The sequence below is a fragment of the Acinetobacter sp. TUM15064 genome (assembly GCF_008980265.1).
Classification (GTDB): domain Bacteria; phylum Pseudomonadota; class Gammaproteobacteria; order Pseudomonadales; family Moraxellaceae; genus Acinetobacter.
Genome location: NZ_BKFU01000016.1, coordinates 1 through 56,800 on the forward strand (window position 1 = coordinate 1; position 56,800 = coordinate 56,800).

Annotated in this window: 55 protein-coding genes, 1 tRNA gene and 1 pseudogene; 26 read left to right on the forward strand and 31 right to left on the reverse strand. The window is 41.4% G+C overall.

Annotated elements, in window-relative coordinates; all coding sequences use genetic code 11:
• Both GBI16_RS07100 and GBI16_RS07105 read right to left on the reverse strand, forming a co-directional pair.
• Positions 1 to 353: pseudogene (locus tag GBI16_RS07100) on the reverse strand (hypothetical protein); the annotation flags it as partial.
• Between the two features lie 88 nt (positions 354 to 441).
• Positions 442 to 798: a helix-turn-helix domain-containing protein gene (locus tag GBI16_RS07105; RefSeq protein WP_151706808.1), complete on the reverse strand. Its 357-nt coding sequence runs from the start codon at positions 796 to 798 to the stop codon at positions 442 to 444.
• A 105-nt stretch (positions 799 to 903) separates the two neighbouring features.
• Between GBI16_RS07105 and GBI16_RS18655 the strand changes: the two genes are divergently transcribed.
• From GBI16_RS18655 to GBI16_RS07120, 4 genes are all read left to right on the forward strand, one after another.
• The gene (locus GBI16_RS18655; RefSeq protein WP_171494541.1) at positions 904 to 1,077 is read left to right on the forward strand and encodes a hypothetical protein; all 174 of its coding nucleotides are present in this window, start codon (positions 904 to 906) and stop codon (positions 1,075 to 1,077) included.
• Between the two features lie 128 nt (positions 1,078 to 1,205).
• Positions 1,206 to 1,604, forward strand: a complete 399-nt coding sequence (locus GBI16_RS07110) for an ogr/Delta-like zinc finger family protein (RefSeq protein WP_228267820.1) — start codon at positions 1,206 to 1,208, stop codon at positions 1,602 to 1,604.
• Between the two features lie 9 nt (positions 1,605 to 1,613).
• Positions 1,614 to 4,355, forward strand: coding sequence for a toprim domain-containing protein (locus tag GBI16_RS07115; protein WP_151706809.1), 2,742 nt, complete (start codon positions 1,614 to 1,616; stop codon positions 4,353 to 4,355).
• Positions 4,356 to 4,448: 93 nt separating this feature from the next.
• Positions 4,449 to 4,739 carry a hypothetical protein gene (locus GBI16_RS07120; protein WP_151706810.1) on the forward strand — a complete coding sequence of 97 codons (291 nt, stop codon included), beginning with the start codon at positions 4,449 to 4,451 and terminating at the stop codon, positions 4,737 to 4,739.
• 28 nt (positions 4,740 to 4,767) lie between these two features.
• On the opposite strand, the gene GBI16_RS07125 is transcribed toward GBI16_RS07120, so the two are convergent.
• Positions 4,768 to 5,835, reverse strand: coding sequence for a site-specific integrase (locus GBI16_RS07125; RefSeq protein ID WP_151706811.1), 1,068 nt, complete (start codon positions 5,833 to 5,835; stop codon positions 4,768 to 4,770).
• A 188-nt stretch (positions 5,836 to 6,023) separates the two neighbouring features.
• A tRNA-Leu gene (locus GBI16_RS07130) sits at positions 6,024 to 6,110 on the reverse strand.
• 183 nt (positions 6,111 to 6,293) lie between these two features.
• On the opposite strand from GBI16_RS07130, the gene queA reads away from it, so the two are divergent.
• The 7 genes from queA (at position 6,294) to secF (ending at position 13,773) form a co-directional block, all read left to right on the forward strand.
• Positions 6,294 to 7,334, forward strand: coding sequence for a tRNA preQ1(34) S-adenosylmethionine ribosyltransferase-isomerase QueA (gene queA, locus GBI16_RS07135; RefSeq protein WP_151706812.1), 1,041 nt, complete (start codon positions 6,294 to 6,296; stop codon positions 7,332 to 7,334).
• Positions 7,335 to 7,342: 8 nt separating this feature from the next.
• Complete coding sequence (locus GBI16_RS07140; RefSeq protein WP_151706813.1) at positions 7,343 to 8,371, forward strand: hypothetical protein; 1,029 nt, start codon at positions 7,343 to 7,345, stop codon at positions 8,369 to 8,371.
• 25 nt (positions 8,372 to 8,396) lie between these two features.
• Complete coding sequence (locus GBI16_RS07145) at positions 8,397 to 8,966, forward strand: LemA family protein (RefSeq protein WP_086210445.1); 570 nt, start codon at positions 8,397 to 8,399, stop codon at positions 8,964 to 8,966.
• A gap of 302 nt (positions 8,967 to 9,268) precedes the next feature.
• On the forward strand, positions 9,269 to 10,399 hold the full coding sequence (gene tgt / locus GBI16_RS07150; protein WP_086210446.1) for a tRNA guanosine(34) transglycosylase Tgt: 1,131 nt from the start codon (positions 9,269 to 9,271) through the stop codon (positions 10,397 to 10,399).
• Positions 10,400 to 10,503: 104 nt separating this feature from the next.
• Positions 10,504 to 10,833, forward strand: a complete 330-nt coding sequence (gene yajC, locus GBI16_RS07155) for a preprotein translocase subunit YajC (RefSeq protein WP_004697692.1) — start codon at positions 10,504 to 10,506, stop codon at positions 10,831 to 10,833.
• A 55-nt stretch (positions 10,834 to 10,888) separates the two neighbouring features.
• On the forward strand, positions 10,889 to 12,790 hold the full coding sequence (gene secD / locus GBI16_RS07160; RefSeq protein ID WP_151706814.1) for a protein translocase subunit SecD: 1,902 nt from the start codon (positions 10,889 to 10,891) through the stop codon (positions 12,788 to 12,790).
• A gap of 11 nt (positions 12,791 to 12,801) precedes the next feature.
• Entirely contained in the window at positions 12,802 to 13,773 is a 972-nt protein-coding gene (secF, locus tag GBI16_RS07165) for a protein translocase subunit SecF (RefSeq protein WP_110974654.1), read from the forward strand.
• Positions 13,774 to 13,804: 31 nt separating this feature from the next.
• Here secF and GBI16_RS07170 read toward each other — a convergent pair whose 3' ends face one another.
• The 20 genes from GBI16_RS07170 to GBI16_RS07265 all read right to left on the reverse strand — a co-directional run bounded on the left by GBI16_RS07170 (position 13,805) and on the right by GBI16_RS07265 (position 34,846).
• Positions 13,805 to 14,479, reverse strand: a complete 675-nt coding sequence (locus tag GBI16_RS07170; RefSeq protein WP_171264491.1) for a 4'-phosphopantetheinyl transferase superfamily protein — start codon at positions 14,477 to 14,479, stop codon at positions 13,805 to 13,807.
• 90 nt (positions 14,480 to 14,569) lie between these two features.
• Entirely contained in the window at positions 14,570 to 15,979 is a 1,410-nt protein-coding gene (der, locus tag GBI16_RS07175) for a ribosome biogenesis GTPase Der (RefSeq protein ID WP_151706815.1), read from the reverse strand.
• 168 nt (positions 15,980 to 16,147) lie between these two features.
• Positions 16,148 to 17,293 (reverse strand): outer membrane protein assembly factor BamB, encoded by a 1,146-nt coding sequence (bamB, locus tag GBI16_RS07180; RefSeq protein ID WP_086210450.1) that lies wholly within the window; start codon positions 17,291 to 17,293, stop codon positions 16,148 to 16,150.
• Complete coding sequence (locus GBI16_RS07185; RefSeq protein ID WP_086210451.1) at positions 17,293 to 17,988, reverse strand: tetratricopeptide repeat protein; 696 nt, start codon at positions 17,986 to 17,988, stop codon at positions 17,293 to 17,295. The genes bamB and GBI16_RS07185 overlap by 1 nt, the downstream gene beginning before the upstream one ends.
• A 27-nt stretch (positions 17,989 to 18,015) precedes the next feature.
• A complete protein-coding gene (gene hisS, locus GBI16_RS07190) occupies positions 18,016 to 19,311 on the reverse strand; it encodes a histidine--tRNA ligase (RefSeq protein WP_086210452.1) in 1,296 nt (431 codons plus the stop codon).
• A 3-nt stretch (positions 19,312 to 19,314) separates the two neighbouring features.
• Positions 19,315 to 20,436, reverse strand: coding sequence for a flavodoxin-dependent (E)-4-hydroxy-3-methylbut-2-enyl-diphosphate synthase (gene ispG / locus GBI16_RS07195; RefSeq protein WP_086210453.1), 1,122 nt, complete (start codon positions 20,434 to 20,436; stop codon positions 19,315 to 19,317).
• 18 nt (positions 20,437 to 20,454) lie between these two features.
• Positions 20,455 to 21,231, reverse strand: a complete 777-nt coding sequence (locus GBI16_RS07200; RefSeq protein WP_086210454.1) for a helix-turn-helix domain-containing protein — start codon at positions 21,229 to 21,231, stop codon at positions 20,455 to 20,457.
• Positions 21,222 to 22,022, reverse strand: a complete 801-nt coding sequence (gene pilW / locus GBI16_RS07205) for a type IV pilus biogenesis/stability protein PilW (protein WP_086210455.1) — start codon at positions 22,020 to 22,022, stop codon at positions 21,222 to 21,224. The genes GBI16_RS07200 and pilW overlap by 10 nt, the downstream gene beginning before the upstream one ends.
• Positions 22,023 to 22,038: 16 nt before the next feature.
• Positions 22,039 to 23,274 (reverse strand): 23S rRNA (adenine(2503)-C(2))-methyltransferase RlmN, encoded by a 1,236-nt coding sequence (gene rlmN / locus GBI16_RS07210; protein ID WP_119064694.1) that lies wholly within the window; start codon positions 23,272 to 23,274, stop codon positions 22,039 to 22,041.
• 122 nt (positions 23,275 to 23,396) lie between these two features.
• On the reverse strand, positions 23,397 to 23,828 hold the full coding sequence (ndk, locus tag GBI16_RS07215) for a nucleoside-diphosphate kinase (RefSeq protein ID WP_004697669.1): 432 nt from the start codon (positions 23,826 to 23,828) through the stop codon (positions 23,397 to 23,399).
• Between the two features lie 110 nt (positions 23,829 to 23,938).
• Entirely contained in the window at positions 23,939 to 24,139 is a 201-nt protein-coding gene (gene iscX / locus GBI16_RS07220) for a Fe-S cluster assembly protein IscX (protein WP_086210456.1), read from the reverse strand.
• A 90-nt stretch (positions 24,140 to 24,229) separates the two neighbouring features.
• Positions 24,230 to 24,781: a phosphatase PAP2 family protein gene (locus GBI16_RS07225; protein WP_086210457.1), complete on the reverse strand. Its 552-nt coding sequence runs from the start codon at positions 24,779 to 24,781 to the stop codon at positions 24,230 to 24,232.
• Positions 24,782 to 24,950: 169 nt separating this feature from the next.
• Positions 24,951 to 26,243, reverse strand: coding sequence for a glycosyltransferase family 1 protein (locus GBI16_RS07230; RefSeq protein ID WP_086210458.1), 1,293 nt, complete (start codon positions 26,241 to 26,243; stop codon positions 24,951 to 24,953).
• A gap of 148 nt (positions 26,244 to 26,391) precedes the next feature.
• Entirely contained in the window at positions 26,392 to 26,808 is a 417-nt protein-coding gene (locus GBI16_RS07235) for a hypothetical protein (protein ID WP_151706816.1), read from the reverse strand.
• 16 nt (positions 26,809 to 26,824) lie between these two features.
• Positions 26,825 to 29,128 (reverse strand): fimbria/pilus outer membrane usher protein, encoded by a 2,304-nt coding sequence (locus GBI16_RS07240; RefSeq protein ID WP_119064696.1) that lies wholly within the window; start codon positions 29,126 to 29,128, stop codon positions 26,825 to 26,827.
• Positions 29,129 to 29,146: 18 nt separating this feature from the next.
• Positions 29,147 to 29,851 (reverse strand): molecular chaperone, encoded by a 705-nt coding sequence (locus GBI16_RS07245; protein WP_151706817.1) that lies wholly within the window; start codon positions 29,849 to 29,851, stop codon positions 29,147 to 29,149.
• A 72-nt stretch (positions 29,852 to 29,923) separates the two neighbouring features.
• Positions 29,924 to 30,448, reverse strand: coding sequence for a hypothetical protein (locus tag GBI16_RS07250; protein WP_086210462.1), 525 nt, complete (start codon positions 30,446 to 30,448; stop codon positions 29,924 to 29,926).
• Between the two features lie 1,062 nt (positions 30,449 to 31,510).
• Positions 31,511 to 32,527 carry a ketol-acid reductoisomerase gene (gene ilvC / locus GBI16_RS07255; protein ID WP_086210463.1) on the reverse strand — a complete coding sequence of 339 codons (1,017 nt, stop codon included), beginning with the start codon at positions 32,525 to 32,527 and terminating at the stop codon, positions 31,511 to 31,513.
• Between the two features lie 103 nt (positions 32,528 to 32,630).
• Positions 32,631 to 33,122, reverse strand: coding sequence for an acetolactate synthase small subunit (gene ilvN, locus GBI16_RS07260; RefSeq protein WP_004697653.1), 492 nt, complete (start codon positions 33,120 to 33,122; stop codon positions 32,631 to 32,633).
• The gene (locus GBI16_RS07265; protein WP_086210464.1) at positions 33,119 to 34,846 is read right to left on the reverse strand and encodes an acetolactate synthase 3 large subunit; all 1,728 of its coding nucleotides are present in this window, start codon (positions 34,844 to 34,846) and stop codon (positions 33,119 to 33,121) included. The genes ilvN and GBI16_RS07265 overlap by 4 nt, the downstream gene beginning before the upstream one ends.
• A gap of 782 nt (positions 34,847 to 35,628) precedes the next feature.
• Between GBI16_RS07265 and GBI16_RS07270 the strand changes: the two genes are divergently transcribed.
• The 7 genes from GBI16_RS07270 (at position 35,629) to GBI16_RS07300 (ending at position 45,340) form a co-directional block, all read left to right on the forward strand.
• Positions 35,629 to 35,973, forward strand: a complete 345-nt coding sequence (locus GBI16_RS07270; protein WP_404814588.1) for a DUF4124 domain-containing protein — start codon at positions 35,629 to 35,631, stop codon at positions 35,971 to 35,973.
• Between the two features lie 138 nt (positions 35,974 to 36,111).
• Complete coding sequence (gene leuS, locus GBI16_RS07275) at positions 36,112 to 38,748, forward strand: leucine--tRNA ligase (protein ID WP_151706818.1); 2,637 nt, start codon at positions 36,112 to 36,114, stop codon at positions 38,746 to 38,748.
• A 217-nt stretch (positions 38,749 to 38,965) separates the two neighbouring features.
• Positions 38,966 to 39,475, forward strand: a complete 510-nt coding sequence (lptE, locus tag GBI16_RS07280; protein ID WP_086210466.1) for an LPS assembly lipoprotein LptE — start codon at positions 38,966 to 38,968, stop codon at positions 39,473 to 39,475.
• Positions 39,476 to 39,484: 9 nt separating this feature from the next.
• Positions 39,485 to 40,474 (forward strand): DNA polymerase III subunit delta, encoded by a 990-nt coding sequence (gene holA, locus GBI16_RS07285; RefSeq protein WP_110974648.1) that lies wholly within the window; start codon positions 39,485 to 39,487, stop codon positions 40,472 to 40,474.
• 115 nt (positions 40,475 to 40,589) lie between these two features.
• On the forward strand, positions 40,590 to 41,927 hold the full coding sequence (locus GBI16_RS07290; protein ID WP_151706819.1) for a MacA family efflux pump subunit: 1,338 nt from the start codon (positions 40,590 to 40,592) through the stop codon (positions 41,925 to 41,927).
• Between the two features lie 2 nt (positions 41,928 to 41,929).
• Positions 41,930 to 43,921: a MacB family efflux pump subunit gene (locus GBI16_RS07295; protein WP_086210469.1), complete on the forward strand. Its 1,992-nt coding sequence runs from the start codon at positions 41,930 to 41,932 to the stop codon at positions 43,919 to 43,921.
• Between the two features lie 9 nt (positions 43,922 to 43,930).
• The gene (locus tag GBI16_RS07300; RefSeq protein WP_086210470.1) at positions 43,931 to 45,340 is read left to right on the forward strand and encodes an efflux transporter outer membrane subunit; all 1,410 of its coding nucleotides are present in this window, start codon (positions 43,931 to 43,933) and stop codon (positions 45,338 to 45,340) included.
• Positions 45,341 to 45,364: 24 nt separating this feature from the next.
• On the opposite strand, the gene GBI16_RS07305 is transcribed toward GBI16_RS07300, so the two are convergent.
• Positions 45,365 to 45,781 (reverse strand): hypothetical protein, encoded by a 417-nt coding sequence (locus GBI16_RS07305; RefSeq protein WP_005291683.1) that lies wholly within the window; start codon positions 45,779 to 45,781, stop codon positions 45,365 to 45,367.
• A gap of 351 nt (positions 45,782 to 46,132) precedes the next feature.
• Between GBI16_RS07305 and GBI16_RS07310 the strand changes: the two genes are divergently transcribed.
• Complete coding sequence (locus GBI16_RS07310; protein ID WP_086210471.1) at positions 46,133 to 47,014, forward strand: hypothetical protein; 882 nt, start codon at positions 46,133 to 46,135, stop codon at positions 47,012 to 47,014.
• A gap of 151 nt (positions 47,015 to 47,165) precedes the next feature.
• Here GBI16_RS07310 and GBI16_RS07315 read toward each other — a convergent pair whose 3' ends face one another.
• From GBI16_RS07315 to orn, 3 genes are all read right to left on the reverse strand, one after another.
• Positions 47,166 to 47,969 (reverse strand): enoyl-ACP reductase, encoded by an 804-nt coding sequence (locus GBI16_RS07315; protein WP_086210472.1) that lies wholly within the window; start codon positions 47,967 to 47,969, stop codon positions 47,166 to 47,168.
• A 144-nt stretch (positions 47,970 to 48,113) separates the two neighbouring features.
• Complete coding sequence (locus GBI16_RS07320; protein ID WP_010327547.1) at positions 48,114 to 48,848, reverse strand: Bax inhibitor-1/YccA family protein; 735 nt, start codon at positions 48,846 to 48,848, stop codon at positions 48,114 to 48,116.
• A gap of 158 nt (positions 48,849 to 49,006) precedes the next feature.
• Positions 49,007 to 49,561, reverse strand: a complete 555-nt coding sequence (orn, locus tag GBI16_RS07325; protein WP_004697635.1) for an oligoribonuclease — start codon at positions 49,559 to 49,561, stop codon at positions 49,007 to 49,009.
• Positions 49,562 to 49,685: 124 nt separating this feature from the next.
• Here orn and rsgA point away from each other — a divergent pair, with 124 nt between their 5' ends.
• The 4 genes from rsgA to secB all read left to right on the forward strand — a co-directional run bounded on the left by rsgA (position 49,686) and on the right by secB (position 52,000).
• Entirely contained in the window at positions 49,686 to 50,744 is a 1,059-nt protein-coding gene (gene rsgA / locus GBI16_RS07330) for a ribosome small subunit-dependent GTPase A (RefSeq protein ID WP_086210473.1), read from the forward strand.
• A 97-nt stretch (positions 50,745 to 50,841) separates the two neighbouring features.
• Entirely contained in the window at positions 50,842 to 51,249 is a 408-nt protein-coding gene (locus tag GBI16_RS07335; protein WP_086210474.1) for a rhodanese-like domain-containing protein, read from the forward strand.
• A 19-nt stretch (positions 51,250 to 51,268) separates the two neighbouring features.
• Positions 51,269 to 51,523 carry a glutaredoxin 3 gene (gene grxC, locus GBI16_RS07340; RefSeq protein ID WP_004697632.1) on the forward strand — a complete coding sequence of 85 codons (255 nt, stop codon included), beginning with the start codon at positions 51,269 to 51,271 and terminating at the stop codon, positions 51,521 to 51,523.
• A gap of 27 nt (positions 51,524 to 51,550) precedes the next feature.
• Positions 51,551 to 52,000: a protein-export chaperone SecB gene (secB, locus tag GBI16_RS07345; RefSeq protein ID WP_086210475.1), complete on the forward strand. Its 450-nt coding sequence runs from the start codon at positions 51,551 to 51,553 to the stop codon at positions 51,998 to 52,000.
• 60 nt (positions 52,001 to 52,060) lie between these two features.
• Here secB and GBI16_RS07350 read toward each other — a convergent pair whose 3' ends face one another.
• A complete protein-coding gene (locus GBI16_RS07350; RefSeq protein WP_086210476.1) occupies positions 52,061 to 52,450 on the reverse strand; it encodes a cytochrome b562 in 390 nt (129 codons plus the stop codon).
• 78 nt (positions 52,451 to 52,528) lie between these two features.
• Positions 52,529 to 53,803: a bifunctional phosphopantothenoylcysteine decarboxylase/phosphopantothenate--cysteine ligase CoaBC gene (gene coaBC, locus GBI16_RS07355; RefSeq protein WP_086210477.1), complete on the reverse strand. Its 1,275-nt coding sequence runs from the start codon at positions 53,801 to 53,803 to the stop codon at positions 52,529 to 52,531.
• A gap of 111 nt (positions 53,804 to 53,914) precedes the next feature.
• Here coaBC and radC point away from each other — a divergent pair, with 111 nt between their 5' ends.
• Complete coding sequence (gene radC, locus GBI16_RS07360; protein WP_086210478.1) at positions 53,915 to 54,607, forward strand: DNA repair protein RadC; 693 nt, start codon at positions 53,915 to 53,917, stop codon at positions 54,605 to 54,607.
• Positions 54,608 to 54,682: 75 nt separating this feature from the next.
• Positions 54,683 to 55,594: a bestrophin family protein gene (locus tag GBI16_RS07365; RefSeq protein ID WP_004983451.1), complete on the forward strand. Its 912-nt coding sequence runs from the start codon at positions 54,683 to 54,685 to the stop codon at positions 55,592 to 55,594.
• 69 nt (positions 55,595 to 55,663) lie between these two features.
• Here GBI16_RS07365 and GBI16_RS07370 read toward each other — a convergent pair whose 3' ends face one another.
• Positions 55,664 to 56,515 (reverse strand): PHP domain-containing protein, encoded by an 852-nt coding sequence (locus tag GBI16_RS07370; protein WP_086210479.1) that lies wholly within the window; start codon positions 56,513 to 56,515, stop codon positions 55,664 to 55,666.
• 44 nt (positions 56,516 to 56,559) lie between these two features.
• Here GBI16_RS07370 and GBI16_RS07375 point away from each other — a divergent pair.
• Positions 56,560 to 56,800, forward strand: a 241-nt coding sequence (locus tag GBI16_RS07375; protein ID WP_171494542.1) for a septation protein IspZ, incomplete at its 3' end; no start/stop codon positions are given.

Sequence of the window (56,800 nt, forward strand, 5' to 3'; positions counted from 1 at the left end):
CCCATATTCTTTTTAATGATTTTTTTAAATATGAATACAGCTACTGCATCCACATTATTATCCATTTTTATGGATATTCCTTGTTTAACAGCACCCAATGAATTTCTCATAGTTCTAAGATTTACACGACTCAGTGGAAATCCCCACCCATTTTCAAGAAATAAATGCTCGAAATCTGCTGGCATATGAATAAATTGATTTATTGGAGGGTCTGGACGTAACCAGTCGGCGGGATCATGAATATTTGCACTAAATTTTTTTAAAATTTCTTTTATTTCTAAAAAAACATCTTCATGTTCAGTATTTAAAATATCCCAAGCACCATTACAACTTAAAATTTTAGTTAAATACATTCTCAACTCTTTTAGTAAAACTTAAATATTAGTATGATTTTTTTATACTTCAAAAGGTAAATAAGTTTCAACTCATTTACCCACTTAATTACTTCTTGCTAAAACTATCAGCAAAATTCCGTACTAAAGTCATTAGTGTTTGACGCTGCTCAGGATCAACCTGGTCCCAATATTTCAGCAACTCTTTAGCTTCCTCAGATAGCAATTCAGGCTGAGTTCGTTCGCCAGTAATCAAATACCAAACGTCCACACCCGCTCTATGCAGTGCTTCTAAGTCTTCCTGTCCCATAACGCGCTCCCCTTTCTCGTAGCGCATTACAGCCATGTTTTTCTTACCAAATAACGCAGCGAAATCTTTTTGTGACAGATCTAAGCGTGATCGTTCCTGACGAAGGCGTTCGCCTCTTTGATCGTTATTCTCATTTACCATTTGGGATAAATCCATATATTAATTATCCCAATTGGGATAATATTGCTTTGCTTATTACCATTTTAACAAAGTTCTCTATTCACCACAGTTTAATAACTGTGGACTCAAAAGGAAACAAACATGGCTACTCACGAGTCTCAAAAAGAAATACAGATCAGCTTTCGCACTACTCCAGAAAATCGTCGTCTCGCTCGTATCGAAGCAGCAAAGCTCAACATGTCACTGAACGAATGGATTAAAAGCCTTGTTGAAGCTGAACTAGACACTTCATCTCAAGAAACAAAATCATCATAAGGCACAGCTTTAGAGCCACTCACAGAATTGCAGGACCTTGTTTACATTTCTTTGCAATTTCTTGTTTAACAAGAAAAGTTAGGTACTTGGTGTCGGGAGCAACAACTACTTAATTCAAATCAGAGGTAATGATGAGTAAATCAATTGGTTTCTACTGCCCGCACTGTGGAAGACGTATGTATGTATCTAGTCGCAAAAAGCCCTCTCCTCTTTTACACGAACTGATTGTGAGCTGCCAGAACGACCAGTGCCTTGCAAGCTTTGCAGCCAGCCTAGAAATGGTTCGTCCCATTCAAAACAGCATCAATCCAAACATCGAAGTTCAAACCGGGTTACCGCAACACAAACGTCAGTGGGAAGTAGAACTAGAACATCACCTGTCCAGTTTAGAAACGATGACCGTGATCGACAAACAACAAGAAAACTATGTTGAAGGCTTTATCTCTGCCTTATTCCACTCATCCACGATTGATTTGACTAAGGCCAGTGTCTACCGCAATCGGCTTAAACAAATCAGACTCTTATAAGGCGTAGATATGTATCACCTACAGCAACGGATAGATGACCGACTCAACCAGTTATTCCATTTCAAGAAAAAAGGTGAATGGTATCGAGAGGGAGTCTGTCCGAAATGTAAAGAAAAAGAACTCTATACACATGCCATCACTCCACGCATGGTGAAGTGTGGAAGGATCAATAAATGTGGCTATGAAGAACATGTCAAAGATATCTGTGAGGAGCTTTTTAAAGACTGGTCCGAATATCATCCACAAACCACCACAAACCCACATGCAGCAGCGGATGCCTATCTCAAAGAGGGTCGTGGCTTTGATATCTCAAAGCTCAAGGGACTGTATACCCAAGAGCTGTATCGTTCACCGAAAAACCGAAGCCTTGTTACAGCGACTGTTCGCTTTAAATTGGCTGAAGGCATTTATTGGGAACGACTGATCGACCGTCCTGAGCGCTTCGATCGCATGAAGGCAAACTTCATAGGAAAGTGGTCTGGCCTTGCTTGGACAATGCATGATTTAGATGCCCTGTGTAATGCAGGGAGTATTTGGATTACTGAAGGTATCTTTAATTCAATCGCGCTTAGTCAGTCTAAATTGATCAGTTTGAGTAATATGAACAGTGGGAATTATCCTGCTGTTCTTTTGGAGAAAATTAAGAACCGCTGCCATGAACTCAATAAAAGTAGACCACGTTTAGTTTGGGCATTGGACAATGATCCTGCAGGAAAAAAGTATCTAGCGAAACACCATAAACGCGCAACGGATGAGGGTTGGATCTCGACTGCTGCCCTACCACCTGCGCCAATGAATGGTAAATCAGTCGACTGGAATGATTTGTTCCAAAGAGGACAGCTCACAGCAAAAGACCAGGATAAATATCTACACTTCGGAAAGCTACAGATTTCAGAAACACCTGAAGAAACAGGCTTATTGATTTATAACTTTTACGGCAGCAGTCTAAGCCAATTCTTTTTTAATCATCGTTTCCGCACCTACTGGTGGGAGCTTGATTATGAAAAATATAACAAGGCAGTTCAGTATGTAGAAGAATCTCAAAGCACGGTACTGACTGAAGAAGAAATACGGATTCAAGCATTAAAGACATGCTCTTCAGCAAAAGAAATTTGCAATGCTCAGCTTGAGCCTCTTTATTTTCAACGAAATGAAATTACCGATGAGTCCTGGTACTACTTTCATATTCAGTCACCGTGGGGTGAAGTTAAAACCACATTTACTGCAGAGCAAATGTCCTCACGCAGCAAGTTTAAACCACGTGTATTAGCCGTATTATCGGGAACCATTTGGTCAGGTAACGACCATCAGCTTGAAACATTCATCAAGCGTAAAACAGAGCGTTTACGTGAAGTAAAAACCATCGACTTTATTGGCTATTCTAAAGAATATGAAGCCTATATTTTTGATAAGTTTGCTGTGCATAAAGGTCAAGTTATCCACAAAAATCAGCATGACTTTTTTAAAACAGGCAATAAGGAAATCAAAACCTTAGCTGCATCTCCTGTTATTCATCTAAATGCGAAACAAGAGTTTTTACCGACCTGGTGGAAAGATTTTTATGCCCTTCAAGGTGAGAAAGGTTTAATCCTTTTGGCATGGTGGACAGGTACATATTTTGCCGAACAAATCCGCGCTATAAATTCCTCTTATCCATTCTTTGAGTTCGTCGGACAAGCAGGCTCAGGTAAATCCACCATCATTGAATTTTTATGGAAGCTGAGTGGCCGTGAAGCCTATGAAGGTTTCGATCCAAACAAATCGACCAACGTGGCGATTTACCGTAACTTTGCCCAAACCTCCAACATGCCTATCGTGCTGATTGAGGGTGACCGTAACGACCAGGCTGGATCTCAAAAAGCAAAGTTTAGTTGGGACGAATTAAAAGATGCCTATAACGGTCGAGCGATTCGTTCTAAAGGCTTAAAAACAGCAGGCAATGAGACCTATGAGCCTCCTTTCCGTGCTGCGGTGATGATTAGCCAAAACACCCCGATTCAAGCATCTGAAGCAGTGTTATCGCGTACTTTGCATATTTCTGTAGATACTAAAAACCACAGCTTAGAGAAAAAGCATGTTGCAACCCGACTGACGCAGATGAGTTTAGAAGATGCATGTAAATACATGACCTTTTGCTTAAAGAATGAGGAAAGCATCCTCAAGACTTATACCGAAAAACATAAAGAAATTGAAATTGAGATGCATCAAAAAGGCATTACCAATACACGTATCGCCCTCTGTCATGCCCAAGTGTCGGCCATGATTGATGCTATTGCGGAGCACGTCTTTAAAGATGCCATCGATTTATCTGACATTTGTGATGCCAAAAGATATTTAGAAGGTATGGCCATGCGACGTATTGAAGAAATTGCAGCAGATCATCCATTTGTTCAACAGTTTTGGGATGCCTTTGAATATCTCAATAGTATTCGTGGCACCAGTTTCCAATTGAACCATTACTCAACTACAGATTCGCAGATCGCCATCAACTTAAATGAAGTCTACAAAGTTGCTGCACGTAATTATCAGGCTTTACCTGAAATCAATGAAATGCGGAATTTATTAAAAACGAGTAAACGCTACAAATTCATTGAGGCAAACAAAACAGTTCGTTCATCACACCAACCTGCAGATGAAAGTAAAGCCATTCAAGGCTATGGCAATCAACCAAGTATTAAAGAAGACCGTATCGTCAAATGCTGGATTTTCTCTAACCCTTATCAAGCAAAGCCTGCAGGTGGGAAAAAATGAATATGACCGAAGTAACAATTTTATTAAGCACTTCAAGCTTTTGTGGTGCTGTCTATTTTTTGACTGAAACAGTTAAGTAAAGAGGGAATAACCATGAGCCAAGAAACACTAGACAAACTTATTCAGAAGATGATTAAGCATTTAGATGCCAAGCCTCTCATCCCTATTGAACATCAACTGTGGAGTGAAAAAGAAATAGCCCAATATTTTAAATATTCTGAAGACTACACACGCAAGCACATCATTAAAAACCCTCACTTTCCACCAAGTCGAGACTTGCCCACATCTGTCGATGGAGAGCGTACCGTACAAAAATGGAAAGCCACAGATGTTATTAAATATGCTATGGCCTTTGATAAGAAAGCTATAAATTATAAGAATTAATTCTTTAAAGCCACAGGAGTGGCTTTAATTATGTAAGGAGCCGACTTAAGCCAGAGGATTGATTCAATTCTTCTATAATTTCGTCATTGGTCGGATTATAATAAGTCAATGCTTGCTTCGGGTCTTTCCAACCAAAGATTTTACATAAGGTTAAGGCATTCTTAATCCGCCTAGCCATAAGGCTAGCAGCTTCATGCCTTGAATCATGAAAGGTAATATCCGCGAATTCTAAGCCTGCACTTTTTCTTGCCTTTCTAAAAAGCGTATCCCTCGATGCATTATCAACCGTAAACACCCGATTAGATTTATTACGTTTGATCTGTAAAGCTAAATTCCACAAATGCAGTGCAAAAGTATCTAAGGGGACTTTACGTGAAGTGCCATTTTTTGTGTCAGGCAATAAAATATATTTTCGATCTAAGAACACTTCAGAAATTGGACGATTCACAATTTCACCCGACCGCATTCCCGTAGCCATCGCGATTAACCAAATCAAGCCGACTTCTTGCATTTTAGTTTCAGGGACAGTACCAGGAACATATTTTAAGGCGGCAAGAATGGCTTGTAGTTCTTCTAATTCAGTTCTGCGCTCTCGATGTGCTGGTTTCTTTGGCTTTCTAAGGTTTTCAACTGGATTAAAATCTATCCATCCCTTGTCTTTTCTACACCAATTAAAAAAAGCCGATAAAGTGGAATAGTCTCTCAAAACACTGGATGCCTTCAACGGACGAATAGATCGTTTCATGACTTGATCTTCCCACTGCTTAAGAAATTCAGTTCGGTAATCCATCAATGGCCAATCTACATTGGGTAAATGATTCTGAAAGTATTTAATACGCTGAATTTCTTTTTTGGCTGTCTTTTTATAAAACGAGACTTCATCAGCATATCGGGTCAATGCCTCACTGACAGTCACTATTGTTTTTCTTTGTAGAGCTACCTGAGTGGAATAATTTAGAAAAAGTTCCCTTTCCTCAACTTCCGACCATCTTTTGGCTTCTGCTCTAGAATGCAGCACCTTACTTTTTCTTTGGCCATAAGCAACGAGATCTACTCTCCAAGTCCCATTTTTTTGTTTATAAATCGACAAGCTCATAAATTTAATAAACCCAATAGCTTATAACTAAAAATCCACTATAAAAACGTGTGGAAAATATGTGGAGATTTATACCTCAAATTAGATTTAAATACCTGAAAAAAACCCAAACGCCAGAAACGACAAAACCCCGAAACCTTTTAAAACAAAGGCTTCAGGGCTTTGGAGAATATTTCTATTCTGAATCTTGGTCCCGAGGGTCGGACTCGAACCGACACGTCATCTCTGACAGCGGATTTTGAGTCCGCCGCGTCTACCAATTTCACCACCTCGGGAAGGTGTTGATGCGTATATTAAACTTTTTGAAAAACTTGTCAACGTAAGTTGATGACAATTGTCTATTTTTAAGTCACATGTGCTTTTTTAGCTTTATATTTGTGCAATATCAGCGTTCATGTCCAAAAAAGCATATACTAGCGCCAATTTTATATCCTCTATTTTGACGCTGCTTTTCCATCATGCAACTTTCTGATTTTAATTTTGACCTCCCCGATGAACTCATTGCTCGTTATCCTTTAAACACGCGCAGTGCTTCTCGTCTTTTACACCTCGATGCACAAGGTCGATACCACGACCACCAATTTACCGATATTCTCGAATTACTCAATGAAGGCGATTTATTGGTGCTCAATGACACCAAAGTGATGAAAGCACGTCTCAAAGGTAAGCGTGCTAGTGGTGGTGCAGTCGAAGTTCTGGTCGAACGCATGCAAGATGCATTTATTGCACACTGTCACATCAAAGCCAGCAACACCCCCAAAGCGGGAGCTGAACTTTTTATTGGCCCAGATGCTGTTAAAGTCACGGTGCTAGGTCGTCATGAAAATTTATTTATTGTGAAGTTTTCGCAGCCAATTCTCAATGTTTTGGATTTATACGGCCAACTACCCATTCCGCCGTACTTTAACCGCGAAGCCGAAGCGATTGATACCGAGCGCTATCAAACAGTATTTAATGATCCTACCAAGTTAGCCAGTGTCGCGGCACCGACCGCAAGTCTACACTTCGATCAAAAACTGTTAGATCAGCTTGCAGCTAAAGGCATTCAAAAAACGTTTGTCACTTTACACGTGGGTGCAGGCACCTTTCTGCCTGTACGTACCGATGACATTGCCAATCACATTATGCATAGTGAATGGTGTGATGTTCCTGAGCATTCAGTTGAGCTTATTCGTCAAACCAAAGCGCGTGGTAATAAAGTCATTTCTGTCGGAACGACAGCGACACGTGCGGTTGAAAGTGCAGCACAGGCACATGATGGTGAACTGAAAGCTTGGACTGGAGATACCCAAATTTTTATCTACCCAGGTTATGAGTTCAAAGTGGTGGATCGTCTTATCACCAACTTCCATCTGCCTGAATCGACTCTCTTGATGTTGGTTTCAGCGCTGTCAAATCGTGATAATATTTTGATGGCTTATCAACATGCAGTTGCAAGCCAGTACCGCTTCTTTAGTTATGGCGATGCCATGTTAGTCGACCAACTTCAACCTAAATAAGAAGAACCATGCCTCTCGATACGATCAAACATTCTATTCATATTCGACGTAAAAAGAATCAGGTCGTGTTTGATAATATCGACAGGCTTTGGGACATTGCTCGGAGTGCGGACACTGCCCAAGAAATCTTGGATCGGTTGCATCCATGGAAAGCACCGATTACCCTTAAATTTGAAAATGTGTTACCCATTCTACTGGGAATAATCGGCATTTTTTTTATTGTGCCTGTATTTTTTGCAGGACAACATATTTGGACATTATTTAGCTTTTTATTTGGCTTAGCTTGCTTGCTTTGGGCCTATTTAAGCTATGAACAGGATGATGCCCTTGAGGAAGTCATAGACCACCTCGAAAAGCAAATTATTCATAAAAAATATCAGCTCAATGAGTTCACACCACCGCAGTACATTGGTGTTCCGCTACAACCTGCGTATTTTATCCCACAACTCAAACAATTGTTTCCGATCTTTAACCAAGGAACCATCAGTAATGATATCCCCTACTATGCCAGCACGATTTGGCAGGATGAGGACGAACAACAACATCAGGTCTTATTATTTCAATATCACTTTGTCGATGAAATTCGGGTGCGAGACAAAGATGGCAATGAAATGAAAGTCAAAGAAGTGCACAAAGACTTATGGGGATGTTTTGTGTTTGATGTACCGACTCAAGGGATTGCCATCACAGCATACAATAAAAAATTTTATTATCCTTATAGCTTTCCGTGGCATAGCAGTGACATTCAAATCAACCAAAAGCTCAAATTTTTTGGTGCCGACCAAATGCACATGGCTAAACTGCTATCACCTGCTTTTGTATTACGTGTCGCTAACTTCTTCCAATCACGTGAAGGTGATTTACTCTTTCATCCTGAAAAAAATATTTTGTGCTATATCAGCCCGCAAGACCTGTTTGAAATATCCAGTAAAGCAAAAAAAATCAATGACATTTCGACATTGCGTGGACACTTACGTACTTTTAAATTACCTTATCTAGAGCGTTTAGAATCCGATCTAACGCAATTTTTAAAATAATGATATTTTGCCGTTAGAGGGTCGTATGGGGCTATTGATTTTCTTCTTGATTATTATTGCAATCGTGTTTGGCGTGATTGTCATTCGTAATAATATTGTCAGACACCACAATGCAACCATTCGCGCATGGTCAGATGTGGCTACTTATGAACGTCAAAAGATCAAAATTTTAGATGGGCTAGAACCTTTGGTCGAACAATATTCCAGTTTTGAAAAAGGCACCTTGGAAAAAGTCACTGAACTCCGTCAGAACATTCTTAACCTGAACTTGAACAATACGGATGTCAATCAATTACAGCGTATTGAAGCTTTAAACCAAGAACTAATGCGTAGCCTTAATGTCGTGGTCGAAAATTATCCTGAGCTCAAAGCCAATGATATTTATCTCAAAATGATGAATGAAATTGAGGAACAAAACGAAAATGTCGGTGCTGCGATCAGCATCTTTAACCGCAATGTCGAGCTGTTTAACAATCATATTCAAATTTTTCCAAACAACATTGTTAACACCATGACTGTCGGCAAAAAAGCGGTCCGTCCGTTCCGCGACTCAGTTGCGCTACAAAATTTTGATTACCGCCCAAACTTTAATTAGCAGGGTGATTAGACCGATATTTGCTTAAAGGCACTTTAAATGAGTGCCTTTTTTAACCTCTACGCTGACTGCACTGCTGACAACCACCGCTTGATACAATCTATCTCCACCCCGACAACACATTCAAATTAAAACCGTTGTCACCGCATACTATTTCGTACAGAAAAGCTTTGCTTTAAAAGTGTTACAACACTGGTGTTTATTTGCATAATCAAGGAAAATAGCCTCCTTTTAGCGGCGAACTGTTTTTTCGCTCTTGCACTGCAAGTCAAGCGGTGCTTTGCTCTTGTTTAGGATTTTTTATGAAGTTTGAAAAATTAGGTCAGTCGGGTCGCGCCCGTCGTGGTCGTTTAACTTTAGAGCATGGTGTGGTGGAAACCCCTGTGTTCATGCCTGTCGGTACTTATGGTACAGTCAAAGGCATGCTCCCACGTGATATTGAAGACATCAAAGCGCAAATTATTTTAGGCAACACCTTCCATCTTTACCTGCGCCCTGGCCTTGAAGTGATTAAAGAACACGGCGGTCTGCATCAATTTATGAAGTGGGATAAACCCATTTTGACCGATTCAGGTGGCTTCCAAGTTTTCAGCCTCGGTGCAATGCGTAAAATTAAAGAAGACGGTGTGACTTTCCGCTCTCCAATTGATGGCTCTAAAGTGTTTTTGTCTCCTGAAATCTCAATGGACATCCAACACACACTGAACTCAGACATCGTAATGATTTTTGACGAGTGCACCCCATATCCTGCAACGCATGAAGAAGCACAAAAGTCGCTACAACTGTCATTGCGTTGGGCAAAGCGTTGTAAGACTCAACATCATGATGTGCTTGAAAATAAAAATGCGCTGTTTGGTATCATTCAAGGTGGCATGTATGAAGACTTACGTGATGAGTCATTAAAAGGCTTACTTGAAGTTGGTTTTGACGGCTATGCCATTGGTGGCCTATCTGTCGGTGAACCAAAAGAAGAAATGATCAAAGTACTAGATTATCTTCCTGCGAAAATGCCAGCAGACAAACCGCGCTACCTGATGGGTGTCGGTAAACCTGAAGACATCGTGGAAGGCATCCGCCGTGGTGTCGACATGTTTGACTGTGTCATGCCTACCCGTAATGCCCGAAATGGACATTATTTTGTGACCGACGGTTTAGTCCGTATCCGTAACAGTAAATACCGTCATGATCAAAGTCCGCTAGATCCACACTGTGACTGTTATACCTGTACCAACTTTACCCGTGCTTATTTATTCCATTTGGAAAAATGTGGTGAGATGCTAGGTTCAATGCTGGGTACTATTCACAACTTACGTTATTACCAACGTTTCACTCAAGACATTCGTGACGCATTGGATAATGATCGCTTTGATGCCTTTGTTGAAGATTTTTATGCACGTCGTGGTTTAGAAGTTCCACCTTGCCCCCAAGATTAATTGTTGTGAGCATTTGCGCTTGGTAAAAAGACAAGGTAAATTGCAGAACAAGTCTATTTATGATCAATTCGTTGATCACCGTTTTTTTAGTTTAGGAATTTGAAATGAGCCTTTTTATTTCTACAGCTCACGCAGCGGGTGAAGCTGCACAACAACCAAGTATGGTCGCAAACTTGTTGATGATTGCTGTTTTTATTGCCATCTTCTACTTTTTAATTTGGCGCCCTCAAGCTAAACGTGCAAAAGAGCACCGTTCTTTGGTTGAAAGTCTTGGTGTAGGCAGTGAAGTTGTTTTTGCTGGTGGCCTCATGGGTAAAATCACTAAACTCGAAGGCGACTTCGCTGTGGTTGAACTGAGCCGTGGTGTAGACGTAAAAATCCAACGCGCAAGTGTGATTTCAGTTCTTCCTGAAGGCACATTAAATAACCTTTAATCAAAAAAATTAGTCGTGCATCCGCACGACTTTTTTCATTTTAAGAAGAAAACGAATGCGTTACCCAGCATGGAAATATCTACTGATTATCGTGGTTTTGATTATCAGTACATTATATGCCCTGCCTAGTTTGTATCCGGATGAACCTGCGGTTCAAATTTCTGGTGCCAAAGCTGGTACCCAAATTGACCAAAGCATCGTACAAAAAGCAGAGCAGATTTTAAAATCTGAAAGTATCTCAAGCCATGACAACAGCTTTAGTAATAATGCTGCACTGTTACGACTTGACTCTAGCGAAGCACAATTAAAAGCCAAAGAGGCGCTACGTCGTGGGCTTGGTGATGACTATGTTGTCGCACTAAACTTGGCACCAACAACACCAGAGTGGCTACAAAAAATTGGTGCAAAACCAATGAAGCTCGGTCTGGATTTACGTGGTGGTGTTCACTTCTTGTTAGAAGTGGATATGGATAAAGCAATTTCTCAGCGCATGGAAACCTCTGCGACAGACTTACGTCGACAGTTCCGTGACAACAAGATTAAATTTAACAGTCTTGGATTAAACAACAACACGATTACCATTCAGTTTGCGAACAACGATGATCGCACGACTGCTCAAGACTACTTACGTAGCAATGGCAATGAGTTTAATCAGCAAGCGGTCGCAACTGCGACAGGTTCAACCTTACGTTTAACCTATACTGATGTTCGTCGCCAAGAAATTCAGTCTTATGCGGTAAACCAAAACTTAACCACCTTACGTAACCGTATTAATGAGTTAGGTGTGGCAGAAGCCTTGGTACAAACCCAAGGCAATAACCGCATCGTGGTTGAACTCCCGGGTGTGCAAGACACAGCCGAAGCAAAACGTGTTTTAGGGCGTACTGCAAACTTAGAATTCCGTTTGGTCTCTGACCAGAATGATCAAGTCATTGACCAATATACTGGCAAGAGTAATGGGCAACCGCTTCCACCAGGCACTGAACTTTTTGCCTATCAGTCTTTGGACAGCGGACGTGAATTACTGTTAAACCGTAATCGTATTTTAACGGGTGAACGCGTTCAAAATGCATCAAGTGGCTTTAGCCAAGACACGGGCGGTGCTGAGGTAAACATTACCTTAGACACAGCTGGTGGCAAACTGATGTCCGATGCAACCCGTAATGCGGTAGGTAAGCGTATGGCCGTGTTGTTCATTGAAAATAAACAACGTATTAGCTATATCACCGATCCTACCACTGGTGCGCAAACAGAAGTCCGTACCCCGTATGCAGAATCTGTAGTGATTAACGCTGCAACCATTCAAGCAGTACTCGGCTCACAATTCCGTATCACCGGTTTAGATTCTCCTCAAGAGGCGTCTGAGCTAGCATTGATGCTGCGTGCAGGTGCACTTGCTGCACCAATGTACTTTGTAGAAGAACGTGTCGTTGGTCCAAGTCTCGGTCAAGAAAACATTGATAAAGGGGTTCTATCAACTCAAATCGGTTTCTTACTGGTCGCGATTTGGATGGTGGTCTTCTTCCGTCTATTTGGTTTAATTGCAAACTTTGCTTTGCTCTTCAACTTAGCCATGATTTTAACCGTCATGTCTTGGATTGGCGCTTCTCTTACCCTACCGGGTATTGCAGGTATCGTGATTACCATTGGTATGGCCGTCGATGCCAACGTCCTCATCTGTGAGCGAATACGTGAAGAAATGAAATGGGGAGCATCGCCCAAACAAGCTATTGTGGCGGGTTATGATCGTGCCTATAACACCATTCTCGACTCAAACTTAACCACATTCTTGGTTGCGTTTATCTTATTTGCTATCGGCACAGGCCCAATTAAAGGCTTCGCTGTAACCTTAATGATCGGTATTGTCTGCTCAATGTTTACTGCAATCACAGTAACACGTGCAATTGTACAGCTCATCTATGGCAAAAAACGAAACTTGAAAAAGTTGAGCATATAAGGAGATCGACGATGACTGATGTGACTCAACAAACTTCAAAAAAATACGGCCGTCCTGATGACGATCGCGTGATTAATTTTATGAAGATTGCGCTGCCTGCAGCCGTTCTTTCTATTATTTTAACGATTGGCAGCCTATTTTTCATTTTCACCAAGGGTCTTAACTTAGGTTTGGACTTTACTGGTGGTATTTCAGCCGAATTGAACTATAGTAAGGCAGTAAAGTCAGCCGATGTCTCTGCTGCACTAACCAAAGCTGGCTTTCATGATCCCGTGGTACAAACCATTGGTTCGGATCGTGACTTAATTGTACGTATGCCTGTACAAGAAGATACAGCAGCAGAAGACTTAACCAAAACCATTACCCAAGCGGTACAGCTTCCAGGTAACTCGGCTTCTGTCAACAAAGTTGATGTCGTCGGTGGGCAAGTGGGTAATGAGCTCTATATTCGCTCAGCAGGTGCTGTGGGTTTAGCTCTATTACTGATGCTGGTTTATGTCACCATTCGCTTTGAGTTCAAACTGGCAATGGGTGCAGTACTATCATTGTTCCATGACGTTGTAGTAACCATCGGTATTTTTGCCATGATGCAATGGCCGTTTGACTTAACGGTTTTAGCTGCTGTTTTGGCCCTGATTGGCTTCTCGCTGAATGACAACATTGTTGTATCGGATCGTATTCGTGAAAACTTCCGTAAGATTCGTGGTGCAACGCCTTTAGAAATCGTTAACATTGCATTGACTGAAACATTACGTCGTACCATTCACACCTCAATGACTTTATTACTGGTGGTGATCTCGATGATGTTACTCGGTGGTGATGGTCTGAAATGGTTCTCTGTAGCGATGTTTGTCGGGGTTTTTGTGGGTACCTATTCTTCAATCTATATCGGTACAGCCTTTGCCTTATGGCGTGGTCTAAACCGTCAAGACTTCATTGTACAAGTGAAGCCTGAGTTTGAAGAAGAAAATGAAATTCCATAAACTCATATAGCTACGTCAAAAGAAAAGCCTCTCAATCGAGAGGCTTTTTTATATCGGTATGAAGCTGTTGTATCAACTCAATCTGAGGCAACGCATAGCCACGGCAGGACTGCTCTGCCCGCCATGCCACAGTCAACATCACATCTCCCAACTCAAAATTTTGATAGGCGAAACTACCAATGAGCGGATGGTTACACATGCCACCATTATGCATTGGATGTGCTTGGGTATTCAGTTCATTTAAGTTTAAACGAATACCCAAACCTGATGCTTTAAGCACCGCTTCTTTGGTGGTCCAAACTTTAAACCAGTAGGATTTTTCCTGCTCAATCTGTTGCCATAGCTCAAGTTCATCAACATGAAAAGCGTGTTGAGCCAAAGCACCAAAACGTACTTTTCGACTTAACTCTTCAACATCCACGCCCAAATCAGCCACTTTTTCACTCATGGCTAAAGCATAGTAATTTTGACTGTGACTATGATTGAAATGAAAAGAAGGCTGATCAACCCAATAGGGTTTGCCTGTCTCGCTCAGTGCAATGGCATGATCATCGACGATCATCTGTCGTTGTTCAGATAAGCATTGATTGCGATATTGATAAATGGCTTGTTTTCGCTGTGCAATTTGCTCGACACGTGACAGATTGTAATCCACCTGTACAATGTCCTTAATCTTTTTCAGCTCAACACGTATTGTCCTTGCCACGTTGCCTTCCTATCATCATTTCATGCATCATAAAATAAAAAAGCCCAAAGATCACTTTGGGCTTTTCAGCATCAGAACCTTAATACCTGATTAACGTTTGAATTTCTTCTCTGCTTTCTTAAACTTCTGAACATAACGACGCTTACGCGCTGCTGTACGCTCATCCACTTGCGACCTACGTCCTTCAAATGGGTTTTCAGAGGTTCTAAACTCAATACGCACTGGCGTACCCTCAAGCTTATACACTTTACGGAATACGTTTTCCAAATAACGGCGGTAGTCATGTGGAGTCTTGTCGACTTTGTTGCCGTGAATCACGATGGTTGGTGGATTTTGTCCACCCATATGTGCATAACGCATCTTGATACGACGACCTTGTACCATAGGTGGTTGATGCGCATCGGTTGCATCATTTAAAATTTGTGTAATTTTCGCAGGCGAGACTTTCAAATGCGATGAGTCATAAGCACGGTGAATTGATGGATACATTTCACCAACACCCGTACCATGCAAAGCAGAAATCAGGTGGATCTTCGCCCAAGGAATAAAGTCAAAACGGCGCTCTACATCCAACTTACATTGCTTACGATCATACTCGGACATATTGTCCCATTTGTTAATCGCAATCACCATCGCTCGGCCTGCTTCAAGCGCATAGCCAATTAAGTGTAAGTCTTGTTCTACAATACCTTCACGCGCATCAACCACTATGACCACCACATGGGCATCTTTCATGGCTTGTAAGGTTTTCACGATTGAGAATTTCTCAATCATTTCATCAACCTTACCTTTACGACGAACACCTGCTGTGTCAATTAAGGTGTACTGACGGCCATCACGCTCAAACGGAATATAGATTGAATCACGGGTGGTTCCCGGTTGGTCAAATGCCACCACACGCTCTTCACCCAATAAACGGTTGACTAACGTTGATTTACCCACATTCGGACGACCAATAATCGCTAAGCGTAAACCTGTGTGCTTATCATGTTCGTCTGGGTTTTCATCTTCAGGCACATCATGTAGAACTTCTTCCAGCATTTGCTGAACACCGCGACCATGGCTTGCTGCCACTTGCAGAGGTTCACCCATACCGAGTTTGTAAAACTCAACCAAAGCTGCTTCAGCGTGTACACCATCGACTTTATTGGCAACCAAAAAAACTTTTTTGCCTAATGTACGCAGTTCGCGAGCAATTTGTTCATCTGAGGCTAACAAGCCTGCGCGAGCATCGACCACAAAAACAATAATATCAGCCTCATTAATGGCTGTTTTAGACTGTTCTGCCATGTAAGAGTCGATACCCCCCTCATTTTCGCCGATACCGCCTGTATCAACCACAATGAAAGACTTATTTTGATATACAGCGTCACCATATTTACGGTCACGCGTCAGGCCAGCAAAGTCAGCAACAAGCGCGTCACGACTCTTGGTGATCTGATTGAATAGCGTTGATTTTCCGACGTTCGGACGGCCAATGAGCGCAATTACGGGTTTCATAGATTAACCTTTATTCAAGATCAGCCAGTAAGACTGGTCTGAACATCAGAAACTGGAAGAAAAATAAGGTGAAAAACCTGAATAAAAACTCGGGGTCTTGTCTAAACAAATACCCCGAGGAAATTTAAAAATACGAATTTCGACTAGTTTAACATAAGTCGAACAGAATTAACGATTCTGCCAAATGCTTAATGCACCCTTTCGTGTTGCAACATAAAGTTGATCATCAATCACACGTAAAGTACGCACTTCACCAGAAGTCTTAGCACGACCAATCAATTCACCTGTTGCAGGGTTAATCATGTGCAATACACCATCTAGATCACCCACAATCAGGTCTTGACCTAACATCACAGGATTACTCAATTGGCGATTCAGCAGACTGTCATTTTCCCACAGTTTTTGACCCGTCGTAATTTCATAAGCCACTAATTTACCATCGGCCTGTGCAACAAACACGCCATTGCCAACCACTTCAGGGCGTTGTGTACTACTCGAATCTTCACTCCATACCACTTGCTGTGAAGCCAAATCCGTCATAGTGACTTGACCTTGATAACTGGTAGTAATCAAATACTGACCTGCAACTACTGGGTCACCGTCGATATCATTTAAACGCTGAATATCCGAACGACCATCCGACACGGCTACACGACGCTGCATTCGTGGCACACCCGTAACTACATCTAAAGCATAGACATAGGCATTTGCAGTAGAAATGAGTACTGTGCGCGAATCAACAGGCACTGGTGCCGCATTACCACGAAGGCTAAGTTGAACATTTGGTAAGTTATAGGTCCACACTTGTTGACCTGTCGCCAAATCATGTGCAAAAACGGTTCCATCATTACTGACAGAAATCACACGCCCCGCTTGAACCAACGATGGCGCAAGTAGTGCCCCTGTTAGTTGTGCTGTCCATTTTTGCTCGCCTGTCGCTTGGTCTAAAGCAAACAATTGGCCTTTAGCATTACCCACTATGACATAACCATCAGCCGCTTCCACACCTGAGCTTAAGCCAGCCTTAGACACTTCTTTCTGCCAAAGTTTTTGTTTGCCTTTATAAGCCGTCACTTCACCTTTTGGATCAAGCGCAAAAACCACACCATTGTCTGCATCTAGACGTAACCGTAAAGGGTCCGCTGTCGAAGTTGAAGACACACTTTGAGAAAATACAGGGGTCAGCGTTTTCGCTTGAGTCAGTTTTGGAAGTGGATTCGGCTTAACTTCTTCTACTTTGCCACTACTTGCACAACCCGCAAGAGCCAAAGTCAATACGGTTAATGCGCACGAAATTTTGTATTTTCTATTCATTAAGATTCTTCCGCAACGGTTTCTATGATTGGACGTTCGATTTCAGGATCATCAACTAAAATACCAACACTTTCGAGTTTAATTTGTAAAATTTGGCGTTCTTGTTTACGTTCAACCAACTGATCCCATGCACTTTGGTAGGCTTTTTTGGCATTGTCGATATCATTTTTAGCCACATAGACATCACCCAAAGCTTCATCAGCCGTTGCTTTAAAAGCAGGATCAGTCACTTGCGCTAATGTTTTAATTGAATCATCAAATTTCTTTTGTGCCAATTGAGCATACGCCAAGCGTAGTTTTACAATTTGCACTAAACCATCGTCATCGACTTTCGAGTTTTCAACTTTTTTCAACGCTTTTTCAGCACTTGCATAATCTGCTTTGTCATAAGCTAATTTTGCCATCAACAATTGCGTTTGAATGGCCTGAGCCGAATCTGGTGCATCTTTTACGATTTTATCCGCAGTTGCTGACAAGGCAGTAAATGCATCACCTTGCGTTGCACGTGCTTCATCCATCAATTGCTGAACTTTAGCCGTGTTCATTTGGTTCTCGGCCAAAGTCTTCTTCTGCCAGTATTGCCATCCAAAAAAGGCAATCAGCGCAATTAAAATCCCACTAATAATAGCTGAACCATATTTCTTAGTAAAAGACTTTAAACTATCAAGTTGTTCTTCATCACTTAATGCGCTCATGTGACTACCCTTTCCTTATATTTTGGCTTATTTTGAAGAAAATTTTTCAATCATAAATGGCACGATGTCATCCACCGCAACCAAAGTTTGTTCAGCTGTTGCCAACTCTTTTACGGCAAACTGCGCAGCTTCCACCTCACGCTCACCCAAAATGAGGGCAAACAATGCGCCAGATTGATCCGCTTTTTTCATCTGTGACTTCATTGAACCCTGAGAGCCTACTTTCAAACGAATCGTGCTCGATGCTGCATCCAACTGATTGCGAATTTGCTCTGCAAGGACTAAAGCTTTGCCTTGAGACGCTGGATCTGCCAACAAAAACATTTCGCAGTCACGTACAGGTGTAGCATCTTCAACTTGCTCAAGAAGCAATAATAAACGCTCTATACCCATTGCAAAACCAACGGCTGGCACAGACTGATCTGCTTTGCCTTTGAGCTGTCCAACTAGACCATCATAACGACCACCGGCACAGACCGTGCCTTGTGAACCCAAATGCGTAGTGGTCCATTCAAAAACGGTTTTGTTGTAATAATCCAAGCCACGCACCAATTTCTGGTTAATGACAAAGCTTACACCTGCATCCGTTAAATATTGCTGCAAGGTTGCAAAGTGATTCAACGTTTCCTCACCCATAAAGTCATGCAACTTCGGTGCATTTTCCAAAATGGCTTGAGTTTTTGCATCTTTAGAGTCAAGAATGCGCAGTGGATTGGTGGTTAAACGACGCTGTGAGTCTTCATCCAAATCACCCTTGTGTGATTCTAAGAACTCCACCAATGCCGCACGATAAGCAGCACGCTCATCAGACTCACCTAAAGTATTCAATTCAAGTTGAACTTTGTCTGCCACACCCATGCGTTTCCACAGACGTGCGGTCATCAAAATCAGCTCAGCATCCATATCTGGGGTTGCTACACCAAAGGTTTCCACGCCAAATTGGTGGAACTGACGGTAACGGCCCTTTTGTGGCTTTTCATAACGAAACATCGGGCCAATATACCAAACCCGAGGAGTGGCACCACGAAGCAAGTTATGCTCAAGCATGGCGCGTACACAGCCTGCTGTTCCTTCAGGACGCAAAGTCAAAGACTCAGGCGGATTACCTTTATCCAAGAAGGTGTACATTTCTTTTTCAACGATATCCGTTGCATCCCCAATTGAACGTTTGAACAAATTGGTCTGTTCAACAATAGGTAAACGAATTTGTTGGTAGCCATAAGCATCCATCAATGATGCGAGATGCTGTTCAAGACGTCTCCATGCAGAGGTTTGCGTAGGAAGAATGTCATTAAAACCTTTGATTGCGACTATTGAACTCATGATCTACTCAGAAAAACTTGTGCGAATAATCTCTTTAGCTTTAGCGTCTTCAAGATCGCTAACACGTTGACGAACCATCGCTTCGATTTCGTCAACCAACTGATTTGTGTCAATTAAATGGCTCTTTTCGCCATTACGATACACCAGTGAACGTGGACTTGCACCAACTACACCAATATCGGCTTCTTTGGCTTCACCCGGACCATTCACTTTACACCCAATCACCGACACATCCATTGGGGTACGAATATCTTCTAAACGTTCTTCTAAAGCCTGCATCACTGAAATCACGTTAAACTCTTGACGTGAACAGCTCGGACAAGCAATAAAGTTAATGCCATTTGAGCGAAGACTAAGTGATTTTAAAATATCAAAGCCAATCTTAATCTCTTCTTCAGGTTCCGCTGCCAAGGAAATACGCATGGTGTCACCAATGCCATCCAACAGCAAACCGCCCAATGCAATCGCAGACTTCACCGAACCTGTTCGATAAATCCCCGCTTCTGTTACACCAAGGTGTAAAGGATTATCAATTTGCTGTGAAAGTAGGCGATAAGCGTCCATGGTTAAAAACACATTGGATGCTTTCACTGAAACTTTGAACTCGTGGAAATCTAAACGATCCAGAATATCAATATGGCGCATCGCCGACTCTAGCAATGCCTGACCAGTCGGCTCACCATATTTCTTTTGAATATCTTTCTCTAGTGAACCTGCATTCACCCCAATACGCATAGAAATATCGTTATGACGCGCCGCGGCTACCACTTCACGGATTTTGGCTTCAGAGCCAATATTTCCCGGGTTAATGCGCAAACAGTCCGCTCCCAAGTCTGCAACACGCAGTGCAATCTTGTAATCAAAGTGAATGTCTGCAACCAAAGGCACCGATGAACGCTTACGAATCTCACCAAAAGCTTCTGCCGCTTCCATCGTTGGCACAGAAACACGCATAATGTCTGCACCTACATCTGCACAACGCTGAATTTGTGCCAATGTTGCCTCAACATCACAAGTTTCGGTATTGGTCATACTTTGAATGCTGATCGGTGCATCACCACCGACATAGACTGAACCCACACGAATTTTGCGAGTAGGCTTGCGTTTAATTGGATTTACAATCATGGCTTTTCCTTGATCCCATTAACGTGACAAGCGGAAATCTGCTTTTCCACCGACGGTATATGGTGACAATGAAATACTTTCATTATTTAAGCTGAGTGACACAGCAGCCGCATCATCAATACGAATTTGAAAAGGGGTCTCTCCAGACAACTCAAGTGTTGAAGCCTGACGACCTGTTGCCAAAACTTTACCTGTTGAATCAACAATATGCACAGATGTTGGGCGATTGAACTCAAGTTTCAACTGATCCCCTGTGGTTGCAGCAGCGCCATTCATATTAATAATTTGAACATCTGATTCTGCTTGTTGAGCTGTCGTCTCATCAGCACCACCTGACCAATTTTGAATGACACCAAATAATGCTGCCAAAATGGCAATAACAACAATTGCAACTAGTCCGCGTTTCAACCACTTACGATTGCGGTCGCGATTAGAACCTGGCAATTTGCCCATAATTTTAATTGGCGAATTATTCAAAGCATGATTCGGCAGAAGTCCCGTATCATTGGCATAGATGTCATCGAAACGTTGGATAATCGTAGTTGCATCCACTTTCAGGTACTTCGCATAGGTACGATAGTAACCTTTAATAAACGTAGCTTCTGGAAGTGCCGTATATTCGTCCTGCTCAAGTGCAGTTAATGTCTTGAGTGGAATATTGAGCTCTTTCGAAACGTCGCTTAATTCACGTTTTTGTGCAATACGAATTTGACGAAGATAATCACCTGGACGCTGGATATTTCCTAAAGCATTGCTAGAACCATTCGATTGTGGTGAATTAGGATTTACTTCCATACGGCCTCAGTAGTGTACTGTAATTGCAAATAACGTTTGTATTCTTGACTATCTGGGTACAAGGCACGTAGCTGATTGACCAGTACTTGCGACCCCAAAGTGTCATGGTTTGCACGCGCAATTCGGATACCGATCCAAAGCGCACGCGCATCTAAGTTTTTCTCGCCAACGGCTCGCACAAATTGTTCATAATATTGTGTCGCTTCAGCGTATTGTTGGCGTAAATATAAAATTTCCGCCATTTCGATCATGGCAAGATAGGCATTTGAACTCACCTGTAGGGCTTGTTTAAAAGCAGCTTCTGCTTCGGCTACTCGACCTACCTGAATATACGCACGACCTAAATTTTCGAATGCTCGATAACGTTGATCATAGCCCAAAGTTGAAGCAGCAACTTGAAGTTGATCAATCGCGTCATTATAACGCCCAATTTGATATAAATACGTACCGTAGTTGTTACGAGCCTGTGCATTTTTTGGCTCAGTCGCAATGGCATGCTTGAAATAACGCTCAGCTTTTGCCACATTTTGCGGACTACCTTCGCGTTGTAACAGCACACCCATCATCATATTTGCAGATGCATCACGTGAGTCGATGTCTAAGGCCTGATCTAATGTACGTTTCGCCGTATCATAATCGTTTGACTTAATATATTCAGCTGCCAACTGAGTTCTAACTTGTACTGCTTTCGTCGGATCACCTTTCGTATTCACGGTTTGGCAACCCACTAAGTACCACACAGACACACCCAATGTCAGTGCAAGGTAAAGTTTAGAAACGGGTTTTTTCAATTGGCATCCCCTTATATTATCCTTGTGAACGTAGAATTTCGTTTTTCTCTGCTACTTTCTTTTTCCACTGCTCTGCACGACGAGTTCGATCCGCTACTTGGCCCACCAACTGTCCGCAGGCAGCATCAATATCATCGCCACGCGTTTGACGAATCGTACACACAAATCCTGCATCAGACAAAGTTTTTTGGAAAGAAATAATGCGGTTGCGACTTGAACGACCATAAGGCGCATGTGGAAATGGATTAAACGGAATCAAATTAATTTTACTTGGTAAGTTCTTCAACAATTTAATCATCTGCTGCGCATGCTCAGGATGATCATTCACCCCATCCAACATCACATATTCAATCGTGACATGCTTACGTGCACTTTCATTGCCATCTTTGGCGATATAACGCTGACATGCTGCAATCAGTTGTGCCAATGGATATTTTTTATTGATTGGAACCAACTCATTCCGCAGTTCGTCATTTGGCGCGTGTAGAGAGATTGCCAATGCAACATCAATATCTTGTGCCAATTGATCAATTTTCGGGACCACACCTGAAGTCGATAAGGTCACACGGCGTTTAGACATACCATAAGCAAAATCGTCTAGCATGATACGCATTGAGCTCAATACGGCATCATAGTTCAGTAGTGGCTCGCCCATGCCCATCATCACCACGTTGGTTACCGAACGCTCACGCTCAGCTACAGGCACATCTTCCATATAAGAATAGTTTGCAACCCACAACTGACCAATAATTTCATCTGGGTTTAAGTCGCGCTGAAAACCTTGTTTACCCGTTGAACAGAATGAACAATCCAGTGCACAGCCGACTTGAGATGAGATACATAAAGTACGGCGTAAACCACTACGATGTTCAGCAGGAATCAATACAGTTTCAACTAAAGAGCCTTCGCCCTCACCGACACGAAAAACCCATTTACGGGTACCATCTTTAGAATAATTCTTATGCACCACTTCAGGTGCTTTAATTTCACACAACTTTTCAAGTTTTTCACGTAATTTACCTGAGATATTGGTCATCTCAGCAAAATCAGTCACAAAAAATTGGTGAATCCATTTCATCACCTGTCCTGCACGAAATTTTTTCTCTCCCAAATCTTCGAAGAATTTTTCAAGCTGCGGACGTGACATGCCAAGTAAGTTCACTTTCGCAACAGAATTTTGCTGTGCAGGAGCGGATGGAGATTGTTGCTGTTCAGCCGAAACTGTAGAGACAGCGACCACTTCAGTACTCATGTGTATTACCTAAACCATGTCTAACGATGAAAGGAGAAGCTCAATAAACGAGCAGAAATATATTCAGGGAATAAAAAAACCAGATAAGTATAATAACACTTATCTGGTTTGAATACTTCGAATTAACGAGTACGCGGAGCAATCTCAGTTTGAGCGAAGAAGTAGTTCACTTCACGATCAGCAGATGCTACAGAGTCAGAACCGTGAGCAGCGTTTTCGTCGATGCTTACAGCGAAGTCAGCGCGGATAGTGCCTGGAGCTGCTTCTTTAGGATTCGTTGCGCCAAGGATTTCGCGGTGAGCAAGAACTGCGTTTTCGCCTTCAAGCACTGAAACAACAACTGGACCAGAAGTCATGAACGCAACTAAGTCAGCAAAGAAACCACGTTCTTTGTGCTCTGCGTAGAAACCTTCAGCTTCAGCTTGAGTCAAGTGTTTCATTTTAGTTGCAACGATTTGAAGACCAGCTTTTTCAAAACGAGCAAAAATGTCACCGATGTGGTTTTTAGCAACTGCGTCTGGTTTTACGATAGATAAAGTACGTTCAATAGCCATGATTGGCTCCTTAAGTCAATGTAGACATGAAAATTTTGGCGCATTATACCGAGATAATGCACAATTATCTGCTTTTACTCTGTAAAAAGTTGCTTTTTTCGATGCACGGATTATCGTGCTTCGTCAATCCATGCCATCTGAATTGCCTCAAGCAACCCTTCAGTTGACTTGTTAGGATCATCACTAAAGTCTGGTAAGGCACACACCCACGCATGTAAATCTGTAAAACGAATCCACTGCGGATCGACATCTGGATGAGCTTCATAGAGCTCAATAGCAATATCAATAGTGTCCGACCAACGTAAGCCCATAGTGGCGTCTCATCACAATATAGAAGATGCTGTACTGTAGCAAACTCTGAAATTTAAGCGTTAGTCTGTTTTGTGCAAAACTGCACTTTTTTACAACACGATATTTAAAAGTGGTGCACTACAAATTAAAGCCACTGCTACAACCGCGCCAATTGCAGCCCCGACCAAAACATCACTTGGATAATGTAGCCCCAAAATCATCCGAGATGCAGCGACCAAAACAGTAAAAGGCAACATAAGGATCAATAAAATTGGCTGTACGAAACCTAGCAATGTACTCACCATCACCGCATGTAAGGTATGACCTGAAGGGAAACTAAAATGATCAAGCGGTCGCTCACCCATTCGAATCACCTGATGCACTTGATAAGGTCGTGGACGAATCGTTTTTATTTTTAGAACCTTATAAATCAAAGTACCGCATAGTGAACCCAAAACCAAATACACAATTTGCAGACTGTAGACTAGACCTTGTAACAGCCAAGTTAAAGCCAACATGGTGTACCAAAAAACACCATCGCCCAATCGGCTGATTCGTTTGAAAAAATTAGCTACTGTCTGTGAATGGGAAAAATGATTAAGATAAACACAGCCCTTTAGATCTAAATCTAATATTCTTATTTTTGCAGTTTTAAGATTCATACCACTTCTCCTTAACAACAACGTTGAAAGTTCAGCTGGAAAATCATTGTTATGCCGACGATTTTAGCCCGTCTAAGGGATTTTATTACGCTTCATTTTAAAGGATATTTTTGACAGTTTGATGATCTTCACTAAACTCATCCATAAATACCCGCACTCATTTACAATTTTAACCACGAAGCGATGATGATGCTTTCAGACTCGCCACCTGATATAAAGCTTGCTCAAACTGTTTCACAGGATATTGCCAACCAACACTTTCAATATCTTGACGCGCTTGAGCACCCATGGTTTTAAGTACAGTTTGCGCTGGCAACTGTATAATCGTTTGCATAAAATGTGCCACCTGTCCAAAAGGACTCAGCCAACCTGTTTTTCCATGTTGGACATATCGCTGCGGGCTTGCATAATTATACGCCACCACAGGTAAACCACTTGCCATCGCTTCAAGCACCACATTGCCAAAAGTTTCTATTTGGCTAGCAAAAACAAAAACATCCGCACTGGCATAGGCTTGAGCGAGTGACTGTCCTGTTAAGCTGCCTGTAAAAATCACATCTGAACCATTGGCCATCTCCGTTAAACGCTTACGATCTGGCCCATCCCCCACAATCACCATTTTAAATTTGCGTGATGACTGCTTCTTGATATTCAAATAACTTTGAATGAGCACATCCACCTCTTTTTCAGGAGATAAACGCCCTACATATAAAAGCACAGTGGTATTTGCATCTGCTTGCCAATATAGACGCATTTGTTCCGAGCGATGTTCTGGCTGAAAACGTATGGTATCTACCCCTCGTCCAACCTCAACCAAAGGACAGGTCACTCCAAAATCCTGAAGTTGATTTAACGTGGTTTGACTCGGCACACAAGTGAGTACCGTATGGTTATGAAACCAACGAAGATAGCTTTCAATCGGCTTTACCAGCAAAGCCAAATCAAAAAAGCGACTAAAATCATGAAAAGTTGAATGAAAGCCACTAGATACTGGAATTTGATGCGCTTGAGCGGCATACAGCGCAGTCAATCCCAAAGGGCCTTCCGTTACAATATGCACGACATCTGGACTGAAACGCTCAATCGCCTTGCTGACTTTGACATACTGAGGCATGCCAAATTGCATCTCCGTATATTTTGGAATACTTTTCGCCCAGACTAAACACTCGTGTTCGGCCTGAAACTCTGTGCATATATTTTTTTGCATTGGGCGAATCAACTGAATGCGATGCCCCTGTTTTTGCAAGCCTTTACATAATTGTAACAGTGAATTTGCGACACCATTGATTTCTGGTGACCATGTTTCAGTCACGATAGTAATTTTTAATTTAGGCTTAAGAGTTTCTTGAAGCAGGGAAAGCTCTTGCTGAAAATTTTGTTGATGTTGTTGTTTTAAATAAAACCGCTGTGGTTCGGGGAAATTGTGCTGTTTGAATAATTTTGTTGTCATTGAACCGATCATACTACACCAAACTTTTCTTATTTTAAGTAAAGCTTAACTGAACTATTTGACAGTTTGATGATTGAATGATGAAACTAATTTAACATTCCCCACGCAAAAAGATAGGCCACTTGGCCATATCTTTTATATATGAAGCATTACACTTCGTTTAAAACATTAAGTTAATATAAAGGTTATCTCGATAAATTCCAGCTGGCGTCAATGCCGTTGGTCGCTCCATCAATTGCACCAATACCACAAACTTACTTTGTGCAGTTGCAGGTTGTGAGATAGGACTATTCCAACGCGAAGCACTCGCACCCGAAATATTCATTTGCGTTCTTAGTTTATGATTTTTCTCATTCACTAAATAACTGCTACCCGTTGCATTCATTAAATTACGAGAATTAAACTTAATCGCATAATTACTATCGCATGCGACTGAAAAAGAAGTCGCAGCCTGACTTAGATAAGAAGAACTCAAATTCAGCTGGCTTGAGGTTAAGCGCTCAATTTGACACTGTTTTGCATAGGTCAAAGCTGATGCTCCTACACAAAACACGAATAAAACAACTCTCAGTTTCATGGCACTACTACTCCATCTATTTACAATGAAGATCCATTGCTGGTTGATTCTCTTCATTTACTGTATCTGTAATATTGAGTTCTGCTGAACAACTGCGCGCATCTTTGGTTTTAATCTGTATATTATATGTACCAGGAATCAAACCATAAAGCATGACACTACCATCAGTAGAAATCGGATAAACTTCCCCTTCACCATTATTATTAATATAAAGTTCAGAGCCTGGTGCAAAAGTATTATTATTACTGTCTAATGGTCTTATATTGACTTGTTTTGCATGAAAAACAGGAAAATCTATAATATAACCACGTTGGTTCAATGCTGTTAATTGTTTATTTGAATATTGTATTTTATCTTCCACAGGTAATTGATTTTGATCAAATGCAATATCATATTTTACATATGGAATAATATCATGAATAAACGCATACCCTTTTTTATTGGTTTTATCAACATAAGTCAATGACCTCAAAATATCAATATCCTGATAATCACCCACTTTAACCAATGTAAATGCATTGTCGACCATTTTAGTGAAACTGAGTTTATTACCTAACCAGACTACTGCACCTCGGTAGTTTAGCTGTGTTTCGCGATCATCACGACCTTGAATATGATAGAAATCCAAATCACCCACGTCAGTTTTTACTACACCATTTGCATTAAACATCGTTTCATCATTACGACGATTGACCCCAACTGAATAGTCGAAACCAACCTGATTAGAGTCATATTTAACCAATTGAAGGTTGGTATTCTGATCTGCTGACTGACTAAAATAAACCGACTTATCATCAAAACTATAACTAAGTGACAGAATCCCGCCAGAATCCTTACGATCACCAAAAGCATTGAAATAACTTAAACCAAAGGAGACTCTACGTCCGAAATTTCGATTAAAGCCAATATTAATGACTTTCTGATCACTATTCGGAAAATCTGGGTCATCATAATATTTTTGTTCGGCATAATTAATATTAACATTCTGTAAATACGGCACATTACTCATACCAAAGTAAGCAAGATTTTCAAATTTTGGGTAATTAGAAGAAACCCCTAATTCATCTCCAAGAAATTTAAAATTCCTCTCTGTATATTTAGAACTTGCCCCCATTGAGAAACGGCCAAAGTCTTTACTTGCAGATAATCCATAAGAATAATTAAACTGGTTATCATCATCATGAGATGCAAGGACTACACTATCCAAAACAAAAATATTGCTAACAGCCTGCGTCCACATAAAGCCTACATTTTGTATATCTTTACTGTATGACAAGTTTGTTCCAAGCGTTGTAGAGTTTGTCAGTCCTTTTCGATAATAAGTATTTACAAAGAAATCACGATAATCACTACTGTCCATATTATAGTTATAACGTAATTTACCAACAGCAATACTATACTCATTCAAGCCTGAGCGTAGCAGCCGATTGGTTACCATGATCGGAAAACTCTGCACACTTCGATTTCCAAGTACATCTTCAACGACAATTTGAGCATTACCTGCTTGTTGAATTTGCGCACCCATTAATAAATTATAATCACCAGGACTGACTTTCTGGCTGTATATATTTACTCCATTGATATACAAATCAACTGTGGAAGGAACCCGCGCACTGCCTTGTAAACTTGGCATATTCCAATAAATAAAGTTTGGTCTCTCGGTATAATTTGTTCCCCAATTCAATCCCGCAAAGCGTAGAGAATTAATCAAGGGATTATAGGTTGTAGTGGTATCACCGATGGTTAACCGAGTCATATTTTTGGGAAATTCAAAATCAACACTACTACTGAGTCGCACCACACGTTCATCTGTAGGGGTGTTCTGGTATAGCATGGAGTTTTTCATGATCCAGTAATCTTTAAAAACCCCTAACTCCATCAAGCCACTATAAGAGTCATTATTATTGCTATTGGCATATACGAAATCATAATTAATAAAACCACCAAAACTGGCCTTTTCAGGAATGATGTTATTGTTTAATGCATTAAAGTCCGTTTCAAAAAGTTCTGTTGGAATCGTGAGCTTAATGGATTGCGATGAATCATCAAAAGTTGACTGAACACCACTTGATGACACCAAGCAGAATTCTGGTCGCGAAGCTAAGGTTTTTAATTGCGCAGTTGAAATTTGACGTTCTGCCAGTACCTGACATTCAAGATAATATTGATCGCCCTGCTTTAATAAGGCGACATCTGTATGATGATCTAGATCATTAATCCAAAGGTTCGCAATATTTTCTTCCAGCACACCCTCACTGGCATTTACATTGAGTGCTAAAAAAAAATGAATAACGATCAGTATTTTTATTTTCGTATTCATTACACCCCCCACCTTGGACTAATCCGAGAATTTGAGTTCCACCATTTTATCGTTCTTATCTGTAAACAATTGAACGTAATAATTTTTAGGGTTTGTTATTCGTGTATTGTTTAGATCATAAGACATACTTTTATTTGCAAGCAAATAATTCATGGTTTCCGTTTTAAAAACTTCTTTTTTATTTGCATCTACAATTTTCAAATTTGCGATTTGAATATGCGATTTTGCATTATTTTTAACAATCAACTTATTATTTTCAACTTTGAAATTTAGTTTAACATCTTCCTGCTTACCAACAAAGAGGGGTAAATTAAAGCTGACCAGAAAATTTACTGAAGATTCTTTTACAGCCTGTGGAATTTCATCAACAATCACACGCCATGTCCCTTCTTGTTGCCCTTCTAAAACCGACTCTACCGGACGATTAAAACCGACGCGAATGGTTTGCTTACCATTGGCTTGTAAAATAAAATTCTTAGGGTTAATAATTAAACTATTGTCAGGCTCAAGCACATTTTCGCCATTGTCTTTTTGAGTCCACTTAAATGCTTTAACTTCAAAAATTCGCTTTTCTGTCTCATCTTTAGATTCTAGGGTTAATGTTGTTGTTCTTTGCTTTGCGGGATTTTGAATATACATTTGGACTGGGTCAACTGAAACACCAGCATGTGTTCCCGACATATACAGCATCGAAGACACCAGAATTGCTATTATTCTTTTCATGTTACACCCCTTATTATAATTTTAAAAAACCTAACCTGATACTGTGATCAAGTTAGGCTTAGTTTGACCAGATTAGTAGTAAACTTTAATTTTATAAGTATCGTTGTATGTACCCGCACGTTGGAAGGCACTTACTGCTGCATTTGTAACAGATACAGAGTATACATCATCAGCTAGACCATTGTGATTTGAGTTACCAAATGGAATCACACCACCGCCTGTTTTATTTGTAACAATTGTTGTTGGTACACGAACACTACCATCATCTTCATGTTTCACATAAGTGCTGGCACTTGTACCAGTGTTTGCTGTTTGAATGTTAAGCGTATAGTGGGTATTACTACGCACAGTGTAGGTTGAACTCTGAGTTCCGCCATTTTTATTCAACGTAATGGCACTACCACCGAGCACTTCACATTTTTTAGGAATTTCCAATTTAATTGGAATATCTTTTTCACAACCAAGTGAAGTACAGTTACCCCAATTATATCCGCCACCACCACGTGCTGCTTCGCCACCTTCATCATCAGCAAAAACCGCTGTTGAGCCAAGACCTAATGCAACTGCCATTAAAGATGTTTGAACTAACTTATTCATAGCCATTCTCCGGGACGTTTATTTTTAAAACCTGATTAATTGTTATGGTTACCCTTAATCAAAACTGGGCCTTTCTTGGCTACCAAGCTTTTTGTTAAGCGTGTTTTAATTGTAGTTATTCTGAACAAAAAACCACCTATACGCCCCTTTTCACTCAAAAAGACAACAAGTACGCATTTTTTAAAAAAGTAAATTTAAATAACTATTTTTATTTATATTTTTACATATCCTATATTTTTGAAGTCCCAAAAAATAGTTACACAACTTTCAGGTATGCACTTTTTTTGTGCATTTTAATATTTAAAATAGTTCCCTGTTTTATATTGGAAATTTATGACATTTTAGTTTTACATTTCATTACATCTTCGATTGAATAATTTCTTATTTTGCTGAAAATTTCATTTTTCATTCTTTTTTTAGTTGAATTTTCAAATATTTTATACATTTATAGCGATTACTTCGTGAAAACCGAAAGTTTATTCACATCCTATTTACCCAGTTCTAGGGATTGAATAAGATGACCAAAACCTCACTTTCAAACTTAAAAATTACATGAATGTGCTTTTTAGAAAACTTAAACCGACACTTCAAACCTAAATGTAATCTCAAGTACTCTTTTCTAGGATTTTCTTTATGAAAAATAAAATCCACAAAAACATTATTAATCCAATAATTTTATAAAGAATATTGAACTAAGATATAGCCACAAAAACAGATCATTCATTTGTGTTTTTTCTATTGGAACTCCCCCCCTAAGCACCCTCTTTTAGTGCTAAAACCACAGTGACGGCTCTATTTTTAGCATTGTGAGCTACTGCGGCACCGTCACTAGAACAACCAACACTCAACGCATAGCAGAAAAAAATCTTGTAAAAACAAGGATTCTTTAAAGATTAAACTAGAATTTAGTTTAATCTTTATCTACGAGTTTGTTCCTTGAATCCAAGGTACAAAAAAAGATAAAAGCACTGCTTTTATCTTGTTGAGGTACCTAAGCTTAAACATAAAAAAACCCACTCAAATAGAGTGGGTCTTCGCATTCAAATCAATTGATTCAAGAAATTAGTTCTTTTCTTTATCTACGATTTTGTTTGCTTGAATCCAAGGCATCATCGCACGTAACTTACCACCAGTTACTTCAATACCATGTGCTGCATTTTGACGACGACGAGCAGTCATAGATGGGTAGTTCAACGCACCTTCTTGAATGAACATCTTCGCATATTCACCAGATTGGATACGTTTAAGTGCATTACGCATCGCTTCACGAGACTGTTCGTTGATCACTTCAACACCAGTTACGTATTCGCCATATTCAGCATTGTTCGATACTGAATAGTTCATGTCTGCAATACCACCTTCGAACATCAAGTCAACAATCAACTTAAGTTCGTGTAAGCATTCGAAGTAAGCCATTTCAGGTGCATAACCTGCTTCAACTAAAGTTTCGAAGCCCATTTTAACAAGCTCTACTGCACCACCACAAAGAACTGCTTGCTCACCAAATAGGTCAGTTTCAGTTTCTTCACGGAATGAAGTTTCGATGATACCTGTACGACCACCACCTACGCCTGAAGCATAAGAAAGTGCTACGTTGCGTGCATTACCAGATGCATCCTGGTGAATCGCGATTAAGTCAGGAACACCTGAACCACGTTGGTATTCAGAACGTACTGTATGACCTGGTGCTTTTGGCGCAACCATGATCACGTCTAAATCAGCACGTGGAACAACTTGGTTATAAAGAACAGAGAAACCATGAGCAAATGCTAATGTTGCACCTTCTTTGATATTTGGCTCGATCACGTCACGATAAAGTTGTGATTGGAACTCATCTGGAGTCAAGATCATCACTACATCAGCTTGCGCTACAGCAGCAGGAACTTCAGCAACTTTAAGACCCGAATTTTCAGCTTTTTTCCAAGAAGTAGAACCAGCACGTAAACCTACAGTTACGTCTACACCAGAATCTTTAAGGTTAAGCGCATGCGCGTGACCTTGCGAACCGTAACCAATGATTGCTACTTTCTTAGATTGGATGATAGATAAGTCGCAGTCTTTATCGTAAAAAATTTGCATTGCTGTCTCCGCTAAAATGCTTTGTATTCTGTAATTTCACCAAGAGTTTATTTTTTGATGAAATCCTCCTTTTATCAAAAGGAGGTTGAATCGTGTTAATTAATTAAATGGTTAAAACTTTTTCGCCACGCGCGATGCCTGAAACACCAGAACGTACAACTTCAAGAATGGTATTCTCTGCTAATGCATCAATAAAACCATCAATTTTTTCAGTCGTACCCGCGATTTGAATGGTATAAGTCGTTGGGGTAACATCCACGATTTGCGCACGGAAAATGTCCGCAGTTCGTTTAATTTCAGCACGTGCCGAGCCAAGTGATTTGACCTTAATCAACATCAATTCACGCTCAATATGCGCACCTTCAGACAGATCAACCACTTTTACAACTTCAACTAATTTGTTGAGCTGCTTCGTGATTTGTTCAATTTTATGGTCATCACCATAAGTCGTTAGAGTCAAACGAGATAAAGTCGGATCTTCGGTTGGCGCAACGTTTAAGGTCTCAATGTTATAACCACGTTGAGAAAATAAACCCACCAAACGAGAAAGCGCACCAGCTTCGTTTTCTACAAGTACAGAGATAATGTGTCTCATGACGTGCGCTCCCCTTTACCTAACCACATATCTTGCATCGACTGACCTGCGATAAGCATTGGATAAACATGCTCGGTACGGTCAACCATAACGTTGATAAATACACATTTATCGTTGATTGCCATTGCTTCTGCAAGCTTAGACTCAAGCTCATCGGCATGGTTAATCTGAATACCTACATGACCATACGCTTCCATCAATTTAGGGAAGTCAGGCAATGAATCTACATAAGAACTCGAATGACGTCCTTCATAGTTCATATCTTGCCACTGCTTTACCATCCCTAAAGCTTGGTTATTCAAGCAGAGGATTTTTACGTTAAGGTCATATTGCTTACACGTCGAAAGCTCTTGGATACACATCTGGATGGATGCTTCACCTGTGATACATACTACTTGTTGGTCTGGGAAAGCTAATTTCGCAGCCATCGCGTAAGGTAAGCCCACACCCATGGTGCCAAGACCACCTGAATTAATCCATTGACGTGGACGCTTATACTTGTAGTAGTTTGCACCAAACATTTGGTGCTGACCTACGTCAGAAGTAATGATTGCTTCACCATTGGTGATTTTATCCAACGCTTCGACCACTTGCTGTGGCTTCATTGAACCATCAGTCGGTTTGTCATATTTCAAACCATGAACTTTACGCCATTCATTGATTTGTGCCCACCACGCGGCAATGTCTTCAGGATTTGGTTTAGACACATTCATCTGCTTGAGCTGTGTCAACATTTCTTGAAGAACAGGTTCTACCGCACCCACGATTGGGATATGCGCCATGATGGTTTTTGAAATCGTCGCAGGGTCGATATCAATATGAATCACTTTGGCATTTGGACAGAATTTTGCAGGATTGTTGGTTACACGGTCATCGAAACGCGCGCCAATACACAAAATCACATCAGCATTGTGCATGGTCATATTGGCTTCATAAGTACCATGCATACCCAACATACCAATGAACTGTGGATCATTACCTGGAAAGGCACCCAGACCCATCAAAGTATTGGTCACTGGGTAGCCTAGAATATGCGCCAACTCAGTCAACTGTTCTGATGCATTACCTTGTACAACACCACCACCTGTATAAATTACAGGGCGTTTTGCGTGAATTAGCTCTTCAATGGCTTTACGAATTTGACCTGAGTGACCACGATGCGGTGGTTGATACGAACGCATCTTCACTTTTTCTGGGTATTCGTAAGCAAACTTTTCAGCAGGATTAGTTGCATCTTTAGGAATATCAACCACCACAGGACCTGGACGACCTGAAGATGCGATATAAAAAGCCTTCTTAATAATCGAAGGAATTTCGCTGGCATGGCGCACTTGGAAACTATGTTTTACGATCGGGCGAGAAATACCGACCATATCTGTTTCTTGGAATGCATCTTCACCAATTAAATGTGACGCAACCTGACCTGACAAAATCACCATTGGGATTGAGTCCATATAAGCCGTTGCAATTGGAGTCACAGTATTGGTTGCACCCGGACCTGAAGTCACGAGCACCACACCCGTCTTACCTGTTACGCGCGAGTAAGCATCGGCCATATGACCAGCAGCTTGTTCATGGCGCACGAGGTAATGATTGATTTTGTCTTGTTGAAAGAACGCGTCGTAGATATGTAAAACTGCGCCGCCTGGGTATCCAAATACATGTTCAACGCCTTCGTCCGCCAATGCGCGAACGAGCATTTCACCACCAGATAAAAGTTCCAACGTGATTCACCCTAATCTTTATCACTGCAATGGTGGGAGGCACCAGCAGTGTTTCATTCATTGATTGTCTGCACTGTTATAGCACACATATTTCTTAGTTTTCATAGCAATAGGAAAAAATTCTGATCTGTATGCTGTTTGAGCACTATGAGATCTAAAATGTGTTGGGATAAACACATTTTTTTACTTTGTTCACGGTCTCGGCTAGAAAGCGTGTCCATTGCATGAAATGACACTTTATCGAAGGGTGATCGAGTAAAGGCATATAAAACTAAAGACAGCATTTTTAGGAGTTTCGTGACTAATGTCAAGTTTAAAAATTAGCTTTTTTTTGTTTATTTACAGACCGTTTATTTTTTATGCACCTTGATCAAAGAAACGAGGAAAGTTTTTCTTTATTTTTTAAAGTTCAAACCCATGATTTTCTATTGCTCTGAATTTATTAATAAAAAAAGGTCATGAAATCCATAAATAAGTTTAATAATACCTTTGCTTTAAAACTATTTCGGCACTTTGCATATTAAGTTTTTAGGCTTAAACCCATTTTTATATACAGATTTTTATAAGTTTATTCTTCTTTCTAACTGTGCCAGAAGACATATATTGTGATGTCAATTGAGTATTACACCTAAAAAACACAAAAAAACTTAGATGAAAAGACAGGCCAAACAATTTTTATTGTTCAAAAATAAGCATAAAATAGCCATAACGATAAACCCAATCAAATCGAATGATTAGGGATATAAAAAGGACAATCGCAGATGAGTTTTCCGTTTACAAAAATGCTTCTAGGTTTGGCTTGCATGGGGCTAACCCTGGTGACTACACAAAGCTTTGCCAAAACCTATTATAAGTGGGTGGACAGCCAAGGCTCGACACATTACACCACCACGCCACCACCCAAAACAGCAAAGAAGCAAGGTAAAATAGATACTTATGGTTGGAAGAACTCGCCTCAACAGACGACAACAGAAGCACCGTCCCCAAGCAATGTCCCGAGTCCTACACCAGCAATACCAGATGTTGTACCCACTGTAACCCCCGCAGCACCCGTGGAATTGGAAAACCAACAACGCGACGCCAATAAAGCATTACAAAAAGGGCAACGGGCTCAACCTGCGATTTAAACAACTCATACAGTTTCAGCTATATTTTCAACTTCTTTAATTTCCTGCACAAATCATGGTGCAAAATTCACTTTTAGGTGCATTTTGCGCTATGCTGTGCAACAAACTTTTTTTAATCATTGTTCTTAACATACGTATATGACTACTCACATTGACCCCGAATATCAAGCGAGCGCGATTGAACCTACCGTCCAACAAGACTGGGAAGCTCGTAAAGCCTTTAAAGTTGCAGACACTGTAGAAGGTCCACGTCGTTATATCCTCTCGATGTTCCCTTACCCAAGTGGCAAACTACATATGGGTCATGTGCGTAACTATACCATTGGCGATGTGATTAGCCGTTTCCACCGTCTCAAAGGGGAAACTGTCCTGCAACCTATGGGTTGGGATGCATTTGGTCTACCTGCTGAAAACGCTGCGATTGCCCATCAAGTTGCACCAGCAAAATGGACTTTTGAAAACATCGCATATATGCGTGATCAGTTAAAAAAATTGGGGCTTTCTGTCGATTGGGATCGTGAGTTTGCGACCTGTACCCCTGAATATTACCGCTGGGAACAGTGGTTGTTCGTACAACTGTACAAAAAAGGCTTGATCTATCGTAAGCTTTCAACAGTAAACTGGGACCCTGTAGACCAGACAGTTTTAGCCAATGAACAAGTTGAAAATGGTCGTGGTTGGCGTTCAGGTGCATTGGTTGAAAAACGTGATATTCCGATGTACTACTTCCGCATCACTGACTATGCACAAGAATTATTAGACGATTTAGACACATTAAAAGACGGTTGGCCACAGCAAGTCTTGACCATGCAACGTAACTGGATTGGTCGTTCAACGGGGATGGAAATCACCTTCCCTTCTGCCAATACTGAAATCTACGCAGATGGTTTAACCGTTTACACCACGCGTGCTGATACCTTAATGGGTGTGACTTATGTTGCCGTTGCAGCAGAACACCCTATGGCACTGAAAGCGGCTGCCGTCCAATCAGAAGCGGGCAATCCTGAACTTGCTGCATTTATTGAAGAATGCCGTATGGGTTCAGTCGCAGAAGCTGATTTAGCTACTGCTGAAAAGAAAGGCATGGCAACAGGCTTATCTGTGAAGCATCCTGTGACAGGTGAAGACTTACCTGTTTGGATTGCGAACTATGTGTTGATGTCATACGGCTCAGGTGCTGTGATGGCAGTGCCTGCACATGACGAACGCGACTTTGAATTTGCCAATAAATTTAACTTGCCAATCAAGCAAGTGATTGATGCCAAAGGCGCTGATGATGCTGAATACTCAGCAACTGAATGGCAAGAATGGTACGGCTCGAAAGAAGGTAAACTGATTAATTCAGGCGAGTTTGATGGTTTGGAATTCCAAGCTGCGTTTGATGCTTTCCTTGCAAAATTAGAACCACAAACTTTAGCGAATGCTAAGGTTCAATTCCGTTTACGTGACTGGGGCGTATCTCGTCAACGTTACTGGGGTTGCCCAATTCCAATGATCAACTGTAATAGCTGTGGTCAAGTCACAGTTCCAGAAGATCAATTGCCAGTGGTATTACCAACTGACGTCGTACCAGATGGTTCAGGTAATCCATTGAACAAGATGCCTGAATTCTATGAAACCAAATGCCCAAGTTGTGGTGGCGACGCACGTCGTGAAACTGATACTTTAGATACCTTTGTAGAATCATCTTGGTACTATGCACGTTATGCATCTCCAGACTTTACTGGCGGTATGGTTGATCCTGCTGCGAGTCAAACATGGCTTCCTGTAAACCAATATATCGGTGGTGTTGAACACGCGATTCTGCACTTACTTTATGCACGCTTCTTCCACAAATTGATGCGTGATGAAGGCGTTGTACAAGGCAATGAACCATTTACCAACTTGCTCACCCAAGGTATGGTCTTGGCAGATACTTACTACCGTGAAGCGGAATCAGGCAAGAAAACATGGTTTAACCCTGCGGATATCGACCTTGAGCGTGATGAAAAAGGTCGTATTCTGTCTGCGAAATACCAAGGTGACGGTCAAGAAGTCATTGTTGGTGGCCAAGAGAAAATGTCGAAATCGAAAAATAACGGTATCGACCCACAAGCTATTATTGATCAGTACGGTGCAGATACGGCACGTGTCTTCATGATGTTTGCTGCACCACCAGATCAATCATTAGAATGGTCAGATGCAGGTGTGGAAGGTGCAAACCGTTTCTTGAAACGTGTCTGGCGTTTGGTTGCAAACTTCCTTGAGAAAGACAATACCGCATCTAGCATTGACACAACGCAATTATCTACCGAAGCCCAAGATTTACGTCGTAAAACGCATGAAACCATCCAAAAAGTGGGTGATGACATTGAACGTCGCCATGCCTTTAACACAGCCATTGCAGCAATGATGGAACTGTTAAATGCCAACAACAAGTTTGAAGCGAAAACTGATAACGATGTTGCTGTTGCACGTGAATCAATCACGACTCTATTAACCTTACTTGCGCCATTTGCACCGCACTTGAGTCAAACGCTATTGGCTGAATTCGGGTTGGATTTAACCACTGTATTATTCCCGACTGCAGATGAATCTGCACTGGTACGAAATACACAAACGATCGTGGTTCAGGTCAACGGTAAACTTCGTGGTAAATTAGAAGTGTCTGTCGATGTATCGAAAGATGATTTACTTGCTTTAGCTAAAGCCTTGCCAGAAGTTCAACAATTCTTGACGGGTCCAACCAAGAAAGAAATTGTGGTACCCAATAAATTAGTAAATTTGGTGGTTTAAAGCCTTTGAGCCTGCCTTTTATAAAGGGAGACTTGGTGGGATTTTATTAGAAAATCTCCCTTGCGAAGCATTGCTTCTCACCTCTTTCAAAAGAGGCGGAAATGAAAAGGAATAAACAATTCCCAAACAAAGCCCGTTGCCAGTCAACGGGCTTTGCACATACAATCACGACATATTATTTTTCTTTTATCAAAAAGAGCAAAACAGAGGACAACACATGCATTTAGGCAAACGTTTGGCAGCCATTGTTTTAACTTGTGGCCTAGGTGCAAGCTTAGTCGGTTGTGGCTTTCATTTAAAAGGAACCAACCCAAGTACAACACCGATTGCTTATTCAAAAATAAATCTAGTTCTGCCAAAAGACACTGATGAGTTACATGAAAAATTAGCCATCTACCTTGGTGCATCTGGGGTTCAGTTGAGCAATGGTTCAGATGCCTATGTACTCCATGTTTTAGACTATAAACCACAGCGTTTAGAACTCAATGGTAAACTGATTGAAGTCATTTTACGACTAAACGTCACCTTCCGTATTGAAGATGCGCAAGGTCGCCCGATTACGGAGCCACGAACAGTTGTCGCGACACGTACATACCAATATAACGTTGAAACCGTCAACACCGATGATCAAGAAAAGACTTACTTGAACCAAGTCATCGTCGATGATATTGCTCAACAAATTGTTCGTCAGATTTCTTTGAATCGTTTACCCCCTGCCCAACAATAAGGTTATTGAATGAAACTTGACTATCTGCAAGCCTTAAAACGTGTCGATGAAGCCCGTGGTGCGTGGGTGATGCAAGGTCAAGAGCCATTACTTGAACAAAACTTACTAGATGCATTTCGGATCAGCTGGCAAAAACAAGAGATCGAACGGCAACGTCATGACATTAATAATGTTAATGATTGGAAAAATGTCTTTAATGCACTCAACAGCTTATCCTTATTTTCCAGCCAGTTAGCCATTGAAGTTCATGGCAATATTAAGCCTGATGCCAACGGCCTTAAGCTGCTAAAAAGTTATATCCAAAACAATGAACAGAATTTGCTTTTGGTCGTGATGCCCAAGCAAGACAGTGCCAGCCTAAAAACTGGCTTTTTTCAAACTGTTGAAGCCAATGGTGTGCATGTGGCCCTGACCGCGAATTATCCGCGGGATCGTCAGCAGATTTTAGGCATTGAAGCAGATAAACTGGGGATAAAACTCAGTCAGGATGCATGGCAATGGTTAGAACAGCATCATGAACATAACCTACTTGCAGCAAAAAACAGCTTGATGCGTGTCAGCGATACTTTTTCCGAAGTTGAACTGATTCAAATTGATCACTTACAAGCTTGTTTGCAAGACCAGTCCCGTTATAGCACCTTCGATTTAAGCGATGCCCTACTCGAAGGGAATTTAGCGCAATCCATTAAAATTTATCAATATCTGATTGCTTCAGGCGAACCTCTCAGTCTGATTTTGTGGAGTATCAGCAAAGAAATGCGTTTATTGATGCAACTATTTGAACAACCACAAAATGCGCTACAACTCGGCATTTGGAAAAATAAAGTTAGCGTCTATCAACACGCTTTACGTCGACTAAATCCGCACTGTTTTTTGACATGGCCCCATTTATTACTACGGATTGATGCTTCAATTAAGGGTTTACAACATGAAAATGCAGAACATGTCGTGATGCAAGCGATTGCCTCACTCTGTGGAAAATCACTTTTTCCAGCTTAAATTCACGGTATCTTCATTTTTAAAATAATAATCATTTCTATTTGTTCAAAAAATTCACGATTTATCCGTATTTCGCTTCTATAATGTTCCTAATTTTGTTTACTCCCTGATTCCAATGCAAAAAATAAAAGCTTTTAAAATGATCATAGCAGTACTCTGTATTGCTGTAGTTGCTTATGTCGCATGGACATACTTCAAGCCAAAACAAGAACAACCTCAATATATTACCGAAAGTGTTAGTCGTGGCGACCTTGAAAACACGGTATTAGCTACAGGTACTTTAGATGCGACCAAACTGGTAAGTGTCGGTGCACAGGTATCAGGCCAAGTACAAAAAATGTATGTACAATTAGGGGACGAAGTCAAACAAGGACAATTAATCGCTCAAATTGATTCAACGACCCAAGAAAATAGCTTTAAAACAGCAGAAGCAAATATTAAGAATCTAGAAGCGCAGCGTCTACAACAAGAAGCCAACTTAAATGAAATGCAGTTGGCCTATAAACGTCAACAACAAATGTATGCCCAAGATGCAACATCTAAAGCAGAATTAGAATCTGCCGAAGCAAGCTATAAAACAGCCCAAGCCCAAATAAAAGCGATTGATGCACAAATTGAATCTGCAAAAGTGACCAAATCAACAGCTCAAACCAATATTAGTTATACCCGTATTGTGGCACCGACTGACGGTACCGTTGTTGCGATTGTGACTGAAGAAGGTCAAACGGTGAATGCTAATCAAAGTACACCAACCATTGTCAAAATTGCAAAACTACAAAATATGACCATTAAGGCACAGGTCAGTGAAGCAGACATTATGAAAGTGCAAAAAGGACAAGCTGTGTACTTTACAACTTTAGGGGATGACAGCAAACGTTATGCAAGTTTGCGTCAGGTTGAGCCTGCGCCAGACTCAATTACAGATGATGACACCAGTACCAGTACATCTACAAGTACAGCTATTTATTATAATGCGCTATTTGATGTGCCAAATCACGATGGCAAACTTCGTATTGATATGACAGCACAAGTATATATCGTACTTGACTCTGCAAAAAATGCCTTGCTTGTCCCTTCTTCTGCGCTTTCTACCCGCACTACAAATGCAAATCGTAGTAGTAACTCTAATACAGAGGCTGCATCTTCTGCACAAAATAAATCTGATGCAGATCATCCACAAGCTCCTCGCTTAGAGCGTCTCAAATTAAATGCTGCACAGCAACAATTGGTCAAAGACGGCAAAGCAACGGTGAGTGTCGTTCGTGTTTTACAGGCAGATGGTTCTGCTCAACCTAAACAAGTCTTGGTTGGTATTAATAACCGTGTCAATGCACAAGTTATTGCAGGCTTAAAAGAAGGTGATCAAGTGGTCATTGCTGACAGCTCTGATACTGCTGCTGCAACCGCAAACAGCAGCAACCGTCGTCGTAACGGCCCACCGATGGGAATGTAAGCATGACAAAAAGAGCCTTGCTTGAAGTCAGCAATTTGGTGCGAGAGTTTCCAGCTGGCGAAAGTACTGTACAAATTCTCAAAGGGATTGATCTGACCATTTATGAGGGTGAACTGGTTGCCATTGTCGGGCAATCGGGTTCAGGTAAATCGACCCTCATGAATATCTTAGGTTGTCTTGATCGACCAACTTCGGGTAGTTATCAGGTCAATGGACGAGAAACTGGCAAACTTGAACCAGACCAACTGGCTGAGTTGCGTCGTGAGTATTTTGGTTTCATTTTCCAGCGTTATCATCTCTTGGGTGATCTCTCAGCCGAGGGAAATGTCGAAGTTCCTGCCGTTTATGCTGGAGTGAGCCCTTATCAAAGAAAGCAGAGAGCCACTGCGCTACTGACGGAACTAGGTTTAGGTAACAAAACTCAAAACCGTCCAAGTCAACTTTCTGGGGGGCAACAACAACGTGTCTCAATTGCACGTGCGCTAATGAATGGTGGAGATGTTATTCTCGCTGATGAACCAACAGGCGCATTAGACTCGCATAGCGGTATCGAAGTAATGCGAATTTTACGCGAACTGAATGCCGCAGGCCATACCATTATTTTGGTCACTCATGACATGCAAGTGGCAAAAAATGCCTCGCGTATTATTGAAATCAGTGATGGCCTAATCATTGCCGACCGAGTTAATCAACCCGAATACGACACAGAACTACATAGAGATCCAGATGCAGAAACTGCGATTTCTGCCCAGCAAGAAAAAAATAAAAGCGTCTCAGCATGGCGCTCCTTGCTCGACCGTCTAGGTGAAGCTTTCCGCATGGCACTGTTGTCCATGAATGCTCACCGCATGCGAACTTTTTTGACCATGCTCGGTATTATTATCGGGATTGCGTCTGTCGTAACTGTAGTGGCATTAGGAAATGGCTCGCAGAAGCAGATTTTGAATAATATTAGTAGCCTAGGAACCAATACCATTACCGTATTTCAGGGACGTGGCTTCGGTGACAACTCTAAAACGGCTAATTTCAAAACGCTTGTTCCAGGCGATGCCGACGCTTTAGCAACTCAACCCTATGTGAGTGCTGTCAGCCCCATGGTGAGTTCATCCAAAACGATTCGTTATCAAGAAAATGAAGCCAGTGCCACGATCAATGGAATTGGTGCCGACTACTTTACAGTCAAAGGTCTCACCTTTAAAAGTGGACAAACCTTTGATCAGCGTAGTGTACGTGATCGTACCCAAGACGTAATCATTGATACCAACACCCAAAAACAATTCTTTAGTGACGGATCTGATCCTGTCGGTCAAGTGGTCTTACTTGGCAGCGTGCCTGCGCGCATTATTGGAATCGTGGAACCACAAAACAGTGCTATGGGCTCTGATGATACATTAAATGTCTATATGCCTTACACGACAGTAATGAGCCGTATGCTCGGTCAGAGCAATGTGCGCAATATTATTGTGCAAATCAATGATAAATATTCAACCAGTGCTGCTGAAAATGCGATTGTAAACTTACTCACCCTACGTCATGGTCAACAAGACGTATTTACCATGAACAGTGACAGTATTCGCCAAACCATTGAAAAAACCACCAGTACCATGACCCTATTGGTTTCTGCTATTGCGGTGATTTCATTGGTAGTTGGTGGTATTGGTGTGATGAATATTATGCTGGTATCGGTCACAGAACGGACGCAAGAAATTGGTGTTCGGATGGCCGTAGGTGCACGTCAGAGTGATATTTTACAGCAGTTCTTGATTGAAGCCATTCTAGTCTGCCTAATTGGTGGTGTTTTGGGTGTACTACTCTCCCTTGGACTAGGGCAAATCATTGAGAAGTTTGCAGGGGATAATTTTGCTGTGGCTTATTCCACCACGTCCATTATTGCCGCATTTGTCTGTTCAACTTTAATTGGTGTGGTGTTTGGTTTCTTACCTGCAAAAAATGCAGCCAAACTTGATCCTGTTGCAGCACTCGCTCGAGAATAAGGAAAAAATATGCCTTTTTTATTTACACGCCTTTGTACTGCAATGCTGCTTGGGAGCACATTGGTTGGTTGTGCAGCCGTGGTTAAAACCCCTTATCAAACGCCAGTCGTACAAACGCCGACTCAGTTTCAGTATGACAAAGCGACTGCACAACAACGCCAACAAGCGATTTATACCGACCAATGGTGGACGTTGTTTGGCGATACACAGCTTAATCAACTGGTCGATGCCGTGCTCGCAAAAAATGCCGATCTGGCCGTTGCAGGGATGACCTTAAAGCAAGCACGCTTACAAGCAGAACTTGCAGAAAATCAGCAAAAGCCACGTGTCAGCTCTACGGTATCTACAGGTCATCAGTTCGACTTAAACTCAGGCAATGACAGCTCAAGCGGTCTGTCTTTAGGTGCAGGTTTAAGTTATGAAGTCGATTTATTTGGTAAATTGGCCCGTCAAACTGAAGCAAAAAGATGGGAAGCTCTTGCCACCGAGCAAGATTTACAAGCCACTGCTCAAAGCTTAATTGGCACCACGGCGAAGCTATATTGGCAATTGGCCTATTATAATGAAAGCCGTATAACAGCTGAGCAAAGCCTTGCCACCTCACAAAAACTCTATGACTTGGTTAAAGTTCAGTATCAAGCTGGGGCTGTATCAGGACTGGACTTAACCCAAGCGGAACAGTCCGTACAAAGTCAAAAAGCCAGTCTAAGTCAAATTCAGCAAAGTTTGGTCGAGACCCGTACCGCAATTGCAGTGTTACTGCATATACCTGTGCAGCAGTTAAGTGTTGATGAACCACAGCGTTTACCACGTTTAGCTTTGCCAAGTATTGCAGCGGGCTTACCTGCCGACATTTTGTCACGCCGTCCAGACTTAAAAGCGGCTGAGCTACGTTTACGTGAGAGTTTAGCCACTAAAGATGCTACCACGGCGAGCTATTATCCTTCGATCAGTTTGACAGGGAATCTAGGATCAACGAGCACTTCACTAACGCAGCTGCTCAAGAACCCTGCACTAACATTAGGCGCAAGTTTAAGTCTGCCGTTCTTGCAATATAACGACATGAAACGTGACCTTGCGATTAGTCAATTAGACTATGAAAAAGCCATTGTGCAATATCGTCAGACCTTGTACCAAGCCTTTGCCGATGTGGAAAATGCACTGTCTGCACGAACTGAGTTGAGTCAACAAGTACAATTGCAACAGCAGAATTTGGAACTGGCTGAAAAAGTGGAACGTTTGACCCAAGTCCGCTATCGCTATGGTGCCGTGGCTTTAAAAACCTTATTGGACCAACAAGAAACCACTCGCACTGCGCGCTTAACATTGGTCAATACCAAACAAAGCCAATACAACGCTTATGTCACGCTGATGCAAGCTTTGGGCGGAAGTCCTGTAAAAGAACTAGTAAAACAATAGTCCTAGCGCTATGGCTTTGTTCTCTTATTCTTTCACCAGATCTGGATTATTCTGGATCTGGTGAATACGTTTAATCTTGTCCTGATCATCAAAAACAACTTCATACGAAAGTTGCTGACCATTGAAATACATCTCTGTTGGAGAGCCAATCACTTCCCAAAGACCAATGGTGGCAATATCCGCAGTCGTGTGCCATAGCGTTCGGCTGATTCTGGCTGCTTTTGAGTAGCCTTGCTGGAAGGTATAAATCTCTTTACGTTCACCATTTACAGTTTCTGAAGTGACGGGTGCACCCAATTCGGAAATCACATAATTTCGATGTTTCCCCACCTCCAAAACTGCCATATTCTTTTTATGTGGCTGGTTACTTGCCATCACTGCAGCACAACCTTGAAGTGAAAGAAGAGTGACTAATCCCAAAACAACAGCTATTTTCTTCACGCTTTTTGACCTACCCCTAAAGCTAAAAAATAATATGTTTATCGACATTCTATTTAGAATTTTCGATTAAACAAAAAACCAGCCTTAATTAGCATATAAAGAATAGGATGACAAACAAATGATTAGTTATATTTGTTGATATATTTTAAATGATCGCTATTTTTTGAATTAAACCTTACATCAAAACTTATAAGACTATGTTCACCAGAGTTTTTTATATTGACGTAAATCTTGCTGTTTTATATGCTGATCAAAATATAATTACATTATATAGCTACAAAATTGATTTTATGGCATTTTCATTTTGGTTAAGCGGTAAGTCTACCGTGTAACTGTAGTTAAGCAGGAAAAGTGTTGGCAGAAGCGAAGGTAAATAAGCGTGAGTGGCACGGCACTCATCATTCTTGGAGCTACCATCCCCAAGCATTCCGTTGGTCGGGCGAGATGATATCTGGAATCAATATCTTGCCTATTGCAACGGAAATGCGCGCATGGATGATGCAACGTGGGCTGCTATCTCTTATGCCCCCTGAAGAACCAAGCAATAAAGGCGGATTTACAAATCCATACACAACTAGTGGTATTACCTTATCTCTTCTGATGAGCAGAATAATAAATTGCTCACATGACTTTACAAGTAACCCAGATTGTAATCTTGATGAGGTGGACTCAGAAATTGAAAGGCTAAGACTTAATAACGAAATACTATTGTACTCTGCACGATTATGCGAAGTTGCAATTAAACAGCTTTTATACTGCACGCAAATACCGGAAAAAAGATATAAAAAAATGGCATTGGGTCAACTACTTGAATCTCCATGCCCATCGTGCAAAAGGGCTAATGGAAAAGAGCCTCATCTGGTTTCTTTGGTCGGCACTCTGGCACATCCTTATCACTTGTGTTTTGAATTTGAGCACTGTGCGATGGACCATATGAATATAGTTAACAAGCTGAGAAACTCTAACTCAGCTCATTCTGATATTGAAGGTCTGAATATAAGAACCCCTAGCATCTCTAGATCTCAGCATTTTCAGCAAAGTACTGAAATCTTGAGTGATGTTGCGCATATGCTGTCACATATCGAACATTTAGAGCAAAAGATGATTAGCGACTTACAAGCAAAAGGCAACGCCATAAATCGTCTTAAACTAGACGGATTAAAGGCAGAAGACTGTAACTTTAACTTGGTTCCATGTGTGGATTTTAATTTTCACTCGCCAAAACATGCCTAACAATGCCATTAACTCGGACGGATTTTTCGCTCCCGTTGGTCGCGAAAAACCGCTGGTGATGGCTGACGTTATATTTTTGAACTTCCTTATCTCACTTCAAAAATAAAGCCGCTCTAAAAGCGGCTTTATCAAATAATTTAGAGCAATCTAATTATTCATCATCCATCATGCTTTGGCTCATACCAACCGTATTAAAGCCACCATCAACATACATGATTTCGCCTGTAATACCTGAAGCCCACGGTGAGCAAAGGAACAATGCAGCATTGCCCACTTCTTCAATGGTCACATTACGTTTTAGTGGTGCAATCTTTTCATTGGCATCTAACATTTTACGGAAAGACTTGATGCCTGATGCTGCCAAAGTACGGATTGGGCCCGCAGAAATTGCATTCACACGAATCCCTTCTGCACCCAAGCTTGAAGCCAAATAACGTACACCCGCTTCTAATGATGCCTTCGCCATACCCATCACGTTGTAGTTTGGCATCACGCGCTCAGAACCTTGGTAAGTCAAGGTCAATAAGCACCCTTGACGTGCAACCAATAATGGCTTCGCTGCACGTGCCATCGCAATGAAACTATATGCACTGATGTCATGCGCCACTTTAAAGCCATCACGATCCGTTACATCAGTAAAGTCACCATCTAAGGTATGTGCAGGTGCAAAACCAATCGAATGCACTACACCATCTAAACCATCCCAATGTTTTGCCAATTCAACAAAAGTCTGTTCAATTTCAGTATCAATAGCCACATCACACGGTAGAACAATCGTTGAACCAAATTGTGCTGCAAATTCATCCACACGTTTTTTCAGTTTTTCATTTGGATAAGTAAACGCAAGTTCCGCACCTTCGCGGTGAAGCGCTTGAGCAATACCAAATGCAATTGATAATTTACTTGCAATACCTGCGATTAAAAAACGCTTTCCAGCCAATAGTCCTTGTGCCATGTGACTCTCACTCAAAATAATTTATCTGCATAATGCCAAGTTTAAGTTGAAACCGAAATTGCATAATGCGCCTTTTTTCAATTCATCAACATTCAATAACACATACGACCCGATGAAGGGGCGTATGTGTTAAGACTCGATAAATTAGTCATCGCCACGTAGCATGCTGAGTAGACGCAAGAATGAATAGTACATCCACACCAAAGTCGCTAGTAGTGCAATACCACACAGCCACTCCATCGCTTTCGGCGCGTGTTGTGCCGCAGCACTTTCAATCAAATCAAAATCTAAAATTAAGTTCAGTGATGCAATCACTGCAACAAAAGCAGCAAAACCTAGACCTAATAAGTTATTTTCAAATAAAAATGGAATGCTTGAACCAAAAGCCAAACGCATGACCATCTGCACCACAAAGACAATTGCGATGGCAATTGAAGCCGACATCACCACAGATTTGAATTTTTCTGTGGCACGAATAATTTGAAAACGATACAAACCAAACATCACCAAAGTGGTGACAAAAGTTGCCAATAGTGCTTGTAAAGGCACACCCGGATATTTCAATTGGAAAATGACCGATACCCCTCCCAAAAAAGCACCTTCAAACAAGGCATAAGGAATAGCAAGAGTTCGAGCGGTATTCGGTTTAAAGGTTGCAATGAGGCCTAAAATTAGACCACCAATCGCGCCGACTAAGGTTGCAGCATAAGCCAGCGAAATATTTAGGGTCATGAAACAGTAGAAAAACAGCGCCATACCGACCACAGCCGCAATCACTGTAAGTAATACAGACTTCTGAATAGCACCTTGAACAGTCATCGGTTGACTATAATCCGCATGTGTTTCCACGCGGTTCAAAATAGGGTTATTACTTTGCATAACTCAACTCTTTGTTATAATTTAATTAATTTACTTTATCATAAAGCTTGTTTTAAACTTGTATAGCAAAAAAGTGTTTCTTTTTTCTACACAAACACCCTCAGCTTTATTCTATTCGATTTCAATAAAAAAGAGGCTAACGCCTCTTTCTTTAGTACTTATTTATTCATAATAAAAAAGTATTCGCGATAATACTTCAGTTCTGCAATCGAATCACGAATGTCATCCATCGCTAAGTGTGAAGCATTCTTTTTCAAGCCACTCATAATTTCTGGACGCCAGCGTTTAGCCAACTCTTTAACCGAAGACACATCTAAATTACGATAATGGAAATATTGTTCCATTTCAGGCATTAAACGGTGTAAAAAACGACGGTCTTGGCAGATTGAATTGCCACACATTGGTGAGCTTTTTGGATTGACCCATTTCTTTAGAAATTCTAAAGTTTGCTGCTCAGCATCTTGCGCAGTCAATTTACTGCGACGTACACGTTCAATTAAGCCTGATTGACCATGTTGGCGAGTGTTCCACTCATCCATTGCATTTAGTACGCGATCTGGCTGATGTACAGCAAGCACAGGCCCTTCAGCTAAAATATTTAAGTTATCATCCGTCACAATTGTAGCAACTTCAATAATTTGGTCGTTATCAGTATCGAGACCTGTCATTTCAAGGTCAATCCAAATCAAACGCGTATCAGCGGTGCTGCTCATAAATGTGCAATCTTATTCGGCTTAAAAACGATGATAGTAGCAAATTAATTGCTTCGATGCTGTAACTGCTACCCTGCTTCGTGCTATTTTTGCCATCTTGAATTCATGGTTTTTTAGGATATGAATGGCTTTAATTCGTAAACGTCGTTTAACTGAACAGCAACAACGTCGCATTCAGAAACAACAGCAAACACGTCAAGAAGATATCGACACTTCAAATGATTTAGAAGGCTTGGTGGTACAACACTATGGCCGTCAGCTTGAAGTGCAAGCCCTTACGACCCCAGATCCACATCCCATCAAACCAACGGTACAAGCAGGCGAACCTGAACCGTTTTGGAAACCGATTGAACTCGGCAGTATTTGGCGCTGTCATACACGTACCAACCTCGAACTATTGGTCACAGGTGATCGTGTCAAATGGCAAGCCGACCCAAATACAGGACTGGGAATCATCAATGCCATACAGCCACGTCAGTCCCTACTGACTCGTCCAGACCGTTACCATAAAGTGAAACCTGTCGCTGCCAATATCAGATTGATTGTAATTGTGTTTGCGCCACTGCCTGAGCCTGCACCAGGTCTAATTGACCGTTATTTGGTGGCCTGTGCCGATGCCAATATTCCAGCACTGTTGGTGCTGAATAAAACCGATTTACTCAAAGACAATGACCCAATTTTAGCGTTGATTGCGGAATATCAAGCCTTAGGCTATGAAGTGATGCAAACACAAGCCGATGGTGACTTAACGGCTCTGACCCAGCGTTTAAAAAATGAAACGGTAGCCTTTGTCGGTCAGTCTGGTGTTGGCAAAAGCACCCTGATTAATGCCATCGTGCCTGACGCTGCACAAAAAACCAATGTGATTTCTGAAAACTCAGCCTTAGGGCAGCACACCACGACCTCTACCCGTTTGATTGGTTTTGGCGAAGGTGCCTCGCTGATTGACTCACCGGGAATTCGTGAGTTCGGTTTATGGCATTTAGATGCCGACAAAGTGCAACATGGTTTTCCTGAAATTGAAAACTTATTGGGCTACTGTCAGTTCCGTAACTGTACCCATAAACATGAAAAACAATGCGCTTTACGCTTAGCTGCGGCAAATGGTGAAATTTTAACGCGCCGTTTAGACAGCTATTTACGTCTGATTGATGAAATTGCTGAAGCTCAGCAAAAAAATTAATTTTTATTCAACCTTAGCCCTTGAAGCGGTGATTTTGATCACCATATTTTATGAGCTATACTCTCTAGCAATTTTTGAATTGTAATTTAGGTGACTTGTGGAACGTTGGTTGGAGTTTATGGGGAATCACCCCTTCTTATTTGGAACACTTGCGGTATTGGTTGTTTTGTTTTTCGTACTTGAAGGACAACGCAATGGTCGCAAAATTTCACCACAATCTTTAGGTATTTTAGTGAAAGCTAAAAATGCCATGTTGATTGACTTACGTGATGCCAAAGATTTCCGTGAAGGTCATATCAGTGGAAGTCGCAACATTCCCTACAGCCAAATTACCAAACATGTTGAAGAGTTAAAAGCTGCAGATCGTCCACTCGTGTTCATCTGTAACTTAGGTCAAGTGGCAGGCACTGCTTTACAACAAGTTGCGCATACTGACAGCTATCGTTTAGATGGCGGGATTAGCAACTGGAAAGCTCAAGGCTTACCACTGGTCAAAGCTAAATAATTCGCACAAGGAGAAACTCATGGCTCAAGTCACTATTTACTCAACGACTGTATGTCCATATTGCGTTCGCGCAAAACAGCTTCTTGAGCGTAAAGGCGTTGAATATAAAGAAATTAATTTATCTAAAGAAGCGCCTGAAGTCCGCATTGAATTGATGCAACGTACCAATCACCGTACGGTCCCACAAATTTTTATTGATGACCAATTTATTGGTGGTTTTGATCAACTTTATGCTTTAGAGCGTGAAGGCAAACTCGACCAACTATTGGCATAATTAGCTCAGCATATTAAGGATTAGAAAATGAGTGAAGCTCAACCACAACTTGCTTTAGAACGTATTTACACAAAAGATATTTCTTTTGAAGTCCCTGGGGCGCAAGTTTTTACCAAAGAATGGCAACCAGAGTTGAACATCAACTTGTCATCTTCTGCTGAAAAAGTTGATCCAACTCACTACGAAGTTTCACTTAAAGTGGTTGTACAAGCAAACAATGCAGGCGACACGGCGTTTATCGTCGATGTCACTCAAGCGGGTATTTTCCTTGTAGATGCTGTTGAAGAAGAACGTCTTCCATACATCTTAGGTGCATATTGTCCAAACATTTTATTCCCGTTCCTTCGTGAAGCGGTGAATGACATGGTGACTAAAGGTAGCTTCCCACAATTGTTACTTACACCAATTAACTTTGATGCTGAGTTCGAAGCAAATATGCAGCGTGCTCAAGCCGCTGCTGTTGAAGGTCAAGCTTAAACTTTTAAGCCCTTCAAACATAAAAAAGACCGCTTTTGCGGTCTTTTTTATTGTACTGAATTATTTAAACGTTTTATGACCTTGCTGCTTAATGGCTTCAAACTTGGCTGAACTTTGTTTGGCTTCAGTCAACTTTCCTGCATGTACGAGATGTTGAGCATGTTCAATCTCTTGAGATAATACATCAAAACTTTGCTCATATTGCTTCACTTGAGCACTGTCTTTTGCTTGTTTCGCTAATTTTCCGGGCTTATTTTGTTTGGCAGTTACTGCGGCTTTTTGCATTTCAGTTAATGCGTTATTTGCCTCTGTGGCAGTCTGGGCTTGAGCAAAAGCCTTTGAGTTCTTCGCCAAAGATTTCATCGCGCCTTCTAGCACTTCCGATGCTTGTGCAAATCCTGCCAAACATATACCACTGCTCAACAGCATGACCTTTAATAGTGTTTTCATTCTTATTCCTATGAGTTTGCAAAAAAAAATGCAGCCTAAGGCTGCATTAAATATGGCAAAAACTAAGAACGATGTAAATTAAAAATCATCATCACTTTCAGGGTCTCGGTGTAAAGCATCATGAATCGCTTCAACCAACTGCAACGCAATTTCTTGTTTCGACGCTTTTTCCAAATCGCGCTTTTGCATTTTATAATGTTCTGCAAAAAAGACTATCATCGCATTTTCATCAGAAGCAAAACCAATATCAGGGCGTGACACATCATTACAGGCAATCATATCGAGCTTTTTCGCCACCAATTTACCTGCAGCATATTCTTCGACATTGCGTGTTTCTGCTGCAAAGCCAACCATGAACGGGCGTTTATCTTGCTGTGCAATGGTCGCCACAATATCAGGGTTTTTGATTAAAGAAACATTGAGCTCATCCCCTGCTTTCTTAATCTTATGCTCTGCAACTTCTGCAACGCGATAGTCTGCAACAGCAGCAGTCGCGATAAACACATCACAGCCTTCATCCAACATTTGCATACTGATATCCAACATTTTCATGGCAGATGAAACATTGATCCGGCGTACACCATTCGGCGTGTCTAAGCTGACAGGACCTGCAATTAAAGTCACTTTGGCTCCAGCCGCATAACATGCAGCGGCAAGAGCAAAGCCCATTTTACCCGTACTGTGGTTGGAAATATAACGCACAGGATCAATCGCTTCACGCGTTGGCCCAGCAGTAATGGTGACTTTTTTACCGGCCAGCATCCCAAATTTTTCAGCCATGGCACGCTGCGCTTTATGGAAGTATTCCGTTACCTGATGCGCCAAATCCTCGGGCTCAGGCATACGGCCTAAACCAACATCACCACAAGCTTGAGCACCCGCATCTGGCATGATTACATGCACGCCATCGTCTACCAAAGTCGCTAAATTACGCTGCGTCGCTTTTGCTGCCCACATTTGTTGGTTCATGGCAGGTGCAACCCACACAGGGGCTTTGGTGGCTAAATATAAAGTAGAAAGCAGGTCATCAGCTAAACCCGCAGCAAACTTTGCAATGGTGTTACAACTAGCAGGCGCAACCAAAAGCAAGTCTGCCCAGCGTGCCAGCTCAATATGCCCCATGCCCGCTTCGGCTTCAGGGTCTAACAATTCAGTATGCACAGGATTGCCTGACAAGGCTTGGAATGTTAATGGGGTAATAAAGGCTTGTGCGCCTTCGGTCATGACCACACGGACTTGAAAACCTGCGTCTTTTAAACGACGAACTAAGATGGCACTTTTATAGGCAGCAATACCGCCCGTAACAGCTAAAAGGATATTTTTATTTGGAATCACACTGAGATCAAAGCTCACGAACAGGCTACCTTTCTGTTGCAGTGGCGCTCACAATAGCATTAAATAGTCTTATACCCAATAATCGGTTGGGTCATGTTCCTCAAATTAAGAATAAAAAAGTATAAAAGAATGTACTTATCTATAAAAAAATGGCCCGAACAAGAACGGCCACGTGAACGCTTGTTACAACAAGGGCCTGCCAGCCTCTCTGATGCGGAACTACTGGCTATTTTTATCCGCTCGGGCTCAACACAACATTCTGCGGTCGAATTGGCCCGTCTGCTGTTACAGCATTTCGGCAGTCTGAATGCCGTTTTCGATGCTGAACTGCCCGAACTCAGCCAATTTCACGGCATTGGTCCGACCAAGTATTCACAATTAATGGCCGTCAAAGAATTGGGACGACGCTACAGTAGTCAGCAGCTCAAGCAAGAAAAGTTAGAGCTCAATCATTCAGCTCAGTTACTCAAGTTTTTACAATATGAATTTTCAAGCGAGAACCAAGAGGTTTTTGCCGTACTCTGTCTCGATGCACATTTAAGAAAAATAAACTTTAAAAAGTTGTTCTTTGGTGCAGTAAATTCTTGTGAAATCTCGATCAACCAATTGCTACGTTATTGTATTGCTCAACATGCTACCTTTATGGTGATTGCCCATAACCATCCGCTTGGAAAAGCTCAGCCCTCCGCGGCGGATATCGGACTGACCGAGCGTATTCTTCAAGCCAGTCAGCTCGTGGACATTCAACTGATTGATCATTTTATTTTATCGCCTGAAGGTACATTTTCTTTTGCTGAACACGACCTGATCCAACCCACTTAAATATGCAGACAAATGATTGACAAATACGGTGACAAATATGAAGATCAAGCAAAATTGTAAAAGAATTCTAATCACATGATTGTGCGTGATCAGCCCAGTATTTTTAAGGTGCTTTTTTCATGGCGTGGCACCATTCTTCCCAAAGTTTTACCCCCTTTGGGCGTGGTCATGTTGGTCTCTGCCATTATTGGCATTTTGTCCTATGTCGGCTATTTTCATTTCCCTGAACTGCCCTTGGTCGGCTTCACCCTCATTGGGGTGGTACTTTCCATTTTCCTCGGCTTTAAAAATAGTGCCTGCTATGACCGTTGGTGGGAAGCACGGAAGCTATGGGGTATTTTAATTGCCAATTCACGTCACTTTGACCGTGACTGTCGTATCTTGACTCAAGGTCGCCGTGAACGTGTGATTCAACATGTGATTGTCTTTGCCAATGTCTTGCGTGACCGTTTACGCCATCAAACAGCCAATCCTACCGAGCTGGTGGAAACCAGTGGCCTAAGTCAAAATGCACTGACTCAGCTGTATCAACAAGCCAATGCCCCGCAGTACACCCTCAGTTTGATTCAGTGGGAGTTAATGCAAGCATTAAAAGAAGGTGAAATTAGCGACATTGTGTATGCACAGTTGAATCAGCATGTTGCTGACCTAAGTGTAGTGCAAACCGGTTGTGACCGTATTGCGACAACACCGCTACCTTTTGCCTACTCGGTATTACTCAATCGTACGGTGTATTTTTTCTGCCTCATTTTACCGTTTAGCTTGGGCTCAACTTTAGGTATTTTCACCCCGCTTTTGGTTGGTGTGTTGGCCTATACCTTCTTAGGACTCGATGCTTTAAGCTCGGAAATTGAAGAACCTTTCGGAACGCAAAGTAATGATTTGCCGCTGGACTCGATGGTGCGTACTATTGAAATTGAACTGCTTGGGACTTTAGGTAAACCGACACCTCCCCCGATTCAAGCACAAGACAATAATCTACTCTAAGCGAACTCACACTTACCTTCTCTTAGGCCATATATAGCTCATGGAGAAGGTAGCGATCCTCAAAAACATTTAGATAAAACTATCCCAAATCCCCACTTGTCCCTCTTTGACTCTGGGAATATTGCCCAATTTAATCCATGGCATATTGTCACCATGAAAATCACTACCGACTGATACTTTTAAACCATGCTCGGCAATCATCCGATCCACCATTTGACGGGTAGAGGTCGGTTCAACACTGGGTGGCAACTCAACTGCATCTCCACCAAACTGCGCAAAGATTTCAATCAGGTAGCGAATATTGGTGGCCGATAAATCATAACGTGTCGGATGCGCCAATACTGCAAAACCGCCACTGGCATGAATCACCTGAATGGTTTCTTCTAAGCCCAGTCCATCAAATTTCACGTAGGCTTTTTTGCCTTCTTTAATATATTTATCAAACGCTTGTTGCGCGCGACTCACATACTTTTTTTCAACCAAGGTCTTGGCAATATGGGTTCGAGTCACGCGGTCAGGCATCTGTTCAACTTTCGCCAAAACATCGAGATAAATATCCTCACCAATCAGTGGAATCAATAAATCACAAATTTCTTTGGCGCGGCGCGCGCGGATTTGTTTTTGCTGTTCAAGACATTTTTGTAGTGGCTCTAAATCTTGCATATTCAATGCAACCACATGCACGCCATAGTTTTTCTTAGTCGAGGGTCTCGACCACTGACTGGAAATTTCTACACCTGAAATAATACGCATCGCATGCGACTTTGCAGCCAACTCTGCTAAAGCAAGGCCATCCATGGTGTCATGGTCTGTCAAAGCCAAGGTATGAATACCTTTTTCCGCTGCAGCATCAACCAATTGCTTCGGTGTAAAAGTGCCATCAGAAATATTGCTGTGAGTATGTAAATCTACGCCTTCCATCACTTATACTAGCTATTTATTTGAACAGATTTAGATACTCTAACATGAAAGCACTTTTAGACTTTGTGCCGCTGATCATTTTCTTTTATTTATATAAAACTGTAGATCCGAAAAATACTGATCACCCATTACTTCAATTGATTGGTTCTGCTGGGGGTGTCGATAATAATAATATTCTTGTAGCCACCACAGGTTTAATTATTTCGATGCTGATGGTTTACGGCGCACTGTTCTTCATGCAAACGTTCCGTTTAGACAAACAACAGTGGATTGTGTTGTTTCTGA

Coding starts and splice junctions, on each gene's coding strand:
- rlmN (WP_119064694.1), bottom strand. CDS start 23,274: ATGAGTACTGAAGTGGTCGCTGTCTCTACAGTTTCGGCTGAACAGCAA.
- lptE (WP_086210466.1), top strand. CDS start 38,966: ATGCATTTAGGCAAACGTTTGGCAGCCATTGTTTTAACTTGTGGCCTA.
- secB (WP_086210475.1), top strand. CDS start 51,551: ATGAGTGAAGCTCAACCACAACTTGCTTTAGAACGTATTTACACAAAA.
- GBI16_RS07145 (WP_086210445.1), top strand. CDS start 8,397: ATGGGGCTATTGATTTTCTTCTTGATTATTATTGCAATCGTGTTTGGC.
- GBI16_RS07105 (WP_151706808.1), bottom strand. CDS start 798: ATGGATTTATCCCAAATGGTAAATGAGAATAACGATCAAAGAGGCGAA.
- GBI16_RS07295 (WP_086210469.1), top strand. CDS start 41,930: ATGACAAAAAGAGCCTTGCTTGAAGTCAGCAATTTGGTGCGAGAGTTT.
- secF (WP_110974654.1), top strand. CDS start 12,802: ATGACTGATGTGACTCAACAAACTTCAAAAAAATACGGCCGTCCTGAT.
- GBI16_RS07245 (WP_151706817.1), bottom strand. CDS start 29,851: ATGAAAAGAATAATAGCAATTCTGGTGTCTTCGATGCTGTATATGTCG.
- GBI16_RS07110 (WP_228267820.1), top strand. CDS start 1,206: ATGATGAGTAAATCAATTGGTTTCTACTGCCCGCACTGTGGAAGACGT.
- tgt (WP_086210446.1), top strand. CDS start 9,269: ATGAAGTTTGAAAAATTAGGTCAGTCGGGTCGCGCCCGTCGTGGTCGT.
- GBI16_RS07350 (WP_086210476.1), bottom strand. CDS start 52,450: ATGAAAACACTATTAAAGGTCATGCTGTTGAGCAGTGGTATATGTTTG.
- GBI16_RS07115 (WP_151706809.1), top strand. CDS start 1,614: ATGTATCACCTACAGCAACGGATAGATGACCGACTCAACCAGTTATTC.
- GBI16_RS07250 (WP_086210462.1), bottom strand. CDS start 30,448: ATGAATAAGTTAGTTCAAACATCTTTAATGGCAGTTGCATTAGGTCTT.
- GBI16_RS07240 (WP_119064696.1), bottom strand. CDS start 29,128: ATGAATACGAAAATAAAAATACTGATCGTTATTCATTTTTTTTTAGCA.
- GBI16_RS07320 (WP_010327547.1), bottom strand. CDS start 48,848: ATGCAAAGTAATAACCCTATTTTGAACCGCGTGGAAACACATGCGGAT.
- iscX (WP_086210456.1), bottom strand. CDS start 24,139: ATGGGCTTACGTTGGTCGGACACTATTGATATTGCTATTGAGCTCTAT.
- GBI16_RS07120 (WP_151706810.1), top strand. CDS start 4,449: ATGAGCCAAGAAACACTAGACAAACTTATTCAGAAGATGATTAAGCAT.
- GBI16_RS07300 (WP_086210470.1), top strand. CDS start 43,931: ATGCCTTTTTTATTTACACGCCTTTGTACTGCAATGCTGCTTGGGAGC.
- GBI16_RS07200 (WP_086210454.1), bottom strand. CDS start 21,231: ATGGAAGTAAATCCTAATTCACCACAATCGAATGGTTCTAGCAATGCT.
- GBI16_RS07225 (WP_086210457.1), bottom strand. CDS start 24,781: ATGAATCTTAAAACTGCAAAAATAAGAATATTAGATTTAGATCTAAAG.
- secD (WP_151706814.1), top strand. CDS start 10,889: ATGCGTTACCCAGCATGGAAATATCTACTGATTATCGTGGTTTTGATT.
- GBI16_RS07270 (WP_404814588.1), top strand. CDS start 35,629: ATGCTTCTAGGTTTGGCTTGCATGGGGCTAACCCTGGTGACTACACAA.
- grxC (WP_004697632.1), top strand. CDS start 51,269: ATGGCTCAAGTCACTATTTACTCAACGACTGTATGTCCATATTGCGTT.
- ilvC (WP_086210463.1), bottom strand. CDS start 32,527: ATGCAAATTTTTTACGATAAAGACTGCGACTTATCTATCATCCAATCT.
- GBI16_RS07370 (WP_086210479.1), bottom strand. CDS start 56,515: ATGGAAGGCGTAGATTTACATACTCACAGCAATATTTCTGATGGCACT.
- orn (WP_004697635.1), bottom strand. CDS start 49,561: ATGAGCAGCACCGCTGATACGCGTTTGATTTGGATTGACCTTGAAATG.
- ispG (WP_086210453.1), bottom strand. CDS start 20,436: ATGATTGTAAATCCAATTAAACGCAAGCCTACTCGCAAAATTCGTGTG.
- GBI16_RS07140 (WP_151706813.1), top strand. CDS start 7,343: ATGCCTCTCGATACGATCAAACATTCTATTCATATTCGACGTAAAAAG.
- queA (WP_151706812.1), top strand. CDS start 6,294: ATGCAACTTTCTGATTTTAATTTTGACCTCCCCGATGAACTCATTGCT.
- GBI16_RS07230 (WP_086210458.1), bottom strand. CDS start 26,243: ATGATCGGTTCAATGACAACAAAATTATTCAAACAGCACAATTTCCCC.
- bamB (WP_086210450.1), bottom strand. CDS start 17,293: ATGAATAGAAAATACAAAATTTCGTGCGCATTAACCGTATTGACTTTG.
- GBI16_RS07315 (WP_086210472.1), bottom strand. CDS start 47,969: ATGGCACAAGGACTATTGGCTGGAAAGCGTTTTTTAATCGCAGGTATT.
- holA (WP_110974648.1), top strand. CDS start 39,485: ATGAAACTTGACTATCTGCAAGCCTTAAAACGTGTCGATGAAGCCCGT.
- GBI16_RS07365 (WP_004983451.1), top strand. CDS start 54,683: ATGATTGTGCGTGATCAGCCCAGTATTTTTAAGGTGCTTTTTTCATGG.
- der (WP_151706815.1), bottom strand. CDS start 15,979: ATGAAACCCGTAATTGCGCTCATTGGCCGTCCGAACGTCGGAAAATCA.
- GBI16_RS07235 (WP_151706816.1), bottom strand. CDS start 26,808: ATGAAACTGAGAGTTGTTTTATTCGTGTTTTGTGTAGGAGCATCAGCT.
- ilvN (WP_004697653.1), bottom strand. CDS start 33,122: ATGAGACACATTATCTCTGTACTTGTAGAAAACGAAGCTGGTGCGCTT.
- ndk (WP_004697669.1), bottom strand. CDS start 23,828: ATGGCTATTGAACGTACTTTATCTATCGTAAAACCAGACGCAGTTGCT.
- GBI16_RS07125 (WP_151706811.1), bottom strand. CDS start 5,835: ATGAGCTTGTCGATTTATAAACAAAAAAATGGGACTTGGAGAGTAGAT.
- rsgA (WP_086210473.1), top strand. CDS start 49,686: ATGGCTTTAATTCGTAAACGTCGTTTAACTGAACAGCAACAACGTCGC.
- GBI16_RS07185 (WP_086210451.1), bottom strand. CDS start 17,988: ATGAGCGCATTAAGTGATGAAGAACAACTTGATAGTTTAAAGTCTTTT.
- radC (WP_086210478.1), top strand. CDS start 53,915: ATGTACTTATCTATAAAAAAATGGCCCGAACAAGAACGGCCACGTGAA.
- GBI16_RS18655 (WP_171494541.1), top strand. CDS start 904: ATGGCTACTCACGAGTCTCAAAAAGAAATACAGATCAGCTTTCGCACT.
- leuS (WP_151706818.1), top strand. CDS start 36,112: ATGACTACTCACATTGACCCCGAATATCAAGCGAGCGCGATTGAACCT.
- GBI16_RS07290 (WP_151706819.1), top strand. CDS start 40,590: ATGCAAAAAATAAAAGCTTTTAAAATGATCATAGCAGTACTCTGTATT.
- yajC (WP_004697692.1), top strand. CDS start 10,504: ATGAGCCTTTTTATTTCTACAGCTCACGCAGCGGGTGAAGCTGCACAA.
- hisS (WP_086210452.1), bottom strand. CDS start 19,311: ATGAGTTCAATAGTCGCAATCAAAGGTTTTAATGACATTCTTCCTACG.